The following is a 44,368-nucleotide window of genomic DNA, read 5'->3' as shown; positions in this document are numbered from 1 at the left end:
CGGCGCGTGAAAAGCCGCACTTACAGGTCGGATACATGGCCGCACCAACCAGCAACTGCAAAATGCTCAAATAAACCCTTGCCAACGGAGAGCCGTCCATACACGGCCCTGATGCAGACATTTTTGCGATCAGCTTGGCAAGGACAGCTTCTGTGCAAGCTGCCGTTTCGCGGGGCGCGCGACCCTCTATTTTCCGGCTATCCCAGCCTAGCCCGTGCCTTCGCCGTCCAGGCGTTGAACAGCCGGTCGGCGATGATGCCGATGAAGGCGATGGCCAATCCGGCGACGATGCCGCGGCCGGAATCGGCCTTGGACAGCGCAATGAACACTTCCTGGCCGAGATCGCGCGTGCCGACCATGGCGCAGATGATGATCATCGCCAGCGCCATCAGGATCGTCTGGTTGACGCCAAGCATGATCTCGGGCAACGCCAGCGGCAGCTGCACGCGCAGGAACGTCTGGCGCTTGGTGCAGCCCGATACCTTTGCCGCCTCGATCAGTGCCGGCGGCACCTGCCGGAGGCCGTAATTGGTGTAGCGAATGGCAGGCACCACGGCGAAGGCGACCGTGGCGATCATCGCCGTCACGTCGCCGACGCGAAACAGCATCACCACTGGAATGATGAAGCAGAACGACGGCAGCACCTGCAGCGTGTCGATGACCGGCGTGACGACCTTCTCGACGCGGTCGCTGCGCGAAGCCATCAGCCCGATCGGGATGCCGATCAGGCAAGCGATGAAGGCCGAGATGCCGCACAGGTAGACCGTCGCCATGGTCTTTTCCCACAGGCCGGTCACCGCGCAGAAGATGGTCAGCGCGGCGACCAGGACGGCGAGGCGCAGGCCGCCGAGTTGGTAACCGGCAAGGCCAAGCAGGAACACCGCGCCCAGCCACGGGAAGCCCTCGCAGAAGGCGCGCACCGGGTTCAGCACATTGAGGATCAGCGCCACGCGAAACGCTTCGATCGTGTCGAAGAAGTTGATCGTGATCCAGCTCACCGCTGTCTTCCACATCGGGGCGGTGGTGAAAGTGATCGCTTTCGGCACCGCCGCGAACGCCGGCACAAACAGGCCAAGCAGCGTCGTGACGGCAAGGACGGCGATGGCCAGCGTCAGATTGGGGTAGCGGCGCCAGAAGCTCGGGCTCACCTCCTGATAAACATGGCCTTGCGCGTGATTGCGCGCGATCGCCTGGCTCAGCCGGTCGAGCGCGATTGCCAGCGCGACGATGGCAAGGCCGGCTTCCATTGCCTCGCCGACCTTCAGCGCGCGCAGCGCCAAAAGCACGTCGTAGCCGAGGCCGCCGGCGCCGATCATCGAAGCGATAATCACCATATTGAGCGCCAGCATGATGACTTGGTTGACGCCGACCATCAGCGCTGGACGCGCCGACGGCAAAAGCACGCGCCACAGTTTCTGGCGCGCCGTGCAGCCGGCCATCTCGCTGAAATCGTCGATCTCGGACGGCACCCGCGACAGTCCCAGCATCGTCGCGCGCACCATTGGCGGCGTCGCGAAAATGGCCGTCGCGATCATCGCCGAAACCGGACTGTTGCCGAACAAAAGAAGCATCGGGATCAGATAGGCGAAGGTTGGGATGGTCTGCATCAGATCGAGGGCAGGAGAGATCAACAGCCTCTCAGCCCATGGCTTGCGCCACGCCCAGATGCCGACGAACAATCCGGTGACGATGCAGAACGGCACGGCGATGGAGATCAGCCCGAGCGTAAGCATTGCGCTGGTCCATTGGCCGAACAGCGCGATGTAGAGGAAACAGCCGCCGACCAGCGCGCCGAGCTTCCAGCCGCCGGCGGCGCGGCCGGCCAGGAATGCAGCAATGCAGACGCCGACCCATGACAGGCGCGGCAGGACGACCATATCCGCGCCACGGCCGATCTTGAAATTCTTGGCAAGCAGATTGAGCGCGAAATCGAGCGGCACGCCGAGCGCCGCGGTGATCGACCGCGTCAGCCAGGAGAAGTTCGACTTTATCAGGTTCATCAGCGCGCTGACCCAGTCGGCGACGGAAACGATTGCGCCGGCCGGATAGTTGACTGCCCAGGGCAGCCTCTCCTGTAGCAGGAACACGGTAAGCACGGCGGCAAAGGCGCAGGCCCAGACCACCAGCCAGATCTGAACCGGCCGCGATCTCGCCTCGCTGGTGCTTGCCATCACCGTCATGCGCTAGCCCCGCGACGCTCGATCCCGGCCAGAAGATCGATCACGGCTTGCGGCGTGACCTCGCCGATCGGCTTGCCGGTGCCGTTGACCACCGCGAACGGCTTGCCGGCCGACACAATGCTTGCCGAAAAACTTGATATCTTGGCGTCCGGCGCGACCACGCCGCCATGCTCGGTGCCATCGCAGGCGCGCATCAGGCTTCGCGCCGAGATCACCTTGGCGCGGTCGACGTCGCGGGTGAATTCGGCGACATAGTCGGTCGCCGGATTGACCACCAGCTCTTCCGGCGTGCCGATCTGGATGACCTCGCCGTCCTTCATTATGGCGATGCGGTCGGCCAGCCGGATGGCCTCATCGAAATCATGGGTGATGAAGACGATGGTCTTGTGCAGCATGGTCTGCAGCCGCATCAGCTCGTCCTGCATCTCACGGCGGATCAGCGGATCGAGCGCTGAGAACGGCTCGTCGAGAAACCAGATTTCCGGCTTGGTGGCGAGGCTGCGGGCGATGCCGACACGCTGCTGCTGGCCGCCGGAAAGCTCGCGCGGATAGAAATGCTCGCGACCGCGCAAGCCGACAAGCTCGATGACCTCGCGTGCACGTGCTTCGCGCGTCGGCCGGTCCTGTCCTTGGATGCCCAGGGGAAAGGCGATGTTCTCCAGCACGTTCAGATGCGGCAGCAGGGCAAAATTCTGAAACACCATTCCCATGCGGTGACGCCGCAGCTCGATCAGTGCGGCATCGGAAATCTTGAGAAGGTTCTTGCCCTCGAACTCGACCTTGCCATGGGTCGGCTCGACCAGCCGCGACATGCAGCGCACCAGCGTCGATTTGCCGGAGCCGGACAGCCCCATGATGATGAAGATCTCGCCCTGGCGGATTTCGAGGTCGACGGCGCGCACCGCGCCGACCAGCCCGGCCGCGGCGACTTCCGCCATGCTGGCCTTGCCGTCACGCTGGCGGATAAAATTGGCCGCGTTCGCCCCGAACAGCTTCCAGACATTGTAGCAGGCAAGTTTTATCGGGCGGGCATCCTTTGGCGTGCCTGCTGCTTGTAGCACCTGTTCAGTCGTATCGGCCATGCAGTCGTCTTTCTGGAATATGGAATAGAGACCCGGCCATGAATGACCGGGTCTCGCAGTTTCCAGTTGGAGCGATCACTCGGCCCAGGCTTTCCAGTCGGCTTCGTGGGCGGCGATCCAGGCAGCGGCGACGTCTTCCGGCGTCTTGCCTTCGAGATCGATCTCGCCGCTCATCTTGTTGAGCTCGTCCGTGTCGACCGTGTAGTTTTTCGCGACCTTGTAGGCGACCGGCCATTTGTCCTTCATGCCGGCCCAGGAATATTTCCAGATCTCGCCATGCGGCTTGCCGCAGTCATATTTCGCTTCAGGGTTTACGCCCCACTTCGGGTCGTTGTAGCACTCCGGCGTATAGGCGGGGAATTCGACCCATTCGCCCTTGTATTTGGCCGGCGCCCAATGTGGCGAATAGACCCACAGCATGATCGGCGCCTTGCGCTGGTAGGCCGAATCCAGTTCGGCGAACATCGCCGCATCGGTGCCGGCATGGATGACGGTGAAGGGCAGCTTCAGCGCCGCGGCACGCTCGTCGTCAAAACCCTCCCATGTCACCGGACCGCCGAGATAGCGGCCGTTCGGCGCCGTTTCCGCCGTCGAGAAGGCTTCGGCGCATTTCGGGTCCTTCAGCGCCTCCCAGTTTGGCAGGCCCGGGCATTTCTCCTTCATGTATTCGGGATACCACCATTCTTCCTTGGCCTTGGGCCCGAGCTTACCGAGCCGTTCGGTCTGACCGGTCGCATCCGAGGCCTTCATGGCTTCGCCGGCAGTCGTGTCCCAGAATTCCAGAGCGACAGCGAGATCGCCATTGGTAAGTCCGGTGGTCAGGCTGGAGAGATAGTCGGCGGTCGGGTACTCCACCGTATATCCGAGCTTTTCCAGAATGCCGCCGAGGATCTTTGCGTTCAGATTGACGCTGGTCCAGTCGAACAGCGCGATTTTGATCGGATCATTGGATTCTGGCGCCGCAGCCTGGGCCGAAGGCGCGAGTGCACTTGCCGCGGCAAGTGTTAAGGCTCCCATTGATAGTCTCGAAATCATACTCCGCAGTGACATGCCTGTTCTCCTGTCAAGCTCTGGTGGAAGTTATCGTTCGTTCCCTTCTTGCGTCTTTTTGATTGTGTTGGAAAAGCTGGTCGTTGCGCAAGTCCATTGGCACCAAATTGCTGTCGGCGCTAAGTAGGCGCAGACGCAATGATGCCCAATTCGATGAAGATGTCGTGCGGGGCGGGGTCGCGTCATGGCTGCCGTGCTGCCGAAGCAGTGATCCGCGGATCGATCGCCGGTTTTGCGGCGCCCTCAAGCTTGCGAGCCATCAAGGTTCCATGATGTCGGCTGTCGGCAGTCACCGAAGCCATTTTCATGGGATGAAATTATATATACCAACGTTCATGTCGCGCAACGACTAATGCGGCGCGAATCGCGCAATTCGGCTGCAGTTTCGCCGCCTGCCGATTATATCAGCAGATTGACGCGTGAACCTGCCCCGTTGCTCACGACATGATCAGCCCGCCATCGACATTGATGGTCTGACCGGTGATGTAGGCGGCGTCGCTGCTGGCCAGAAAGCTGACCAGCCCTGAAACATCCTCGCCGCTGCCGGCGCGGCCCATCGGGATATTCCTGACCCATTCGGCCATCAGTTCGCCCGGCTTGTAGTCGCCCATCAGTCTGCCCCATGCCGCGTCGTTGTAGGCCCACATGTCGGTGTCGATGATGCCGGGGCAGATCGCGTTGACGGTGATCTTCTCCTTCGCCACTTCCTTGGCGAGGCTCTGGGTGATGCCGACGACGCCGAATTTCGAGGCGGCGTAGTGCGGCGTGTAGATGAAGCCCTGGCGAGCCTGGCCGGATGCGGTGTTGATCAGCCTGCCACCGTCGCCATGCTTGCGGATGCGCGCGATCGCCTCCTGGCAGCACAGGAACACGCCCTTGGTGTTGACCGCCATCACCTTGTCCCATTCGGCCTCGGTCATCGCCTCGATCCTGGCGATGGTGATGACGCCGGCATTCTGCACGGAGATGTCGACACGGCCGAACTGCTGCTCGGCCAGATCGTAGAGGGCGGCGACCTCGTCCTTCTTGGTCACGTCCATGCGCAGCGATGCGACCTTGGCGCCTTCCGCCTTCATTCCGGCGGCGACTCCGTCGACGCGCGGGTCGATGGCGCTGACGACGACCGCAGCACCTTCCGCCGCAAAGCGCCTGGCCATCGCCGCACCGATGCCGCCGCTGGCGCCCGTGATGACCGCCGTCTTACCCTGGAATCGCTTCTGCATTTTTTCTCCTACCAGCAGACGAAGCCGCCATCGACGATCAGATCGATGCCGGTGACGAAACTCGAAGCCCGGCTGGCCAGGAACACGGTCGGGCCCACCATCTCTTCCGGCGCCGCCATGCGCCCCATCGGCGTGTCGCGCTCGAAGATCCTGACCTGGTCGGCGACCTCCGGCCGCTTGTTCATCGGCGTCAGCGTGTAGCCGGGGCTGACGACGTTGACGCGCAGGCCGCGATCGGCCCATTCCATGGCGAGGCTCTTAGACATATGGATGACGGCGGCCTTCGACGAATTGTAATGCGCCTGGGTCAGGCCGCGATTGACGATCGAGCCCGACATCGACGCGACGTTGACGATCGAGCCCTTACGGCGCGTCAGCATTGCGCGCGCTTCGGCCTGGCACGACAGGAACACGCCGCTGACATTGACGTCATAGAGCTTCTGCCATTTCTCCAGCGAAAGCGTCTCGGCCGGCTCGGCCGCGGCGACGCCGGCATTGTTGACGGCGATGGTCAGCGCGCCCAGTTCCGTTTCAGTGCGTTCGATCGCCGTCGCGAGATCGGCCTCTGAAGTCACCGTGCCGGTCAGCACCAGTGCCTTGCGGCCAAGCTCCGAGATCCTGTGCGCCGTCTCGTCCAGCCCGCCTTTCGAGGCATGGCCGAAACAGGCGATATTGGCGCCGGCCTCGGCCAGGCCGATGGCGATTGCTTGCCCGATGCCGCTGCCGGCGCCGGTGACGATGGCAACGTCCCCATGAAGATCGAATAGTTTCATTGAAATGTTTCCTGTTGAGCCGCCGGTGCTGCCTAGGAATGAAGGGGCGCCAGCCTCGGCTGGCGCCCCGCGCGGTCCGGTGCTTGGGAGAATACCACCTGCTGCGCTTTGTTCCGATTCCCCGATCGCCGGTTACGTCCTAGCTTGTGGCGAGCTCCATGACGGCGACGTTGCTTGCTTCGCTGCGATCGAGAATGCCGCGCTGGCGGCCACGGCTCAGCACCAGCACGCGATGCGACAGCCCGAGCACTTCCTCGAGGTCGGAGCTCACCACCACCACCGCCATTCCGGAGCGGGCGAGGTCGGCGATGACATCGTAGATCGCGGCGCGGGCGCCGACATCGATGCCGCGTGTCGGCTCGTCCAGGATGAACACCTTGGGCGGCCGTGAAATCCATTTGGCGATAATCACCTTCTGCTGGTTGCCGCCGGAGAGCTTGCTGATCGCCTGGTTAGGCCGGCCCTTGACGCCGAGCCGGCTTATGCCGGCCTCGGCGAATTTCTGCACCGCCTTCGGAAACACCCAGCCATTCGGCGCGACATGGTCGAAATTGCCGATTGCCAGATTCTCGCCAATGGTCTGGTCGAGCACCACGCCTTGCGCCTTGCGGTCTTCCGGCACCAGCACGACGCCGGCCTTGATCGCCGCCGCCGGGCCATTGAGGTGCACCGGTTTGCCGGCGACGCGCACCGACCCCGACGAAATCGGATCGGCGCCCGCGATCGCCCGCACCAGTTCGGTGCGGCCGGCGCCGATCAGGCCGGCGATGCCAAGGATTTCGCCGGTCCGCACCGAGAAGCTGACATTCTGAAAACTGCGTTCCGGCGAGGACAGGTTCTCGACTTCGAGCAACGTCTCGCTGCCCGGTTCCGAGAGCGGCGGGAACATCCGCTCGACGCTGCGGCCGACCATCTGCTCGACCACGGTGCGCACCGGAATGTCGGCGCGCTCGTGCCGGGCGACGATGCGCCCGTCGCGCATCACCACCACGCGGTCGGCGATCTCAGCGATCTCGTCCAGCCGGTGGCTGATATAGATGAAGGACATGCCTTCCGCCTTGAGCTTGCGGATCTGCTGGAACAACAGTTCCGTTTCTTCGCTGCCAAGCGCTGCTGTCGGTTCGTCGAAGATCAGAAGCTCGGCATTGAGCGTCAGTGCCTTGGCGATCTCGACCTGTTGCTGGGCGGCGATGCGCAGCGTGCGCACCTTGCGATCCGGCGAAACATCGAGGCCGAGGCGCTTCAGTTGGGCCGATGCCCGCGCATTCATAGCCGCGCGGTCGATGCGGCCGCCGCGCATCGGCAGGCGTCCGACATAGACGTTCTCGGCGACTGAAAGATCTGGCAGCAGCTTCAGTTCCTGGTGGATCATGCCGACACCGGCGTCGATGGCCGCGGCGGGAGAGGCGGGGGAATAGGGTTTCCCCCGCCATGTGATGCTGCCGGCATCGGGTTTGGTCGACCCGGCGATGATGTTCGAAACGGTGGACTTGCCCGCGCCATTTTCTCCAAGCAGCGCCACGACCTCTCCCGGCCGCACCTCGAAGCTCGCATCGGCCAGGACCTGGACCGGTCCATAGCTCTTGCAGAGGCCGCTGACGAAGAGCCCCAGATGCAGGGTCTGCGTATGGCTGAGATCCAAGGCCATCGTTCCGTTACCGATTGTCAGGGATGCTTGGCGATGAACTGGTCGACATTGTCCTTGGTGGTCAGCGTCGCGTCCTGCAGCTGTTCTGCGGGAACGGTTTCGCCGGCCACCAGCTTGATCGCCGCGTCGACGGCAAGCCGGCCCATGCCTTGTGTCTGCTGCGTCGCGGTTACGTCGAAGACGCCGCCCTTCAGTGCCTTGAGCGCCGCCACGTCGCCGTCGAAGCCGGCAACCCAGACCTTGTGGCCGGGATTGGCGACCTTGACCGCCTGCGCGGCACCGAGCGCCAGCGCATCGGCCTGGCCGATGACGATCGACACGTCGGGATGTGACTGCAGCAGGTCCTGCGTCAGCTTGAAGCCTTCGTCCTGATGCCAGCCTTCGCTCCACAGCTCGCCGACCACCTTGATGTCGGGATAGCCGCTCAGCGCTTCGCCGCAGCCCTTCGACCGGTCGACCTCGGGCGTCGTGCCTTTCTGGCCATGGATGATGATCAGCTCGCCTTTGCCGCCGGCCTGCTTGGCGATGTAGTCGCACACCGCCCTGGCCGATGCCACGCTGTTGGTGGCGATGAAGGTGTCGCCGGGTGCGCCCTCGGCATTGCGGTCGACATTGATGACCGGGATGCCGGCAGCCTTGGCCGTCTTGGTCGGCACGGTGGCGGCGGTGGCGCCGGCCGGGATGTAGATCAGCGCATCGATGTTCTGCGTGATCAGGTCCTGCACCTGGCTGACCTGGGTCGCCGAATCGCCCTTGGCGTCGACGGTGATGATCTCGATGCCCTTTTCCTTGCCGTAGGCTTCGACGGACTGCTTGATTTGGTTGAAGAAATCGGCCTGCAGATTGGCGACGGCAAGGCCAAGCTTCTTGGCCTCCTTAGCCGATGCCGTCTCGGACAGTCCGAGCAGCGGAATGACGGCCGCGGCAGCAAGCAGCAATGAACGTTTGGTCAGCATGTGTTTCCTCCGTTGATGTTCAATCTGTTCTGCCGGCGCATCACGGCGCCCTTGGCCGAACAACTCCCAGTTCGGATCACCGATCCGTTTTCGCCCGGACAACCCTGGCGAATTCTTCATTGCGTTCTGCGCCGCCACGTATCCGTGGCCACCGCCAGCGCGATCACCACGCCGATCACCACCTGCTGGATGAAGGGCGACACGCCGAGCAGGTTCAGACCGTTGCGCAGCACGCCGATGATGAGCACGCCGATGGCGGTGCCGCCGATCGAGCCGACGCCTCCCGACAGGCTGGCGCCGCCGATCACCACCGCCGCGATCGTGTCCAGTTCGTAGCCGAAGCCGGAGCTCGGCTGGACGGAATCGAGCCGTGCCGCAAGCACGATGCCGGCAAGCCCGGCCAGCACGCCGCAGATTGCATAGACCCAGTTGGTCAGCGATTTGACCGGTATGCCGGACAGCCTGGCGACTTCGGCGCTGCCGCCGATCGCGTAGAGGCTGCGACCGGTCACGCGATAGTTGAGGAAGATTGCGAAGATGATCGCCAGAATGATCATCAAGCCGACGGTGACCGACAGGAAGCCAAAATGGCGGATGATCGACAGGCTAGTGAACCAGTCGGGGAAGCCGATGATCTGCGAGCCGTCGGTGATCATGTTGGCGAGACCGCGGGCCACCGACATCATGGCCAGCGTGGCGATGAAGGGCGGCAGCTTGGTGACGGTCACGAGCAGGCCTGAAACCAGCCCGCAAAGTCCAGCAACGACAAGCGCTGTGACGATGCCGGCGGGCATGCCGAGATTGAGATGGTCGGGATGGGCGACGAACCCCATCACCATGGCGGCGAGCGCCAGCACGGAGCCGACGGACAGGTCGATCCCGCCGATCAGGATGACCAGCGTCATGCCGATCGCCATGATGCCGAGCACGGTGACCTGGTCGAGCACGTTGAGGATGTTGCGGACGGTCAGGAACGTGTCGGTGGTCAGCGACAGCGCAAGGCACAGCAGCACCAGCCCGATCAGCGGTCCCATGGTCCCGGCGAACAGGGCCGAAAGCTTCACGCCCGCCGCGGCCTGCGCACCTGGGCCGGCCTTTAACTCGCTTGCACCGTTGCTCAGAGCCATTTTGTCTCCTCCATCAGCGATCCGGCGATGCGTCGTCGGCTCACTCTTGCTCACCAGGCACCTCCCTGTGAACAATTTATCTTTAATGTGCAATTTTGTTCAGCTAAACTGTTCGTCGGAAAATTGTCAAGGCCCGCCGCATCATTCCACGCCGGTTTGCGCCGCCAGCCGGTTTGCCTTACGAAAGGGCAAGAAATGCCGCGTTTCAGGTCCGCCCTCATCCCGCGACTTCGTTTCGGCTGCTTGAGCAGGCCGAGACGGCCAAGACAAAGTAAATGTTCACCATTTTGGCTTTCATCTCGCGTTGTAGACGATATCCTGTCGATGTCATTAATCTTGAATCCTGGGAGCGCAGAACGATTTCGTGGCGCTTGGTGGGATACGCCACTTGAATGGCATTTAAGGATTCGGACGACCGCGGGAGGGCAAAAAGATGGCGATGACGGAGAATGACAAGGCCTCGCGCTTCCCGGATGCCGAACTGAAGGCGCGTGCCGCTTGGCACTATTATGTCGAGGGGCTGACGCAAGAGAGGATTTCGGAGATCCTCGGGATCGGTCGCATCAAGGTGCATCGCATCCTGTCCGCCGCGCGTGAGGAGGGCGTCGTCCAGTTCCGCATCCGCGACAGCGTGGTCGAATGCTTGGTGCTGGAAGAGGCTCTGAAGCAGCGTTTCGGACTGAGCCAGGCGGTTGTGGTGCCGTCGGCCGCCGACCGAACCAACACGCCGCTGATGATCGGCCATGCCGCGGGCGCCTATCTGGCCGACAATGTGAATGCCGGCGATGTCATCGCACTTGGCTGGGGGAGGACGCTGAAATTCGCCATCAACGAATTGCCGCGGCGGCCGATCGCCAGGACGACGGTGGTTTCCATGCTGGGCGGCCTCACCCATGCCCAGCCGCTCAACCCGACCGAGAGCGCCTGGGAATTCGCCGAAAAGATCGGCGCCGAGTGCTTTCTGCTGCCGGTGCCGGTCTATGCTGACAGGCCGGAGCAGCGCGAAGCTTTCATGAGCCAGCGCAGCGTTCAGGACGTCGTCTTCCGCGCGCGCCGGGCAAACATCGCCGTGCTCAGCGTCGGATCATTTTCCAACGACAGCCCGATCGCCAATTACGGCTTCATCAAGCCCAGCGAACTCGAGGAATTGCAGGCGGCCGGCGCAGTTGGTGATATTTTATGCCATTTCATCGACGCCGAGGGCCGGCTCGTCGACCATGAGGTCAACCGCCGGGTCTGCGCCTATCCGCTGCAGGACCTGTCGGACATCCCGGCCATCATCCTGGTCTCGGGAGGGCAGGAAAAAATTGCCATCATGCGGGCGGCGCTCGCCAACACCAAGATATCGGTTCTGATCACCGACGAGGATGCGGCCAAGGGCCTGCTCAACCGCTAACCTCGCTTAGCGCCTCGAGGCGGGCATGGATGTCGCGCGTCGCCTGATAGAGGTCGCGGTAGATCGCTTTGCGCGCCCGGTAACCGGAGACCAGCACGTCGGCCGGCTCGACATGCCTGGTTGGCGGCGCGGCCATCGCCTCAGCCGCGGTCTCCGGCGAGGGAAACCATCCGATGGCGGAGGCCGCCAGCATGGCGGCGCCGAGCGCTGCGGCTTCGTTGACCGGCGAGACGGAGAGCGGCCGCTCGAGCACGCTTGCCATGATCCGCATCAGCAGGGCGCAGTTGGTGCCGCCGCCGGCAGCTATCACAGCCGCCGGTTTGCCGCCGGCTTGAGTTTCCATTGCTTCGCTGGCGATGGCCTGCTCGAAGGCGATGCCTTCCAGAACCGCTCGAAAAAGGTGCTTCGGCTCATGGTCAAGCGACAGACCGACAATGGCGCCTCTCGCCGCGCCGTCCCAGTAGGGGCTCATGACACCGGCCCAATAGGGCATGACAAGCAGGCCCTCGCTGCCGGCGGAAACGTCGACCGCCGCCTTCTCCAGCGCTGCGGCCGACGGCGAGCCGGTCGTGCGAACGATCCAGTCGACCAGTTGCATGCCCGAGCGCAGCACGGTCTCCAACATGAAGCCCGAACCGGTCGGCGAGACCAGCGTTCGAAACGCGTTCGACGTCGTGATCTTACCGGAATAACAGCCGCTGACGATGCCCGAGCCAAGCGAGAGATAGCTTTTGCCTTCGGCGTGAACGCCCATGCCGAGGCCCATCGCCTGGCCGTCGCCGGCGCCGGCGACAACAGGCGTGCCGGCCTTCAGGCCGGTCAGCCGTGCCGCACTTTCGACAAGTCCGCCGCAGATTGCGCCCGGCGCGACCAGTTCCGGCAACTGGTCCGGCCGGAGTCCTGCGGCGGTAACGAGCTCAGGGTGCCAAGTGCCATTCCTGACGTCGAGCAGCCCGAGCGGATCCGCACTTGCCGTGCTGGTGACCAGATGTGCGGTCAGCCGGTGGACGAAGAAGCCATGCACGTCGACGAGTGCGGCTGCGTCGTCGAGCGTTTGCGGCTGGTGTTCGGCCAGCCAGGCGATCGCATAGAGCGCGGGCGTCGGGTCTGGCGGCTTGCCGCTCCAGTCGCGGATCGTCTCGCGGCCGAGCTCAGCCGAAAGCCTGATAACTTGCGGGCGCGCGCGCTCGTCCAGCCACAGGATCGCCGGAATAAGCGGCTTGCCGGCGTGATCGATCAGGGTGAAGGTCTCGCGCTGGTGGGCGATGGAGATCGCCGCCACTCGCGAAGCGCCCACCGCCTCAGTGACCTGCTTCAATGCACCGAGCAGCGCGGTCCACCAATGTTCGGCATCCTGCTCGAAATGGCCGGGCTTGGGATTTGAAAGCGGATAGGCTTCGCGCGCCTGGAACAGTTCCTCGCCGTCGCGCGTGAAAGCGATCGCCTTCACGGCCGTCGTCGAGGCGTCGATCCCGATTACGACATCGTCCATCAGGTGGAAATCCAGCGGATTCAGGCGGCGTTTGTAACGAACCGTCCGTCCGACTGGTCGAGACGACGGCGGATCTGGGTTATCACCATCGAATCGTCGGGTACACAGTTTTCGTAGGTGAGGAAATCGCCTGTCTTGACCGGCTTGACCACCTTGGCCCGCTCGGCGAGGCCGAGCGGCAGGGCGCCGCGGGCGCGCGCGTCCTCCCAGGTCATGGCGAAGCCGCGATAGTCGTTCTCGCCGATCATGCCGAGCGACTGGCCAAGGGCAAGGTCGCTCTTGGCAACCGCCACCGCCTCGGCGACCGGATGGTCGAGCGGCTCCATGTCGGCGCGCTTGTAGACCACGGCGCGCGCCGCCGACAGCGGCACTTCCAGGCTGGTCAAATGATAGGGGCGGAAGATCGTGAAATAGGGGCCCTTGCCGACCTTGAGGTCGATCATGCGCTCCAGCACGCGCGGATGCCGGGTCTCGATGATGCAGAACACGCCGGGCGCCACGCCCTTGCCGATCGAATAGTCGACCACCCCCTTGCGATGCAGCACGCCGCCATCCTCGCGCGGGCAAAGCACGCTGGCGAGTTCCTCCAGCGTCGCGGTCGGGCCGTGCATGCCCGGCACATCGGGCACCAGGCCGGTGGCATTGGCGATCGCCACCATCTCGATCGCCGTCTTCGAGCCGTCGACGAATTCGACCAGCATGCGCGCATTCATGTTGCGCTCGGCCGCCTCCTTCTCGTAGTCGGCCGGCATTGCGTCGATCTTCAGCGGATTGTTCTTGCCCTTGCCGGCGGCGATGATGTTGAAGCCGAGGCTCTTGGCAAAGCCGATGATCTCCAGCGTGCAGGCCGGCTCGTCGCCGGCCGCACCCGTATAGACGACGCCCGCCTTGCGCGCCTCCTCCTTGAGAAAGCGGCCGATGGTGATGTCGGCTTCGACGTTGAGCATCACGATATGCTTGCCGTTCTTCATCACTTCGAGCGCGAACAGCGTGCCGATGTTGGGATTGCCTGTCGCGTCGATGATGACGTCGATACGGCCGGCGGAAGCCAGCGCATGCAAATCTTCGGTCACCGCGATCTTGCCGGCCTCGATGGCGCGGTCGATGTCAGCTGCATTGCCGGCGTGGACGATGTCCGAGCGGTCGTGGCCGGCGAGCAGCGCTGCATCGATCGCCGCCTGCGGCCTGACCTCGGAAATGGCGCCGATCCGCATGCCCGGCATCAACGCCACCTGGACGACGATGTCGGTGCCCATCTGCCCGGCGCCGGCAAGCCCGATGGTGATCGGCCCCTGCTTTTCAGCGCGTTGCAAAAGTTCCGCTGCAAATTGCGGATGGGCCATGTCACTTCCTCCAGCTCTTGCCGCGCCGCGGCGTCGAAGTCATTTTGAACATTCCTATTTCTAAATGAAAAATATTTCAACATGCAATTCGGCAGCCATCATTCCACAATTGTGTGATTCGATTGTGCACCCTTGGCATGCTGCTTGGCTGCTCGGTCAGCTAGGGAGCAGAAGGCGGTGATCTCTAGGGATGCAGACGGCGATGACCGAGACATCGCTTCTCGCAAGCGAGCAAGTGCGGCGATAAGCTGCTTCATGGCGGCTCAGCTGCCGGTGCGTCTATCGCTAACGACGAAGCGCGCGACAGGTAACGCCAACCGGCATGCCCGATCGGCGCATTCCAGTATCTTAACTGCCGACCTCGAAGAAGGGCGCGCCAAGCAGGTCGGGAACGACATCGATGCCGAGGCCCGGTCCGTCCGGAATGCCGATGCGGCTTCCCGAAACCGGCGGCATGTTCGATGCGGTGCGCACCGTCACCCATTCGTGGAAGGCAATGGCGTGCAGCCGGCGCTCCTCCGGCGTCGACAGCGACAGATGCGCCATGGCTGATGTGTCGATCTCGGCGCCGCCGGTGTCTTCGACGGTGATCATGAAGCCGAGATCGACGGCAAGGTCGCGGATCTGGCGCGTCTTGGTCACGCCGCCGAGCCGCGAGATCTTCAGCGTCAGCCCGTCGGCCGCGCCCTTGCGGTGGATGTCGAGCATGTCGTCCAGCGAGGCGACGGATTCGTCCAGCACCATCGGCTTGTCGAGCGAGCGGCGCACCGACATGCATTCATCGATCGTGGTGCAGGGCTGCTCGAACGTGTAGTCGATGGCACGCGTCGCGTCAGTGAACTGGCGCGCCTGATAGGGCGTCCAGCCGGCATTGGCGTCGCAGAAGATGACGGTGCCCTTCGGCACCGAAGCGGCGACCGCGGTGACGCGCTCGATGTCGTCATGGACGTTGCCGCCGACCTTGACCTGCAGCCGGTGAAACCCGTCCTTGACGATGCGCTTGGCAAGTGCGGCCATCGCATCGACCGTGCCATGGGTAACGACCTTGTATAGTTCTGCCGTCTCGCTCTCGCGCCCGCCGAGCAGCGTTACCAGCGGTATGTCGGCGGCGCGTGCCGCGAGATCCGAGCATGCCATGTCGAGCGCCGACTTGATGTAGGGATGGCCCTTGAACACCGTGTCCATCAGCCTGCCGATACTGGCCAAGGCTCGGGGATCGTGGCCGAGCAGATGCGGCGCGATTTCGATGATGCCGGCGCGAGTGCCGGCCGCGAATGCCGGCGAGTAGAAATTGCCGAGCGGCGCCATTTCGCCCCACCCGGTCAGCCCGCTGTCGGCGGTGATGGCGACGATCACCGCGTCGAACGCGTCGGCGACACGACCCTTGGACATACGATAGGGCCCGTCCACGAAGGGCTGCACGACATGGTAGGCCTTGATGGTTTTGATCTGCAATTTCTCTGTCCGTTGTCTGTGATGTCCTGACGAAGCCGAAATTGGCGCCGGTGGACTCAGCTGGCTTCTGGCCGGTTGCGCGTCGGACCAGCGCGATCGGCCTTGGCGCCCTTGGAGTCGCGCTGTTCGAGGCTGCGCGCATAGGCGAGCAGTTCTTCGAAGTCGAGGCCGATATGCTCGCGGGCGTGGCTTTGTGCGGCGCGCATGTCGGCGCCTTTCAGCAACCGCACATAGGTCTCGTGGATGTCTTCGTCAGGCACCGGCTCTTTGCGCGCCCGCTGATGCAGGGCGAAATACATCTGCAGCCGGCTGGTCAGTCGCTGCCAGATCTCGAGCAGAACCGAATTGTCGGCCCATTCGTGGATCAGGCCGTGCAATTGCAGCGCCGTTTCGATCTGCCTTGTGGTGTCGCGGTCGCGCGTCGCCTGCTTCACCGCCTCGTGGCGCCGGTCAAGCTCGTCGAAGAACCGCTGGTCGCGAAGCGGCCAGGTCAGTTCGATGGCGAACTCATCCAGAACCTTGTTGAGCGAATAGGCGTCGTCGATGTCCTTGGCGGTCACATCAATGACGAAGGTTCCGGCGTAAGGAATGCTGGTCAGGATGCCTTCCTGGACCAGCTCACGCATCGCTTCGCGCAGCGGTGCGCGGCTCACCCGCATCTGCTCGGCAATCCTGAGTTCGTTGAGTTTCTGCCCGGGTTCCAGCTGGCCGGTCAGGATTGCACGCCGAAGCAACGCCACGATCTCGGCGCGTCTTGTCGTGTCCGCGATCGGAGCAAAATCCAGCTTCCCCATTCCTCAACTCCACAAGGTGCCGGAAGCAGAGAAGCAGATTGTCGACAATCTAACAAGAGGTATCTATGGACTCCCGGTTTCGGGCAGATTTCGATCCGGCTCTCCGATCCCAATTGCGCGTTCATGCCCGCGGCCAAGGCCGATCGCGCCGATGTCGCCGGCCTTGTCGAACTGCTTCAGCAAAACGGCGCCCTCGGCATAGCCGGGGGCGCCGCTGGACCGGGCCTGATGGGGGGTATCAGGTGGCCGGTTTCTCTGGCAGCGGCGAGACAGGCATTCCAGGGCCGATCTTCTGCAGATTGCCTGTTATCACCTGGTCGCCTTCCGATACGCCGCTCGAGATGGCCACCAGATCGCCATTGGTCGGCCCGAGCGAAACGATGCGCTGGTCGACAGTGTTGTCCTTGCCGACGACGTAGAGGTATTTGCCGAGCTGGCTCGATCCCAACGCCGTCTGCGGCACCATCAGTGCATCGGGCTGCTGCTTGATGTGCAGCCTGACGCGAACATATTGGCCCGGCAGCAGTGTGAACTTGGCATTGCCGATCGTCGCCCGTGCGGTGATGGTGCCGGTCGAACGATCGACCGTGTTGTCGATGAAGGTGAGCTGACCTCTCTGGCGCGGCTCCGTATCGCCGGGAAGCAGGACGTCGACATCGACGGGCCCCGCCGCGCGGGCTTCCTCGATCTGCACCAGATCCGTTTCACTCGGGTTGAAGGTGACATAGATCGGGTCGAGTTGCACCAGCGTGTTGAGCACAGTGCCGGCGACGCTGACCAGGGTTCCGACCGAGGCCTGGTTGCGGCCGACGCGCCCGGCGAACGGCGCCTTGATTTCGGAATAGCTCAGATTGAGCTCGGCGGTCCGCACAGCCGCCTGGTTCACGGCGAGCGAGGCCTGGGCCTCGCGCAAGCTGCTGGTGCGCTGGTCGAACGCATCCTTGGCGATGTATCCGCTCTTGGCGAGCTCGGTGCCGCGACCAAGGCTGGAACGCGCATAGTCGAGCGTTGCTTCGTCGCGCTGGACCTGAGCCTTCGCCTGGTCGAGGGCGGCCTGGAAATCCTCTGGAGCGATCTTGTAGAGAAGGTCGCCCTTCTTGACATCGCTGCCGTCGGGCGCGACCTGCTCCTGCAGATAACCCGGTACGCGCGCCTGCAGCGTGATGCTGCGGATCGGCTCTGTGCGGGCGGCATAGTCGAGATAGATCGGGATCGTCTTCTTGACGACGCTCACCACCGGCACCGGCATGACAAACGCCGCGGGTTCGGGCGTTGCCGCTCCTGCCGTACCGGCGTTGAGCCCGAAATTCCCCATGTCGAGCAAGTGAACGCTGGCCACCGAGATCGCCCCAACGGCAACGGCCGCTCCCAATGCAATTTTCCATTTACGCATGATCAATTCTCCAATCCTATTCGGCCGCTTCGGCCAATCGCTCGAAAGCGGGCTCGGCAGTTGGTTCAGTCGGTTCGGCAACGGGTTCGCTCTTGCTGCCGCGCTCGCGCAGCTGCTCGATCACCGCATAGAAGACCGGCACGAACACCAGCGACAGGATCGTCGCTGCGACCATGCCGCCAAAGACGGTGGTGCCGATCGACTGGCGGCTCGCTGCACCAGCACCTGTGGAGAACATCAGCGGCAGCACGCCAAGGATGAACGCGAAGGCGGTCATCAGGATGGGCCGCAGCCGCAGGCGCGCCGCTTCCATTGCGGCGTCGACGATGCTGAGACCTTCCTCGCGCCGGCGCCGGGCAAACTCCACGATCAGAATGGCGTTCTTCGCCGCCAGCCCGATCAGCATGACGAAGCCGATCTGCGAATAGACGTCGATCTGCATGCCGCGCATCAACAAGGCGACAAAGGCACCGAACAGGGCAAGCGGCACCGCGAGCAGAACCATGAAGGGCATGGCCCAGCTCTCATATTGGGCGGCGAGGATCAGGAAGACGAAGACCATGGCGAGACCGAAGACAATCGAGGCGATCGATCCGGCCTTGAGCTCCTGATAGGTGATGCCAGTCCATTCGTAGCCGAAATCCTTCGGCAGTGCCGTGGCAGCGGCCCGTTCCATCGCGGCGACCGCCTGGCCCGAGGAGAAGCCGGGTGCGGCACCGCCGTTGATCAGGGCCGACGCATTGTTGTTGTAATGCGGGACGGTTTCCGGGCCGACGATAGGCACCAGCTTGCCGAGCGTGCTCAACGGCACCATGCCGCCGGATGCATTGCGCACATAGAGCCGCGAAATATCGGCAGCACCCGCACGCGCATCCTTGTCGGCCTGGATCGTCACCCGGAAGGTGCGGCCGAACAGGTTGAAGTCGTTCACATAAAGCGAGCCCAGATAGATCTGCAGCGTGTTGAACACGTCAGGCAGGCTGAGGCCGAGCAGCTTCGCCTTGTTGCGGTCGAGGTCGTAGTTGAACTGCGGCGTCGAGGTCGAGAACGACGAGAACAATTGCTGCGGGTTGAGCTCGGGCTGTTTGCGCGCTTCGGCCAGCACGGCTTGCGTCGCGTCGTTGAGCGCAGCGCTGCCGCGACCGGTCAGATCCTCCACCTGGAATTCAAAACCGCCGGTCGTGCCGATGCCCGGGATCGAAGGCGGATCGAAGCTCAGCGCGAAGGCCTCCGGAATTTCCATAAGCTTCGAGCGCACGTCGGCGACGAGCTTCGAGGCGCTCTGGTCAGGGCCGCGTTCGTCCCATGGCTTAAGAATGGCGAATTCCACCGCCGAGTTCGACTGGGCGGCACTGGTGAGGAAGTTCAAGCCGCTGATCGAGCCGACGATATCGACGCCGGGCGTGTTCTGCAGGACATCGCGTACCTTCCGGGCCACCGCGTCGGTGCGCTCCAGCGACGCCCCATCCGGCAACTGGATGACCACGAAGAAATAGCCCTGGTCCTCGACCGGAAGGAAGGTCGAGGGCAGGCGCTGCCAGACGAAGTAGGTCGCGACAAGCCCGGCCGCGAACAGCCCGAGCATGATCCAGCGCAGGCGGATGAGGATGCGCACACCATGGGCATAGGCATGTGACAGCCGTTCGAAGCCCGCATTGAACCAGCGGAACGGCGCGAACCGCGTTGCCGGGCGGTGGCGCAGGAAGGCGGCGCTGAGCGCCGGGGTGAGCGTCAGCGAGACGAAGGCTGAGATGCCGAAGGAGATCGCCACCGTCAGCGCAAACTGGTTGTAGAGCCGGCCGGAAACGCCGGGTATGAAGGCGACCGGCACGAACACGGCCATCAGCACGGCGGTCGTGGCGATGATCGGGCCGGTGACCTCGGCCATCGCCGCGCGCGTGGCAGCGACCGGTTTGAGGCCGGCCTCCAGCTGGCGCTCGACATTCTCGACGACGACGATCGCGTCATCGACGACGAGACCGATCGCCAGCACCATGCCGAGCAGGCTGAGCATGTTCAGCGAGAAGCCGAACATGTACATGACGATGAGCGTGGCCACCAGCGACACCGGAATCGCAATCGTCGGGATGATCGTGGTGCGCCAGCTCTGCAGGAAGATGAACACCACCGCGACAACCAGGACCAGCGCCTCGCTGAGCGTAACCAGCACGTCGTGCATCGACGCCGAAACGAAACGTGTCGTATCGTAGTGCATAGCGTAGCTGACGCCCTTCGGGAAACGGGCCGACAGTTCCTGCATCTTGTCCTTGACGCGCTGCTGCAGATCGAGCGCGTTCGAACCCGGCATCTGGTAGACCGCAAGCACCACGGTCGGATCCTCGCCGAAGAACGCCGACGACGAATATTGCAGGGCGCCGAGTTCGATGCGCGCGACGTCGCGCAACCGAACCAACGAACCGTTCGCGGCATCGGCGCGCACGACGATATCGCCGAATTCCTTGGGATCGCTCAGTCGGCCGACTGCGTTGACCTGCATTTCGAAAGCAGTACCCGCCGGCGCAGGCGACTGCCCGATCTTGCCGGCCGCAACCTGGACATTCTGCTCGGCGATGGCGTTTTGGACATCGACGGCTGTGATGCCGAGATTGGCGAGCTTGTCGGGATCGAGCCATACGCGCATCGAATAGCGCCGCTCGCCGAAGATCTGCACGTCGCCGACGCCCGGCAGGCGCTTAAGCGGGTCGACCACTTGCAGGTAGGCGAGGTTGCTGAGCGCGACCGGGTCGACGGAGCCGTCGGGCGAGGTGAGGTTGACGATCAGGACGAAATTCGGATTCTGCTTTTTGATCGTCACGCCGCCCTGGTTGACGATGGCCGGCAGCGAGGAGGCCGCCTGCGACACGCGGTTCTGGACGTCGACGGCTGCGGTGCTCAGGGAGTAGCCGACCTCGAAGGTGATGGTGATCGTCGACGAGCCGTCATTGGAACTCGATGACGACATATAGGTCATGCCTTGAACGCCGTTGATCTGCTGTTCGAGCGGCGTCGTGACGGTGTCGGCCACGACTTGCGCACTGGCGCCCGGGTAGTTGGCGCTGACCACGACCTGCGGCGGCGTGATGTCGGGAAATTGCGAGACAGGCAGCAGGAAATAGCAGATCGCCCCGGCGAGCACCATGATGATGGCGATCGACGATGCGAAGATCGGTCGGTGGATGAAGAAGTTTACCATGACACGTACGCCTCGCCCGATGCTCTCGCCTGGCCGAAGGCCTTGGCCACTCTGGACAGCCGTCGGCTGCGGCTTTGCCCCGGGTCTTCCAGGAAACGAGGCGGCGCCTTGCGGCTGCGGCCTTGCGTATCCGCAAGGGTACGCAGCATTGTCTCGAAAGAGCGCGGGTCGACACGGTCGGCCTTCATCAGCATCCGGATCATCGGATCCTTCACAACTTCGTCGATCGTCAAATCTTTGCGCTGCGACATCGTAGCGGCTCCTGGCTTGCGATCTGCGGTGGACGCCGCAGATCGGGTGTTCTTCCTGTTCGCGGCCAAAGTCGCCTGGGGCGCAGTTGATGCCTGGGCCGATTCGGCGGAGGCTGTTCACAGGCGCCTGCGAGATTGACACGAGGCAATGGGGGTGTTACCAGTAAGTAACATCTAGAAGTTACAGACCGGTAACACCCTAGTCAAGAGGTGTACCGAGGGATTTTTCGGAAACCCCGGAACCAAGGAGGTTTTGATGGAAGACGGCACTGCGGAACGCATCCGCCCCCGGGATCGCATCCTGGAGACGGCACGGGATATGTTCCACAAGCATGGCATCAAGGGCGTCGGTGTCGACGCGATCACTGAGGCCGCCGGTACCAACAAGATGACGCTCTACCGTCATTTTGAGTCCAAGGACGATCTGGTCATCGAGTGCCTGCGGGCGACCGCATGCAGCGCCAACGCGATGTGGCAAAAGTTCGAGGCCGAGCATCCGGGCGACAAGCTTGCGCAACTGCACGCCTGGGTTCGGATGGCGGCCGATTGCCTGATGGTGGACGGCCGCGGTTGCGACATGGCGAACGCCGCCATCGAGTTGAGCGAGACCGACCATCCGGCCCGTCGGGTGATCAAGGAACTCAAGCAGGCCCAGCGCGACCGTTTGGTCGGCCTGTGCCGGGATGCCGGCATCGGCCAGGCAGAGCTTCTCGCCGATACATTGTCGCTGCTGCTTGAAGGCGCCCGTGTCAGCCTTCAAAGCGTCGGAGCCGAAGGCCCCAGCGCGCAATTTGTCCGCATGGCGGAAGGCCTGATCGCATCTTTCCGGGGCGCTGCGGCCAGATAGTCTCGCAAGCGGCGAAACGATCGGTAGCGTGTTCATTGCGAGCCGCGCCGCCGAATGCTCTTTTGTCCGTTCGGACGAGCCGTCATCGCGCTTCTCCTTTGCCGGTCTGTCGCCGAACCATTCCCGGCGCTACCTGTTGCTTGTTGGTGAGGCAGGATAGAACCGATAGCGAATTGGTGAGAGTGACAAGTGTGACGGGATTCCGACGGATCCGCTGATCGCGGCTGCAACACCCTTGCTGGCGAATATGCCGGCGGCATCAGCCCTGGTGACGGCTCCCGAACAAGCCGGTGACCATCGCCCGTATTGGTCATTCGACGCCGATCAACGTTTCCGGTGATCTTCGTGACCTCAGCCTTTACCCAACATCCGGAGCCGGAACAAAAAAGCCCGCTGCCGGGAGGAGGTGGCAGCGGGCTTGATTTCGAATACGGCACGGGAGGAGGTGTACCGCACTCAGCGTCGGCATCGCATCTGGGAGGAGTAGATGGCCGACACCTGCGAAACTAGCGGGTTGCCCAATGATTCGGCAACAACGAAAGATGCATAGCAGATGTGCAGATTTGCGGTATCAACCGAATTTTAGCCATTCGGGCAACTGACGATGGCCGTTTGCGCGGCATCACTGGACCGGAACGTTTTCCTTGAAGATCAGGCGCGGCTCGATGAATTTTCGCGTCAGATAGGGCGCCGAGGAAGCGATCGATCCGAGCAGGCGAATGACCGATTGCTCGGCGATCAGTCTTGCATTCTGGTCGATGACGACATCGAGCAGATCGTCGACGAGATAGCCGCGTGTCGCCCTCGTCAGGTCGTGGCAAATGAACACCGGCTTCCTTTGCGGCTTGGCTTCCAGCAGCGCTTTCGCCACGCCCGAACGCCCGGCGCCGACGCAATAGATGCCGAGCAGTTCCGGCTCGTTGTGCAGCGCCTTCATCGTCGCGGTGTAGCTGATGTCAGGCTCGTCGTTGATCTCGACGGCGCTGGTCACGGTCAAATTGGGGAATTCCTCGCTGAGCACGGAGCGAAAGCCCATTTCACGTTCCTCATGCCCGCGATAGGAGCGTGAGCCGACGACCATTGCCAGATGGCCCGTGCGCCCGCCCACGAAACGTCCCATCAAAAGCGCTGCGGTGCGCCCGGCCACACGGTTGTCGATGCCGACATAGGCCGATCGCGGTGCGCCCGGAACGTCCGACACCAGCGTGACGAGGCGGATGCCGGCCTCGACGATCTCGCGTAGGATGTTGCGCGTTCTCGGATGATCAATCGCGATGACGCCGGCGCCGTTTGCCTTGAGCGAGAGGTTTTCGACCGCCGCCTGCAACGCGTTCGGCGAGATGCCTGCGAGCTTGTGGATCCGGCAGGAGGCGACAAGCGGCAGGCGTGCCGCATAATCCTCGATATGATTTGCCAGATCCATCATGAAGGCATTGGTGCCGATCGGCAGGAAGAACTCGAGATGCGCCGGCCGCGAGGGCAGCGTGACCTGATCCACGATCGGCAAATAGCCAAGCTGCTTGGCCGCCTCCATCACGCGCTGCCGGTTGGCCGCGCTGGCGCCTGGCCGGTTGTTCAGCACCCGGTCGACCGTCGCGGTCGACAGCCCGCAGCTTCTGGCGATGTCCGCAACGGTGGCTTTCATTGTCGCAGTCATAGGAGCCGATGCGATCCTGTGCCAGAGATACGGCCAACCCGGCTTCCAGCTGGCCACTCAGCCCTGCGGTTGCTTCCCCTGCACGATGGCGTCGTGGATCTCCTTGTCAGACATGCCGGTGATGATCCGTTCGACTTCCGCGACGTTGGTGTTCTTCGGATCGATATCGTCGGCAACCACCTTGCCGCGGCGCATCACGACGATGCGGTCGACCACCTGGAAGACATGGTGGATGTTATGGGCGATGAAGATGCAGGAATGCCCCGAATCGCGGGCGCTGCGCACGAAGCTCAGCACACCTTGCGTCTCGGCGACGCCGAGATTGTTGGTCGGCTCGTCGAGGATGATCAAATCGCTGTCGAAATGCATGGCGCGCGCGATCGCCACGGCCTGCCGCTCACCGCCGGAGAGCGAGCCGATCGGCGTGGTCGGCGGGATGTTCTTCGAGATGCCGACCTGCTTGAGGAGGTCGCGGGCGACCACGTTCATTGCTTCCTGGTCCATGCGGTTGAGGAAACGCGGCGGCTTGATCGGCTCGCGCCCGAGAAACAGATTGCGCGCGATCGACAATTGCGTGACCAGTGCCGAGTCCTGGTAGATCGTCTCGATACCGTGGGCGATGGCGTCGCTGGTGCTGCGGAAGTCCACCTTCTTGCCGCGGATGAAGATGTCGCCGCTGGTCAGCGGAACCGCACCCGACAGCACCTTGATCAGCGTCGACTTGCCGGCGCCATTGTCGCCGAGCAGACCGACGATCTCCCTTTCATTGACATGGAAATTGGCGTCTACCAGCGCCTGCACACGCCCGTAGGACTTGCGGATGTTTTCCATGCGGACAAGCGGTTCGGCCATGGTTCAAGTCCCCGCCTGATGTCGGCGTTCCAGCCATGAGTGGAGCGCCATCATGCCGAGGATGATCGCGCCGATGAAGATGTTGTAGGCAAGCCCTGGCACGCCGATCAGCACGATGCCGTTGCGCATCACGCGCAGGATCAGGATGCCGAGCACGGTACCGATAATGGTGCCGCGTCCGCCGGTCAGCGCGGTGCCGCCGATCACCACCATGGCGATGACTTCGAGCTCGTAGCCGGTGCCGCTGTTCGGGTTGGCCGCCGAGGTGCGCAGCGAGCTGATGACGCCGGCAAGCGAGGCCATGATCGACGACAGGATGAACAGGCCGATCTTGACGCCGCTGACATTGACGCCGCGCGCCCTTGCCGCATTGGGGTTGCCGCCGGCCGCCTGGATCCAGTTGCCGGTCCGGCTCTGCGTCAGCACGTAGCCGAGTGCGATCGCTGCTGCGATGAACCAGAACAGCGACATGTAGATGCGGAACGGCCCGATGAAGAAATCGCCGACCAGCGCCTCGGCAAGCCAGCTGCCTTCGGCGCTCCAAGTGCGTTGCGGAAATCCGCTGGTGACGAACAGAGCGGTGCCGCGCACGACCAGCAGCATGCCGAGCGTCACCAGGAAGGAGGGAATCTTGAGTTGCGTCACGAACCAGCCATTGACCAGCCCGATGAAGGCGGCAACCAGCAGGGCCACGACGAAGCCAGCTTCCAGCGAGGTGAGGCCGCTGTTGAAGAGCGTCCACATCAAGACTGGCGAGAAGCCGAACAGCGATCCGACCGAGAGGTCGAATTCGCCCGAAGTCATCAACAGCGTCATCGCCAGCGCAATCAGGCCAAGCTCGACCGTGAAGGCCAATATGTTGCTGATGTTCTGCGGCGACAGGAAGTCTTGGTTGAACCCCCAGAACACGGCGAGCTCGACGACGAGCAGCACGAAGGGCCCGAATTCCGGCCTGGCGATCGAGCGTTGGATGATGGAACTGTTTTCCACGTTGGACCCGCGACATGGTTGGGACTGGCCAAGCCCGGCACCGCGTAAGGCGGTTCGAGGCTCGGCGGAATGATGGGGATGATCGCGGCAGGCGTGCCGCGACCATCCCGATCGCGGTTTTATTTTCCGGACAGGATGTCGTCGTAGACCTGCGCAGTGTCCTTTTCGTAGAGTGCGCCGGTGATCACGTCGAAGCCGGGCGGAATGCCGCTGGCGGCCATATTGGCGATCGAAAGCGCCACATAGCTGGTCGCCTGCGGATCCTGCCATTGTGCGGCATTGACGTAGCCGGTCAGCACCTCCTGGGTGGTGTCGAGCGAGTTGCCCCAGCCGACGACCGGGATTTCGCCCGGCTTGATGCCGGCCTGGTCGAACACCCGCTTGATCGAGCCGGTCACCAGATCGCCGAGGCCGATGATCGCCTTGACCTTGGTCCTGTTAGCGGTGAGGTAGTCGACCATACGGTTGATCGCTTCGGCCTGGTCGAGCGTGGCTTCGGTGATTTCATAGGTGATGCCGAGCGGCTCGAACACGCTCTTGATGCCTTCTTCTTCCTGAACGCCATAGGTGGCGCCCGGGATTTCAACCGGCATCCAGACAAAATCGCCCTTTTTCACCAGGCCCTTGTCGACCAGATACTGCGCCCAGTTCCTGCCGAAGGTGACGTTGTCGCCGCCAACATAGGCGTTGAAATCCGCCTTCGGATCGGGCGTGTTGAAGTTGATGATCGGGATGTTTGCCGCCCGTGCTTCCTTAGCGAGCTCGATAAGGCTGCCCGGGTCGGGGCTGGTGGTGGTGATGCCGTCGGCTTTTGCAGCGATGGCCGCGCGAACCGCCTCCTGCTGGGACGACACGTCGCCATTGTGGAACGAGGTGTTGACGGTGTTGCCGGTGTCCGTCGCCCATTGCTTGGCGCCGGCGAGGAAGTAGGTCCAGACCGGATCGGCCGGGCCGCCATGCGAAATCCAGTAGAAGGTCTTGGCCTGTGCCGCCGCCGGAATGGCCAGCGCCACGATCAAGCCGAATACAAAGAGTCGTAGCCTTGTCAGCATTTGATTTCCTCCCATTTGAAAACTTCCTCCTCCTCCGACGACGATCACGGCAAACCCTGATCGTATTTTTGCCAGCGCCGACCTGGATGCATCAGAGCATCCGCTTTTTCGACATATGGCAAGCCTCCATTTGCCAGTGGTAGTCGGCGCGCGACAAGGCGCCATCAGCGGTCCCATCAGATTGCATCAGTTTAGCTGATATTTTCCGAGCGAGGCCCCTCAATTCGAGCGCCGAGAAATCTAACGTCGCAGGCTGGGCGGGAACCTAGATGAGGTTGGCGCTGGCGAGATCGCGCATCAGATGGCTGGCGCCGTAAGTCCAGTGCGGACAGTCGGGCGACAGCCGCACCCGGTTGATCAGGGCGCCGAATTTCTCCGACGAGATGGTGACGATGTCGCCGACCTGGTGCGTGAAGCCCTTGCCCTTTTCGCCGCGATCCTTCGACGGCACGAACATGGTGCCGAGATAAAGCGCCAGCCCGTCCGGGTATTGGTGATGCGGACCCATGGCGGCGGCGACCAGCTCTTCCGGCGAGCGGCTGATCTCGGCCATCGAACTGGCGCCCTCCAGCGAGAAACCGTCTTCGCCCTCGACCTTTAGACGCACGATGGCCTGCTTCACGTCATCGATGGAAAATGTCGCGTCGAACAACCGGATGAACGGGCCGAGCGCGGCCGAGGCGTTGTTGTCCTTGGCCTTGCCGAGCAACAACGCCGAGCGCCCTTCGATGTCGCGCAGATTGACGTCGTTGCCGAGCGTCGCGCCGACGATCTTGCCGCTGCTGGCGGCGATCATGGCGATCTCCGGCTCCGGATTGTTCCAGGTGGAAACCGGATGCAGGCCGACATCGGCGCCGAAGCCGACCGACGCCATCGGCTGGCATTTGGTGAAGATTTCGGCATCAGGGCCGATGCCTACTTCCAGATATTGCGACCAGGCGCCTCGCTGGATGAGCTTTGCCTTGATCTCCATCGCCTCCGGCGAACCGGGCTTGAGCTTCGACAGATCGTGACCGATCAGCCCGGCAATGTCGGCGCGAATGGCGTCGGCTTTTTCCGCCGAGCCGCGCGCCTGCTCCTCGATGACCCGTTCGAGCAGGCTGACGACGAAGGTGACGCCCGACGCCTTGACCGCCTGCAGGTCGACCGGAGAAAGCAGGTACGGTTTTTGCGAATCGCGCGCGGCCTGGAAACTGTTGGCGGCGATCGCATCAAGTGATCCGATCGGTTCGCCTCTGGCCGCCTGGACGTACCCTGCCGGGTCTGGCATCTCGCAGACGTCGCGCACGGTTGGTGCCATGCTCAACGTGATGTCGAACACCGTGCCGTCGCGCACCGTGACCACCAGCGGATGGGACCTATCGCTTGTCCGGGCGCGGCCGATGAAGAGGCCCTCGTTGGGCAGGAGAGTGGTGTTCGTCATGGCTACGGTCCTCTGCTGTCTGGTTCTGCTGCGACGGTCGTCGCCGCCGGACCAATGGTTCACAAGGCCAGCGGCGGCGGCACTTTCAACAAATTCCGGCCAAAGGTCTATCCCGTCCTCAAGGCGAGTTTTGTCAATCTGTCCGGGCGATCTCCGCGCTGCTTGACGGTGATTGCCCTTGGCGTGTCCCGATTGCGAAGCGGAAACGAGCTTTCAAAATTATGAAATGGTGACTAGGATTTTCACAACGAACTGCACTCCAGGTGATCCTTGCCCGCACCGTTTTCCGATCCGATCTGGCAGAAGCCGCAATCGGCCGCCGCACTCCAGGCGCTTGTCGGCGGTAAACCCGTCGATGTCGTCATCATCGGCGGTGGCATCATGGGCTTGTCGACTGCCTTGCATGCAGCCCGGGTCGGCTTTGCGGTGCAGGTTCTGGAAGCCGGCGAGATCGGCCAAGGCGCATCGGGCCTGAATGGCGGCCAGGTGATCCCCGGCCTGAAATATGATCCGGAATGGCTGCTGGAGCATTTTGGCCCCGAACGCGGCGAGATCCTCGTCAATTTTGCCGCCTCGACGGCGGACGCCGTCTTCGAATTGATCCGCGACGAGAAACTGGCGGTGCCGTTCGTTCGCAACGGCTGGATCCAGGCAGCGCACACCGAGACGGCGCTGAAGGCGGCGGCGAACAGGGACCGGCAGTGGCGGAACCGCGGCGCCGATGTCCGGCTTCTGAGCCAAACCGAGATCGCCGCGTTGACCGGCGCGCAGGGCTATCTCGGCGGCTGGCTCGACCGCCGCGCCGGCGTGATCGATCCGCTTGCCTACACGTCGGAACTGGCACGAATCGCCTCGGCCGCGGGCGTGAAGATCGCCGAGCACCAGAAGGTGGTGCGCCTCGATAAGAACGCCGGCCTTTGGCGTATCTCGACGGAGGGCGGCGCCGAATTACAGGCGAAGGCGGTCATTCTGGCGACGAACGCGTATACCGGCGATCTGCTCCCCGGTCTCGCCGAGACGATCGTTCCGCTGCACTCCTTCCAGATCGCGACAGCGCCGCTGCCGGCCGATCTGGCGGCCGGGATTCTGCCGGAGGGGCAGGCGGTATCGGATTCGCGCCGCATCCTCGTTTATTACCGCAAGAGTGCCGACGGGCGGCTGGTGCTCGGCGGGCGCGGCCGGATGGCGCTGCCGACCAGCGAAGGTGACTGGGCGCATCTCGAGCGCGCGCTGCTCCGGCTCTATCCTGCGCTATCCGGCGTCGGCATCGAAAAGCGCTGGTTTGGCCGGGTGGCGATGACGCCGGATCACCTCCCGCATATTCACGAGCCCGAGCAGGGCCTGATGGCCGTGGTCGGCTGCCAGGGCCGTGGCGTCGGCCTGATGACCGCGCTTGGCGAGCGCATTGCCGGCTATCTGGCGAGTGGCGACGCCAGGCAATTGCCGTTCCCGGTCTCGCCGATCCGGCCGATACCGTTCCACGTCTTTCGGCAGGTCGGCGTCGCCGCGACGATCGCTTGGTATCGTACGCTGGATGCATTCGAGCGCTGATTTCATACCGGCGTAGGAATCTCCTTGACAGTTTCATGATTATGAAAAACCTTTTAGGGGATTTCAAATTCCGATGGGCATGCGATGTCCACCATCGTTGCAAGGCAGCCACTGCCGGAGTCCCGGTCCTCGACGGGTTTCCGGTTGGCCATGCTGCTGCCGGGCGGGCTGGTCACCTTCTTCCTGATCCTGTTTGCGCTTGGTCTCGTACTTTTCCTCGCCTTTCGCGGCAATGACGGTTCGCTGCTGGGCGCCGGTTTCACCTTTGCGAATTTCATCACGGTGGCGTCCGATCCTCTGTACTGGACGGTAACGCTGCGCTCGTTGGCCATTGCCGGCCTGGTAACGCTGGCAACGGTCGTCACCGCCTATCCCGTCGCCTACTACCTTGCCTTCCATGCCGGGCGGCGGCGCGGGCTGCTGCTGTTTCTGGTGACGCTGCCATTCTGGACCAGCTATCTCCTGCGCGTCTTCGCCTGGAAGATCGTGCTGGCCTATAATGGCGTGCTGAACTCGGCGCTCGTCGAAAGCGGCATCTGGTCCGAACCGACACTGGCGTTTCTCAACACGCCCGCCGCCGTCGTCGTCACGCTGGCTCACGCCTATGCGCCGTTCGCTATCCTGCCCATCTATGTGGCGCTGGACACGATCCCGAAATCGCTGCTCGAAGCCGCTTCCGACCTCGGCGCCAGACCGTTCACCAGCTTCCGGCGCGTCGTGCTGCCGAACTCGATGCCGGGGGTGCTGGCGGCGGCTCTCGTCGTCTTCGTGCCGACGGTCGGCGACTATGTCACTCCGGCGCTGGTCGGCGGCCCTGCCAGCACCATGATCGGCTCGCTGATCCAAGCCCAGTTCGGCAAAGCCAATGACTGGCCGTTCGGCGCCGCACTCGCCGTCGCCGTCATGCTGGTCATCCTTGCCGTGGTGCTGATGGTGCGTTCCGCCGACCGCAGATTTGGCAGCCGGACATGAACACGGCGCGTATCGACGCAAAGCAGGGCGGCGGTTGGCTGGGCGCCTATGTCCTTGCCTATCTGGTGTTCCTGTACTTGCCGATACTGCTGATCCCACTGTTTTCCTTCAACAATTCGATCCAGGCAGCGTTTCCGCTGCAAGGCTTCACGTTGGAATGGTACGCGACGCTGTTCGGCAATTCGGCGCTGTCCGGCGCGCTTGGGAACAGCCTCGTCATCGGTGCAACTGCCGCCACCGGCGCGACGCTCTGCGGCATCACAGTGTCCTATATGGACCTCTACGGCCGCTCGCCGCTTGCCGCCACGATCAGCGCCATCGCGCGGCTACCGATCCTGATCCCCGGCGTGATCGTCGGCATCTCGCTGCTGATACTGGTCAACCTCATTGGCTTCGGGCCGTCACGCACTGCCATCGTGCTCGGCCACATATTGGTGGCGCTGCCGACGACGGTGGTGATCATGAAAAGCCGCTTCGCTGCTATCCCGAAGACGATCCGCGAGGCCGCGCTCGATCTCGGCGCTTCCGATTGGACGACATTCAGACGGGTCATGCTGCCGCTCAGCCTGCCCGCCATTGTGTCAGCGTTCATGCTGGCCTTCCTGACCTCCTTCGACGAGTTCATCGTCGCCTTCTTCCTCGCCGGCACCGAGCCGACGCTGCCGCTTTACATCTGGAGCCAGCTGCGATTCCCCAAGTCGCTGCCGACCGTCATGGCGCTGGGCACGGCCATCCTGGCCGTGTCATTCGTCATCGCGGCAATTGCCGAAATCCTGCGCCATCGCGGGCTCGCCGCCGCCCAACGGCCGGTGCCCGCCGACCTGTCCAAACCAGAAGAAACCGAAAGAGGAGAACTGCAATGGCATTCGACCTGAAATCGATAAATCGCAAGACAGTCCAAGGCGGATTGGCAGCCTTCGCGTTGGCGCTTTCGTCGACCGTCGCGCTTGCGGCCGACAAGTTGCAATATTTCACCTGGTCGGGCTACGAACTGCCCGAGTTCAACAAGAGCTTCCTCGCCGCACACCCCGATGGCGTCGAGGCCTCGATGTTCGGCGACGACGATGACGCCTTCACCAAGGTCAAGGCCGGCTTCCGCCCTGATGTCGCGCATCCGTGCTACGACAAGGTGGCGCGCTGGAACAAGGAAGGCCTGCTGCAGCCGATCGACACCAAGCGCATCAAGAACTGGGACTCGATCTTTCCGGTCTTCAAGAACCTGCCCGACCTGCAGGCCGGCGACGGCAAGGTCTGGATGGTGCCGTGGGACTGGGGCAACACATCGATCCTCTACCGCACCGATCTGGTGAAGAACCCAGAACCGAGCTGGAATCTTTTGTGGGACAAGCAGTACGCCGGGCGCATGGCGACGATCGACGCCGTCCACGACACGCCGGTGGTGGCGGCGCTTCTCGCCGGCGTCAATCCGTTCGACATGACGCCAGAGCAGATGGACAAGGTCGCGGAAAAATTGCGCGAGCAGCGCCCGCTGCTCTCGAACTACACCACCGACATGACCTCGGTCGAACAGGCGCTGGCGAGTGGCCAGCTTGTCGCCGCCATGACCTGGAACGCGTCGGCCACCTCGCTCAAGAAGCAGGGCGTGCCTGTCGAGTTCATGAAGCCTAGGGAAGGCATGCTGACCTGGGCGTGCGGCTTCGTCATGCTCAAGGACGCCAAGAATGTCGACCTCGCCTATGACTTCATCAACAGCCGGCTGGAGACGGATTCGGGAAAATACCTGATCCAGGCCTATGGTTACGGCAGCTCCAACAGCTCGGCCTTCGCCGCGGTGCCGAAGGAGGAGCTGGAAAAGCTGCAGCTGCCGTCCGATCCGGAAGTGATGCTGAAGACCACCGTCTTCACCGGGCCGATGAAGCAGAATGACGAACTCGCCAAGATGTTCGAGAAGGTCAAGGCAGGCGGCTGAGTTCGCTCTTCCTTCTCCCCTTGTGGGAGAAGGTGGATCGGCGCGTAGCGTCGAGACGGTTGAGGGGTGCTCGACGGAATGCGGGGTTTGCCAAGCTGGAACACCCCTCATCCGACCGAGCTTCGCTCGGCCACCTTCTCCCACAACGGGGAGAAGGGAAAGCGTTGGCAAACGAGGAAGTATGCATGGACATGCTGAACGAAGCGGCTGAAAAGCCGAAAGACGACGCCGACGTGCGGGTCGGCCGGCGCGTGCGGGCGCTTAGGCTGGAACGCAATCTTTCGCTGGCCGAGCTTGCCGCCAAGGCCGGCGTTTCGATCGGGGCGCTCAGCCAGATCGAGCGTGGCCTGTCCTCGCTTCGCGTCAAAGTGATCTGGCCGCTTGCCGCCGCTCTCGATATCGAGCCGTCGGCGCTGATCGCCGACGGCAACGGTGCCGGCAACGATCTCTATTGCGTGCGGGCCAACAGCCGTCGGCAGATCCCGGTGAAATCTGAAGGCATCGCCAAGGCGCTGCTGTCGCCGCCGGCCGCCACGCTCACCGGCATGCTGGTGACGGTGGAAGCCGGTGGTGGCACCGTCGAAGCCTACGCCCATCCCGGCCACGAATTCGGTTTCGTCCTGTCGGGCGAAGTCGAACTCGTGGTCGATTCAACCACCTATGGGCTGAAGACCGGCGACAGCTTCGCCTTCAAGAGCACCTTATTGCATGCCTTCCGCAATCCGGGCGCCGAGCGCTGCCAGATTCTCTGGGTCAACACGACCAAGCCGTCCGAGGTTCGCGATGGCGCCTGAACCTCTCGTCCGGCTGGATGCGGTCTCGAAGATTTTCCCCGGCGGCATCGTCGGTCTCGACGCCGTCGATCTCGACATTGCCCGCGGCGAGTTCCTGACCTTGCTCGGACCCTCCGGCTGCGGCAAAACCACCAGCCTGCGGGTGATCGCCGGTTTCGAAAGCCCATCGAGCGGACGGGTGTTGCTCGAAGGCCGTGACATCACTTCGCTGCGGCCGTTCGACCGGCCGGTCAACACCGTGTTTCAGGACTATGCGCTGTTTCCGCACATGGACGTCGCCGAAAATGTCGGCTTTGGCCTGTCGCTGCGCAAGCTTTCTGGGACTGAACAGGCAAAGCGCGTCGGCGAAGCGCTCGACATGGTCGGCCTTGCCGAGAAGCTCGGTGCCCGCGTGTTCGAATTGTCGGGCGGCCAGCGCCAGCGCGTCGCGCTCGCCCGTGCGATTGTCTGCGAACCGCGTGTGCTGTTGCTCGACGAGCCGCTGTCGGCGCTCGACGCGCATCTGCGCGAACAGATGCAGGTCGAATTGAAGCGGCTGCAGTCGCGGCTCGGCACCACTTTCGTCATGGTCACCCACGACCAGACCGAGGCCCTTTCGATCTCCGACCGCATCGTCGTCATGAACAAGGGCCGCATCGAGCAGATCGCACCGCCGGCCACGCTCTACGACAGGCCCGCCACAAAATTCGTCGCCAGTTTTATCGGCACGATGAATCTTCTGCAGTCGCGCTTTGTCGGCCGTGACGGCGATCGATTGCGTTTCAGCGCCGGCGCCCTACCGCTCGAAGCCACGTCGGAAACCGGCGAAGCGCCCGGAGAAGGCGCGGTGCGAACCATCGGTGTGCGTCCGGAGGATCTTTTAGCGACGACCGAAGCAGCGACCGGCACCGCGCCGGTGCGGGTGAGCAGCATCGTCTTTCACGGCCGCACCCTGCGCCTGCACGCCGAATTGTCTCAGGGGATACCAGTGGTGATCGATGCGCCACGCCGGGCGGAAGGTTTTCAATTCAGCGTCGGCGATGTGGCGCATATCAGCCTGCGTCGCGGCGCTAACTGCCCTATGCTGCCCGGCTGATCTGATCCCCATCCTTCCAAAAAACCGGAGCATATCCCATGAGCAATCACCTGAATTTCTTCATCGACGGAAAATGGGTCGCGCCCGTAGTGCCGGCAACGCTGGATGTGATCGATCCATCCACCGAGGAGGCCTATACGAAAATCTCCGTCGGGGGGAAGGCGGATGTGGATCGCGCTGTGGCAGCGGCGAAGGCGGCCTTTCCGGCCTTCTCGCAGACCAGCAAGGCCGAGCGCCTGAAGCTGCTGAAGCGCATCCTGGAAGTCTACAACGAGCGCTACGAGGACATCGCGCAGGCTGTCAGCCAGGAGATGGGCGCGCCGATCACCTGGGCGCGCGAGGCGCAGGCCTGGGCGGGCAGGGCGCATATGGAGTCCACCATCAAGGCGCTGGAGGATTACGAATTCAGCGAGAAGCGCGGCACCACCATGGTGGTCAAGGAGCCGATCGGCGTCTGCGCGCTGATCACGCCGTGGAACTGGCCGCTCAACCAGATCGTCTGCAAGGTGGCGCCGGCGATCGCCGCCGGCTGCACGGTCGTGCTAAAGCCTTCCGAGATCGCGCCGATCAGCGGAGTCATCTTTTCGGAAGTGATGGAAGCGGCCGGCACGCCGAAGGGCGTCTACAACATGGTCAACGGCACCGGTCCGGATGTCGGACAGGTCATGGCCGGCCATCCCGACGTCGACATGGTCTCGTTCACCGGTTCGACCCGGGCCGGCATCATCGTCGCCAAAACAGCGGCCGAGACGGTCAAGCGCGTCGCGCAGGAGCTCGGCGGCAAGTCGGCCAACATCGTGCTGCCCGATGCCGATTTCGAGAAGGCCGTGCGCAAGGGCGTCAACGCCTGTTTCGGCAATAGCGGCCAATCCTGCGATGCGCCGACGCGCATGCTGGTGCCGGCCGGCCGCCACGACGAGGCGCTTGCGATCGCCAAGAAGACAGCCGAGGCGCACAAGGTCGGCGATCCGCGCTCGGAAGAAACCAAGCTCGGGCCGGTGGTCAGCAACATCCAGTTCGACAAGATCCAGCGGCTGATCGAGGCCGGCATCGCCGAGGGTGCGACACTGGTCACCGGAGGTCCGGGCCGGCCGGAGCATCTCAATCGCGGCTACTATGTCAGGCCGACCGTCTTCGGCCACGTCACACCAGGCATGAAAATCGAGCGGGAAGAAATCTTCGGGCCGGTGCTTTCGGTCATGTCCTACGATGACGATGACGACGCGGTGAAGATCGCCAACGACACCGTCTATGGCCTCGCCGCCTATGTGCAGTCAGGGGATATCGACCGCGCACGCAAGATCGCCGGCCGCTTGCGCGCCGGGCAGGTCTCGATCAACTATCCGGAGTGGGACACATTCGCGCCCTTCGGCGGCTACAAGCAGTCGGGTAATGGCCGCGAATATGCCGACTGGGCGATCCATGACTTCCTCGAGATCAAGGGCATCATCGGCTACGGCGCCTAGCACATGACTGCGAACAGCGCCGCGTGTCCAAGAAGGACGCGCGGCGCGGCGCGTGGCAAAGCCAAGCTATTCGGCGGCTTCGCGGACGGGGATCAAACGCCGCTCGACCTGTTGGAGATGAAGCCGCATCGCCGCGGCCGCGCCGCCGAGGTCGCGCTCGGCTATCGCTTCGACGATCCGTTCATGGTCCGCGAAGCTGTGATGGTCTGCCGGAGGGCGGGCGCCTTCTGAACGAAGACGTCCCCACACCACGGTTCGGCGCACGGCGTTCAGGACATCGAACAGGCCGAGCAGCACATTGTTGCGGCTCGCCTGCGCAATCTGCCGGTGGAGCAGATTGTCGATGTTCTCGTATTGCCGCCATGTGACGGCTTCCCGCATCTGCACCAGCGATTGTCGCATCGAGGCGATATCGGAAAGCGTGGCGTGCAGCGCCGCTTCGCGCGCAATCTCGGGCTCGATGATGAGGCGCGCGCGCATCACGTCGGCCGGATTCGTGCGCCCGGCGATTTCCGAAATCCCGATCGTCTCCTCGACCGGTCCACTGCCGACGAAGGTGCCTCTGCCGACGTGACGCCAGATGCGGCCGTCCTTCTCGAGCACCGCCAGCGCCTTGCGCAGATCGCCGCGCGATACGCCGAGGCTCTCCGACAGTTCCCGCTCGGCAGGCAGCCGTGTCTCGCCGGCATGGTCCATCTGGGCAAGATAGGCCTGAAGCTGAACCAGGGCGGCGTGGCCGCCATTACCGGGATCGTCCATCAATTTAACCAATTCGCATATGATTTCCCTTTGCCGGTGTTAAAACGATTAGCGGAAACCGTCAACTGCCGAGTTTTCTGGGCCCGCGCATCTGTCATCGCGCAGTTTCTCCTTGACCAATCCGCTCCACAGCCTTAACCAATTTAGGTAATGGTTACAAAAACGGGAGGAATGACAATGGCCAGCATGACCGGACGTACCGTCCTTGCCACCGCTTTCGCTGCGGTTCTGGCATTTGCATCGCACCTGTCGGCCGCAAATGCGGGCGACATGCGCATCGCATTCGGCGACCTTCCCGGTATAGAATCCATCCAGACGCTCGCCGCGATAGAGCGCACCAAGGAACGCGGCGTGAATGTCGAGCTCATTGTTCTCAATGACGAGGATCTGGCTGCCCAGGCGATTGTCGGCGGCCAGGCCGATGTCGGTATCGGCGCGCCCTATACTTTGATCCAGAAGGTTGGCGTGCCGATCCGCATCTTTGCGCAGATATCGACGCTGCGCTTCTTTCCTGTCGTCAACAGCGAATTTTACAAGGAATGGAAGGATTTGGACGGGCAGGAAGTCGCCGTTCAGGCGCGCGGCTCCGGCACAGAGGCGGTCATGCTCCTGATGGCGAAAAACCATGGCATCAAGCTCGGCAACATCAGCTATGTCCCGGGTTCCGAGGTTCGCCGCAATGCGCTGCTGCAGGGGACCATCAAGGCGTCGATCGTCGATGCCGCCAACAGGCGCGCGCTTGAGGCCGAAGCCCCCGGCAAGTTCATCGTCCTGCCGGTCGAGGATCTCGGCGCCTCGGACGAAGCGCTTTTCGCGACCGCAGACTATCTGAAGAACAACGCCGCCGACGTCGACATCCTGGTCGAGGAACTGATGAAGACCGCGCGTGAAATAACTGAGAATCCAACCGTAGCGGTCGAGCTCCGCAACAAGTACAAACTGCTGCCGGATCTCGGCGCGGAGGCTGATAGCGAAATCACCGAATACTACAAGGAAACCGCGGAAGCCGGCAGCCTTGCGCTAAATGGCGGCGGAGTGGATGCGGCCAAAGACGACTTTGCCTTCTTCAGCCTTGCCGGCCAGATCGAAGGCGATCCCGCGAGCCTCAAGGTCGAGGACTTCTGGGATGTCTCCGCAATCGACCGCGCCGTCGCCAAGCTCGGCAAGAAATAGGCGGCCTGCCGGATGGCCGTAAGCATCAGAACCGACGGCGAGGCTGCCAGCCTCGCTTCTCCATCGGCTCGAAGCGCAACGGGCGCATCTTGGGACCAGCCGATCCTGCTCAGGCTGGTGTCGATCGCTCTGTTCGCGGGAATTTGGGAAGTGGCCGGGCGTATTCCCGTCAGCTTCGCCTTTCCGACTTTTTCCGACACCATCGTCGCATTTTTCGGATTGCTCGCCGACGGCAGCTTGGCAACTGCCTATCTTTCGACACTGCAGCCGCTGTTGCTCGGCGTTGTCCTGTCGGCGTTCCTGGGTGTCGGCCTCGGCACGATCTGTGGCCTGTGGCGCACCGGCGAATGGCTGGTGATCCCTGTGTTCATCGTGCTTCAGGCAGCACCTGTCGCCGCCTTCATTCCAATGGTCACCTTCGTCTACGGAATAGGCATGACCGCCAAAACGCTCGCCGTCATGATCCTGGCGCTGCCGGTCATCGTGCTCAATACCTACAAGGCCGTGCGCAACGTCAACGAGTCGCTGCTGGTCATGTGCCGATCATTCCTGGGCACACGTTGGCAGACCGTCGCCAAGATCATTCTTCCGGACGCCAGTCCAGTGATTTTTGCCGGTTTGCGCCTCGGCGTCGCTGCCGGGTTCGTTGGCGTGGTGCTCGCCGAGCTGCTGATCACCCCGACCGGCATCGGCGACCTCATAACCTTCCACCGCTCGCGCGCAGACTACGCCGAGATGTACGCAACAATTGCCTCGATCATTGCGCTTTCCACCCTGACGCTCGTCTTTCTGCAGTGGGTGGAAGTCCGTGTTTTCAGGCCGGAGAGTAGAGGTGCTTAAGATGGGCGCGACCGCATTGCGAAATGGACCGTCGCCGGTTCCCGCGCCGATCGATTCAATCGTGGAGGTGAGAGGAATTTCCAAGACCTACGGCAATGTCGAGGCGCTGCGCGGCATCGACCTCGACTTTCCCAGGGGCAAGCTGACCAGCCTTCTCGGACCCAGCGGTTGCGGAAAGACGACCTTGTTGAAGATCATAGCGGGGCTGATACGGGCCGATGGCGGCACTGTCGCGATCAACGGCAAGCGCGTCAGCGCCCCAGGCCCCGAACGCGCTTTCGTGTTCCAGGACTTTGCGCTGATGCCTTGGGCGACCGTGACGCGCAATGTAGCCTTCGGACTTGAATTGCGCGGCACCAACAAGGCCGAGCGTGAGGAGATCGCCCGCCGCTATATAGCTGAGGTGGGTCTCGCCGGCTTCGAGGACAAATACCCGCACGAGTTGTCGGGCGGCATGCGCCAACGCGTCGGCCTGGCGCGGGCCTTGTCGGTCGATGCCGACGTCCTGCTCCTCGATGAACCGTTTTCGGCGGTCGACGAGCAGAATCGGCGGAAGTTCCAGGAAGATCTGATCCGACTGCGCACCAACCAGAACAAGACCTTCATCTTCGTGACGCACTCGATCGAGGAGGCAGTCTACATCTCCGACCGCATCGTCTTGCTGTCACCGAGACCCGGCCGGGTGTCGCAGATCATTGAACCGGAAATCGATCGCTCCGGCGACCCCGAGCGCATCCATCGCGACAGGCACTATCTCGATACGGTCGAGGAGATATGGCAGGGGCTGAAGCAGTATGTGGAGTGACCGGTCATGACCCTGTTTGGCTACCGAGTACCAATGATGGCGTCCCTGCTCGTCTGGTGCGTCGTATGGGAAATCGTCGGCCGGCTGGACCTTGTCTTTCTGCTGCCACCGTTTAGCGACGTGCTGGCTGCAGCGGTCGGTTTGGTGCAGACCCCGTCCTGGCAGAGCGCGACGGTCACGACCCTTCGCGCCTTCGCCATGGGCATGGCCCTGTCGATCGTAATCGGCGTGCCTCTGGGCATCCTGATGGGACGTGTCAAGATCGCCGACGACCTGCTCGGCATGTGGGTCAATATCTTTTCAAGCGCACCGCTCTCGGCGATCGTCCCGGTGCTGATGATCCTGTTCGGCTTCGGCGAGCAGACGATCGTTGCGGCGGTGTTCCTGTTTGCGATCTGGATCATTGTACTCGACACGCGCGCCGGGGTCCGCCACATCTCGCCGTCGCTGATCGAGATGGCGCGTTCCTATGGCGCCTCGCGTCCGGCCCTTTATACCAAGATCATCCTGTGGGCGGCGCTTCCGGAGATCCTTGCCGGCATCCGCCTCGGCCTCATCCGCGGCGTCAAGGGCGTCGTCATCGGCCAGTTGCTCGTCGCCATCGTCGGCTACGGCGCGCTGTTCGAGACCTTCTCGCGAAATTTCCGCATGGCCGAATTCTGGGCCCTGACCATCATCCTTTTTGCCTTCGCCCTGCTGATTGCCGAACTGATCGAAAGGGCCGAAGCCAAAGTCGAATACTACGCAGGAGCAAGACAGTGAACATGCACGGCACGACCTCAAGCTACGTCATCGAACCGAACGCAATCCCCAGCATCCCGGTGGCGGGAACTGACAAGATGTTTCCGGTGCACCGGGTCTATTGCGTCGGACGGAACTATGCCGCGCATGCAGTCGAGATGGGACACGACCCCAACAAGGAGCCGCCATTCTTCTTCCAGAAGAATCCCGACAACCTCGATACGACAGGAGAATTTCCGTATCCTCCGGCTTCCAACGATGTTCATCACGAGATCGAAATGGTCGTGGCGCTGAAGAGCGGCGGCACGGACATCGCGGCCGAAAAGGCTCTGGACTGCGTGTTCGGTTATGGCGTAGGTCTCGACATGACCCGGCGCGACCTGCAAGGTAAAGCGAAGGACATGGGCCGTCCATGGGAGGTCGGCAAGGCCTTCGAGGCATCGGCGCCATGCACGCCATTGGTTCCGGCAAGTTCGATCGGTCATCCAACCCAGGGAGCGATTTGGCTGGACGTCAATGGCGAGCGAAAACAAACCGGCGATCTCAACCAGATGATTTGGAAAGTTCCGGAAATGATCAGCTATCTCTCGGGGCTCTTCACGCTGATGCCGGGGGACATCATTCTTTCCGGCACGCCGGCGGGCGTCGGGGCAGTTGTTCGCGGTGATGTTCTTCGCGGTCATATCGATGGCGTCGGCGACCTAGAGGTTCGCGTTGTCTGAAGCGGCGTCGATCATTGAACGGCTTGCTGTCGGAGCGGACGATGCGCCGGCGATTTCGGCACCCGACAGGATCACGCTCACCCATGGCGGACTGCGCCGCCTGATCTCTGAAACGGCAGCGCAACTGCACGCGCTGGGCCTGGGCCGCGGCGATCGGGTGGCCATCGTGCTGGCGAACGGGCCGGAGATGGCGACTGCCTTTGTCGCGGTGGCCGCGGCGGCGTCCACGGCGCCGCTCAACCCCGCCTACCGGGCCGACGAGCTTGACTTCTACCTGACCGACATTGGCGCCAAGGCGATCCTGGTTGCCGAAGACGAAAGCGGCCCGGCGATTGCCGTTGCCGAGCGCCTGGGCATAGCGGTGCTCAGGCTCGCAGCACTGCGTGACGCGCCTGCCGGAAGCTTCAGGATCGAAGGCGAACCGATCGGCCCGCCGGCTGCGCCCGAACTGGCTGAGGACGGCGACATCGCGCTGTTGCTGCACACTTCAGGCACCACGTCACGACCAAAGCTGGTGCCGCTCAGCCATGCCAATCTTGCCGCCTCGGCCGCCCATATCGGCGCGACGCTCGGCCTGACATCAGGCGATCGCTGCCTCACTGTTCCACATCCATGGTCTGATCGCGGCGGTGCTGTCCTCGCTCGCCGCCGGCGGCAGCGTCTTCTGCACGCCGGGCTTCAACGCGCTGCGCTTCTTCCATTGGCTAAGCGAGGCGCGGCCGAGCTGGTACACGGCCGTGCCGACCATGCATCAGGCGATCCTGCCTCGGGCGGCACGCAATGCCGATGCACTGGCAGCGGCGCCTCTTCGCTTCATCCGCTCGTCCTCGGCATCGCTGCCGCCGCAAGTGATGGCCGAGCTTGAGGCGACCTTCGGCTGTCCGGTGATCGAATCCTACGGCATGACCGAGGCCGCCCACCAGATGGCCTCGAACCGGTTGCCGCCAGGCCTGCGCAAGCCGGGCAGCGTCGGCGCCGCCGCCGGACCGGAAGTGGCGGTGATGGCGCTGGACGGGGAATTGCTGAAGCCCGGTGAGACCGGCGAGATCGTCATTCGCGGGCCTAATGTCACCGCGGGCTACGAGAAGAATCCGGACGCCAATGCCACTGCCTTCGCGCATGGCTGGTTTCATACCGGCGACCAGGGTGTGCTCGACGGCGACGGCTATCTGCGCGTCACCGGCCGGCTCAAGGAGATCATCAACCGCGGCGGCGAGAAGATCTCGCCGCTCGAGGTCGATGACGTGCTGATGGACCATCCGGCGGTGGCGCAGGTCGTCACTTTCGCCACGCCACACGACAAGCTCGGGGAGGAGGTCGCGGCTGCGATCGTGCTGCGCGAGGGCATGGCCGCTACCGAAGGCGATATCCGCAGCTTTGCCGCGATGCGGCTTGCCGACTTCAAGGTGCCGCGCATTGTCCTGATCCTGGACGAAATCCCGAAGGGCGCGACGGGCAAGCTGCAGCGCATCGGTCTCGCGACCAAACTGGGTCTTGTCAAACCCCGGCTTGCCAAATCCGGGCCTGGATGATGATGCGGATCACCATTTTTGGCGCCGGCGCGATCGGCGGCTATCTCGCGGCCAAACTTGCCATGGCCGGCCGGGTCGATCTGTCGATCATGGCGCGCGGCGCTCATCTCGATGCGATCAAGGCGGCCGGACTTCGCCTGATGGAAGACGGCCATGAATCCGTCGCCTCTGTCAGGGCCGCCGCGCAAGCGCAGGAGCTAGGCGTCCAGGACTATGTCGTACTGGCGCTCAAGGCCCATTCTCTCGCACCGGCGCTCGACCAGATCGCGCCGCTGCTGGGCGAGGGGACGGCTGTCGTTACCATGCAGAATGGCGTGCCGTGGTGGTACTTCCACATGATCGGCGGTTCGCTCGAAGGCACGCGGTTGCAAGCTGTGGATCCCGGTGGAGTGATCTGGGATCGGCTTGGGCCGGATCGCGTCATCGGCTCGGTCGTGTATCCCGCGGCTGAGGTGGATGCGCCCGGCCTGGTCCGCCATATCGAGGGAAAACGCTTTTCGCTCGGCGAGCCCTCGGGCGAGAAGAGCGAACGTGTCACGCGGCTTGCTGCGGAGATGGTTGCGGCAGGGCTGCAGGTGCCGGTTCGCGACGACATCCGAAGTGAGATCTGGGTGAAGCTCTGGGGCAATCTCTCCTTCAACCCCATTTCCGCGCTGACCGGCAGCACGCTTGCGGCAATCGCTGCCGACGAGGCAACCCGCACGCTTGCCCGCACCATGATGCTGGAGGCGCAGGCGATCGGCGAAAGTCTCGGCGTGCGTTTCCCGATAAATGTCGACCGCCGTATCAAGGGGGCCGGCGATGTCGGCGAGCACAAGACCTCGATGCTGCAGGATCTGGAGCGCGGCCGACCAATGGAGATCGATGCGCTGGTGACGGCGGTTCAGGAACTCGGCCGGTTGACTGGCCAGCCAACGCCCGCCATCGACAACGTGCTGGCGCTGGTGCGCCGCCTCGCCATCGAGCGCGGCTGCTATTGACACAGGAGCGGGCCAGGCAGTCCCACCATCCTCGCCAGGTCATTTTTTCGTTTCGCATGTTCTCTCTTTGTCATGATGCTCGAATCGTCGGTTCAGGTAGTTTGAAAATTGGCGAAAGCGCCTATAGGCTTAGCGAAAAACATCGGAGGCCTCATGTCGGAGCAATTGCGCATCCGTCTTAATTCTGGTCAGAAGCGAGCGCGGAAAGCGTCAGAGATAACTGAGTTCGTTGCCGCTGTAGGCCGTAAATCCAGTGACCGACATGGTCTCGACCCCAATGATCGACACTTCGATCCCGAATTCAGCAAACGGCTGCGGCGGATGCCGCCAGAGAATTTCGACCGCTTGCTCCGTGAGGATGAGGACTAACCCCACCGGATCTAGCAAGACCCTGCCGCCAAAAGCTCTTGTCGCGAAGGGCGGGAAGAAGCGCGCCGAGAACAGGACGCCCGAATGGCGCGTTGAGATCGCAAAGAAGCCAGCCGCCGCTCGTCGAGGCACTACTCCGCCTCAAATCGTTCTGACATATGCCGCAAGCTGGTCGGCCACGGTGCCCCAGCCATCGAAAAAGCCCATCTCCTCATGGTTCTTGCGTGTGGCTTCATCGCGGTGGATGGCGGTCGCGATGTAGCGTGTCGCCTTGCCTTCCGGGTGCAATGATATGACCGCTGTGATGAACGGGTCCCCTGACGGCCGATAGCCGGGCAGCAACGCATCGGTCCACACCAGCCGCTCGTTAGGCACGATGTCGAGGTAGCAGCAATGCCGGTCGTTGACCTCCTTGCCGTCAGGCGACTGCATGCGGGTCCGGAACAGGCCGCCGGGCCTGAGGTCGATCTCGCAATCGGTGA

General features: G+C 63.0%; 38 protein-coding genes and 1 pseudogene (1 of these 39 only partly in view). 16 read left to right on the top strand and 23 right to left on the bottom strand.

Features of this window, described 5'->3' with window-relative positions:
* Nucleotides 1-197: 197 nt before the first annotated feature.
* The 8 genes from ACWTU7_RS16455 to ACWTU7_RS16420 form a co-directional block, all read right to left on the bottom strand.
* Nucleotides 198-2,180 carry an ABC transporter permease gene (locus tag ACWTU7_RS16455; protein WP_455839038.1) on the bottom strand — a complete coding sequence of 661 codons (1,983 nt, stop codon included), beginning with the start codon at nucleotides 2,178-2,180 and terminating at the stop codon, nucleotides 198-200.
* The gene (locus ACWTU7_RS16450) at nucleotides 2,177-3,262 is read right to left on the bottom strand and encodes a quaternary amine ABC transporter ATP-binding protein (RefSeq protein WP_455839039.1); all 1,086 of its coding nucleotides are present in this window, start codon (nucleotides 3,260-3,262) and stop codon (nucleotides 2,177-2,179) included. Before ACWTU7_RS16450 ends, ACWTU7_RS16455 begins: the two co-directional genes overlap by 4 nt.
* A 75-nt stretch (nucleotides 3,263-3,337) precedes the next feature.
* A complete protein-coding gene (locus ACWTU7_RS16445) occupies nucleotides 3,338-4,312 on the bottom strand; it encodes an ABC transporter substrate-binding protein (protein WP_127314302.1) in 975 nt (324 codons plus the stop codon).
* A gap of 437 nt (nucleotides 4,313-4,749) precedes the next feature.
* On the bottom strand, nucleotides 4,750-5,535 hold the full coding sequence (locus tag ACWTU7_RS16440; protein WP_455839040.1) for an SDR family oxidoreductase: 786 nt from the start codon (nucleotides 5,533-5,535) through the stop codon (nucleotides 4,750-4,752).
* A gap of 8 nt (nucleotides 5,536-5,543) precedes the next feature.
* A complete protein-coding gene (locus ACWTU7_RS16435; protein ID WP_455839041.1) occupies nucleotides 5,544-6,308 on the bottom strand; it encodes an SDR family oxidoreductase in 765 nt (254 codons plus the stop codon).
* 139 nt (nucleotides 6,309-6,447) lie between these two features.
* On the bottom strand, nucleotides 6,448-7,950 hold the full coding sequence (locus tag ACWTU7_RS16430) for a sugar ABC transporter ATP-binding protein (RefSeq protein WP_455839042.1): 1,503 nt from the start codon (nucleotides 7,948-7,950) through the stop codon (nucleotides 6,448-6,450).
* 23 nt (nucleotides 7,951-7,973) lie between these two features.
* Nucleotides 7,974-8,912, bottom strand: coding sequence for a substrate-binding domain-containing protein (locus ACWTU7_RS16425; RefSeq protein WP_455839043.1), 939 nt, complete (start codon nucleotides 8,910-8,912; stop codon nucleotides 7,974-7,976).
* A 116-nt stretch (nucleotides 8,913-9,028) separates the two neighbouring features.
* Nucleotides 9,029-10,039: an ABC transporter permease gene (locus ACWTU7_RS16420; protein ID WP_455839044.1), complete on the bottom strand. Its 1,011-nt coding sequence runs from the start codon at nucleotides 10,037-10,039 to the stop codon at nucleotides 9,029-9,031.
* A 433-nt stretch (nucleotides 10,040-10,472) separates the two neighbouring features.
* On the opposite strand from ACWTU7_RS16420, the gene ACWTU7_RS16415 reads away from it, so the two are divergent.
* Nucleotides 10,473-11,435 (top strand): sugar-binding transcriptional regulator, encoded by a 963-nt coding sequence (locus ACWTU7_RS16415; protein ID WP_029355395.1) that lies wholly within the window; start codon nucleotides 10,473-10,475, stop codon nucleotides 11,433-11,435.
* Here the strand turns inward: ACWTU7_RS16415 and ACWTU7_RS16410 are convergent.
* From ACWTU7_RS16410 to ACWTU7_RS16380, 7 genes are all read right to left on the bottom strand, one after another.
* Nucleotides 11,425-12,927 carry a xylulokinase gene (locus ACWTU7_RS16410; RefSeq protein WP_455839045.1) on the bottom strand — a complete coding sequence of 501 codons (1,503 nt, stop codon included), beginning with the start codon at nucleotides 12,925-12,927 and terminating at the stop codon, nucleotides 11,425-11,427. The two genes, ACWTU7_RS16415 and ACWTU7_RS16410, sit on opposite strands and share 11 nt — an antisense overlap.
* 20 nt (nucleotides 12,928-12,947) lie before the next feature.
* On the bottom strand, nucleotides 12,948-14,270 hold the full coding sequence (locus tag ACWTU7_RS16405) for an NAD(P)H-dependent oxidoreductase (RefSeq protein WP_455839046.1): 1,323 nt from the start codon (nucleotides 14,268-14,270) through the stop codon (nucleotides 12,948-12,950).
* A gap of 348 nt (nucleotides 14,271-14,618) precedes the next feature.
* On the bottom strand, nucleotides 14,619-15,725 hold the full coding sequence (locus ACWTU7_RS16400) for a mandelate racemase/muconate lactonizing enzyme family protein (RefSeq protein WP_455839047.1): 1,107 nt from the start codon (nucleotides 15,723-15,725) through the stop codon (nucleotides 14,619-14,621).
* 56 nt (nucleotides 15,726-15,781) lie between these two features.
* Nucleotides 15,782-16,519 (bottom strand): GntR family transcriptional regulator, encoded by a 738-nt coding sequence (locus ACWTU7_RS16395; RefSeq protein ID WP_455839048.1) that lies wholly within the window; start codon nucleotides 16,517-16,519, stop codon nucleotides 15,782-15,784.
* A gap of 238 nt (nucleotides 16,520-16,757) precedes the next feature.
* A complete protein-coding gene (locus tag ACWTU7_RS16390) occupies nucleotides 16,758-17,912 on the bottom strand; it encodes an efflux RND transporter periplasmic adaptor subunit (protein WP_455839049.1) in 1,155 nt (384 codons plus the stop codon).
* Nucleotides 17,913-17,928: 16 nt separating this feature from the next.
* A complete protein-coding gene (locus ACWTU7_RS16385; protein WP_455839050.1) occupies nucleotides 17,929-21,105 on the bottom strand; it encodes an efflux RND transporter permease subunit in 3,177 nt (1,058 codons plus the stop codon).
* Nucleotides 21,099-21,356 (bottom strand): hypothetical protein, encoded by a 258-nt coding sequence (locus tag ACWTU7_RS16380; protein ID WP_065010086.1) that lies wholly within the window; start codon nucleotides 21,354-21,356, stop codon nucleotides 21,099-21,101. The genes ACWTU7_RS16385 and ACWTU7_RS16380 overlap by 7 nt, the downstream gene beginning before the upstream one ends.
* A gap of 256 nt (nucleotides 21,357-21,612) precedes the next feature.
* Here ACWTU7_RS16380 and ACWTU7_RS16375 point away from each other — a divergent pair, with 256 nt between their 5' ends.
* Entirely contained in the window at nucleotides 21,613-22,203 is a 591-nt protein-coding gene (locus tag ACWTU7_RS16375) for a TetR/AcrR family transcriptional regulator (protein WP_065010087.1), read from the top strand.
* A gap of 622 nt (nucleotides 22,204-22,825) precedes the next feature.
* Here the strand turns inward: ACWTU7_RS16375 and ACWTU7_RS16370 are convergent.
* The 5 genes from ACWTU7_RS16370 to ACWTU7_RS16350 all read right to left on the bottom strand — a co-directional run bounded on the left by ACWTU7_RS16370 (nucleotide 22,826) and on the right by ACWTU7_RS16350 (nucleotide 28,177).
* A complete protein-coding gene (locus ACWTU7_RS16370) occupies nucleotides 22,826-23,848 on the bottom strand; it encodes a LacI family DNA-binding transcriptional regulator (protein WP_455839051.1) in 1,023 nt (340 codons plus the stop codon).
* Nucleotides 23,849-23,917: 69 nt separating this feature from the next.
* A complete protein-coding gene (locus ACWTU7_RS16365) occupies nucleotides 23,918-24,712 on the bottom strand; it encodes an ATP-binding cassette domain-containing protein (RefSeq protein WP_029355412.1) in 795 nt (264 codons plus the stop codon).
* A 3-nt stretch (nucleotides 24,713-24,715) separates the two neighbouring features.
* The gene (locus ACWTU7_RS16360) at nucleotides 24,716-25,702 is read right to left on the bottom strand and encodes an ABC transporter permease (RefSeq protein ID WP_029355414.1); all 987 of its coding nucleotides are present in this window, start codon (nucleotides 25,700-25,702) and stop codon (nucleotides 24,716-24,718) included.
* A gap of 119 nt (nucleotides 25,703-25,821) precedes the next feature.
* A complete protein-coding gene (locus ACWTU7_RS16355) occupies nucleotides 25,822-26,754 on the bottom strand; it encodes a substrate-binding domain-containing protein (protein ID WP_455839052.1) in 933 nt (310 codons plus the stop codon).
* Nucleotides 26,755-27,019: 265 nt separating this feature from the next.
* A complete protein-coding gene (locus ACWTU7_RS16350) occupies nucleotides 27,020-28,177 on the bottom strand; it encodes a fumarylacetoacetate hydrolase family protein (RefSeq protein WP_455839053.1) in 1,158 nt (385 codons plus the stop codon).
* Nucleotides 28,178-28,447: 270 nt separating this feature from the next.
* Between ACWTU7_RS16350 and ACWTU7_RS16345 the strand changes: the two genes are divergently transcribed.
* From ACWTU7_RS16345 to ACWTU7_RS16315, 7 genes are all read left to right on the top strand, one after another.
* Nucleotides 28,448-29,728, top strand: a complete 1,281-nt coding sequence (locus ACWTU7_RS16345) for an NAD(P)/FAD-dependent oxidoreductase (RefSeq protein WP_455839054.1) — start codon at nucleotides 28,448-28,450, stop codon at nucleotides 29,726-29,728.
* Nucleotides 29,729-29,812: 84 nt separating this feature from the next.
* Complete coding sequence (locus ACWTU7_RS16340) at nucleotides 29,813-30,700, top strand: ABC transporter permease (protein WP_287094202.1); 888 nt, start codon at nucleotides 29,813-29,815, stop codon at nucleotides 30,698-30,700.
* On the top strand, nucleotides 30,697-31,575 hold the full coding sequence (locus tag ACWTU7_RS16335) for an ABC transporter permease (protein ID WP_287094201.1): 879 nt from the start codon (nucleotides 30,697-30,699) through the stop codon (nucleotides 31,573-31,575). Before ACWTU7_RS16340 ends, ACWTU7_RS16335 begins: the two co-directional genes overlap by 4 nt.
* The gene (locus tag ACWTU7_RS16330) at nucleotides 31,560-32,630 is read left to right on the top strand and encodes an ABC transporter substrate-binding protein (protein ID WP_455839055.1); all 1,071 of its coding nucleotides are present in this window, start codon (nucleotides 31,560-31,562) and stop codon (nucleotides 32,628-32,630) included. Before ACWTU7_RS16335 ends, ACWTU7_RS16330 begins: the two co-directional genes overlap by 16 nt.
* 185 nt (nucleotides 32,631-32,815) lie before the next feature.
* Nucleotides 32,816-33,424 carry a cupin domain-containing protein gene (locus ACWTU7_RS16325; protein ID WP_095518226.1) on the top strand — a complete coding sequence of 203 codons (609 nt, stop codon included), beginning with the start codon at nucleotides 32,816-32,818 and terminating at the stop codon, nucleotides 33,422-33,424.
* A complete protein-coding gene (locus tag ACWTU7_RS16320) occupies nucleotides 33,414-34,499 on the top strand; it encodes an ABC transporter ATP-binding protein (protein WP_455839056.1) in 1,086 nt (361 codons plus the stop codon). The genes ACWTU7_RS16325 and ACWTU7_RS16320 overlap by 11 nt, the downstream gene beginning before the upstream one ends.
* 38 nt (nucleotides 34,500-34,537) lie before the next feature.
* Entirely contained in the window at nucleotides 34,538-35,965 is a 1,428-nt protein-coding gene (locus ACWTU7_RS16315) for an aldehyde dehydrogenase family protein (RefSeq protein WP_455839057.1), read from the top strand.
* A gap of 66 nt (nucleotides 35,966-36,031) precedes the next feature.
* Here ACWTU7_RS16315 and ACWTU7_RS16310 read toward each other — a convergent pair whose 3' ends face one another.
* Entirely contained in the window at nucleotides 36,032-36,724 is a 693-nt protein-coding gene (locus ACWTU7_RS16310; protein ID WP_455839058.1) for a FadR/GntR family transcriptional regulator, read from the bottom strand.
* A 177-nt stretch (nucleotides 36,725-36,901) separates the two neighbouring features.
* Here ACWTU7_RS16310 and ACWTU7_RS16305 point away from each other — a divergent pair, with 177 nt between their 5' ends.
* From ACWTU7_RS16305 to ACWTU7_RS16275, 7 genes and pseudogenes are all read left to right on the top strand, one after another.
* The gene (locus ACWTU7_RS16305; RefSeq protein WP_455839059.1) at nucleotides 36,902-37,897 is read left to right on the top strand and encodes an ABC transporter substrate-binding protein; all 996 of its coding nucleotides are present in this window, start codon (nucleotides 36,902-36,904) and stop codon (nucleotides 37,895-37,897) included.
* Nucleotides 37,898-37,909: 12 nt separating this feature from the next.
* Complete coding sequence (locus ACWTU7_RS16300) at nucleotides 37,910-38,737, top strand: ABC transporter permease (RefSeq protein ID WP_455839060.1); 828 nt, start codon at nucleotides 37,910-37,912, stop codon at nucleotides 38,735-38,737.
* A 1-nt stretch (nucleotide 38,738) separates the two neighbouring features.
* A complete protein-coding gene (locus ACWTU7_RS16295; RefSeq protein ID WP_236369910.1) occupies nucleotides 38,739-39,542 on the top strand; it encodes an ABC transporter ATP-binding protein in 804 nt (267 codons plus the stop codon).
* 6 nt (nucleotides 39,543-39,548) lie between these two features.
* Nucleotides 39,549-40,304: an ABC transporter permease gene (locus ACWTU7_RS16290; protein WP_065010101.1), complete on the top strand. Its 756-nt coding sequence runs from the start codon at nucleotides 39,549-39,551 to the stop codon at nucleotides 40,302-40,304.
* A 2-nt stretch (nucleotides 40,305-40,306) separates the two neighbouring features.
* A complete protein-coding gene (locus ACWTU7_RS16285) occupies nucleotides 40,307-41,005 on the top strand; it encodes a fumarylacetoacetate hydrolase family protein (protein WP_095518234.1) in 699 nt (232 codons plus the stop codon).
* A pseudogene (locus ACWTU7_RS16280) lies at nucleotides 40,998-42,537 on the top strand (acyl--CoA ligase). Before ACWTU7_RS16285 ends, ACWTU7_RS16280 begins: the two are co-directional and overlap by 8 nt.
* A gap of 2 nt (nucleotides 42,538-42,539) precedes the next feature.
* On the top strand, nucleotides 42,540-43,517 hold the full coding sequence (locus ACWTU7_RS16275) for a 2-dehydropantoate 2-reductase (RefSeq protein WP_455839163.1): 978 nt from the start codon (nucleotides 42,540-42,542) through the stop codon (nucleotides 43,515-43,517).
* Between the two features lie 210 nt (nucleotides 43,518-43,727).
* Here the strand turns inward: ACWTU7_RS16275 and ACWTU7_RS16270 are convergent, their stop codons facing one another.
* Both ACWTU7_RS16270 and ACWTU7_RS16265 read right to left on the bottom strand, forming a co-directional pair.
* Nucleotides 43,728-44,018, bottom strand: coding sequence for a hypothetical protein (locus ACWTU7_RS16270; RefSeq protein ID WP_455846526.1), 291 nt, complete (start codon nucleotides 44,016-44,018; stop codon nucleotides 43,728-43,730).
* A gap of 9 nt (nucleotides 44,019-44,027) precedes the next feature.
* Nucleotides 44,028-44,368, bottom strand: the 3' portion of a protein-coding gene (locus tag ACWTU7_RS16265; RefSeq protein ID WP_287350477.1) for an SRPBCC family protein. It continues 145 nt past the right edge of the window; only the last 341 of its 486 coding nucleotides appear in the window; its start codon lies beyond the right edge, outside the window — the gene reads right to left on this strand; the stop codon is at nucleotides 44,028-44,030.

It is taken from the genome of Mesorhizobium sp. BHscii (assembly GCF_053848065.1).
The sequence above is the reverse complement of the archived record's forward strand: the minus strand, read 5'-3'. Positions and strand labels throughout refer to the sequence as shown.

What these genes read in the sequence shown, in the direction of transcription:
- ACWTU7_RS16320 (WP_455839056.1), top strand. Translation starts at nt 33,414, where the DNA reads ATGGCGCCTGAACCTCTCGTCCGGCTGGATGCGGTCTCGAAGATTTTC.
- ACWTU7_RS16380 (WP_065010086.1), bottom strand. Translation starts at nt 21,356, where the DNA reads ATGTCGCAGCGCAAAGATTTGACGATCGACGAAGTTGTGAAGGATCCG.
- ACWTU7_RS16335 (WP_287094201.1), top strand. Translation starts at nt 30,697, where the DNA reads ATGAACACGGCGCGTATCGACGCAAAGCAGGGCGGCGGTTGGCTGGGC.
- ACWTU7_RS16450 (WP_455839039.1), bottom strand. Translation starts at nt 3,262, where the DNA reads ATGGCCGATACGACTGAACAGGTGCTACAAGCAGCAGGCACGCCAAAG.
- ACWTU7_RS16375 (WP_065010087.1), top strand. Translation starts at nt 21,613, where the DNA reads ATGGAAGACGGCACTGCGGAACGCATCCGCCCCCGGGATCGCATCCTG.
- ACWTU7_RS16370 (WP_455839051.1), bottom strand. Translation starts at nt 23,848, where the DNA reads ATGAAAGCCACCGTTGCGGACATCGCCAGAAGCTGCGGGCTGTCGACC.
- ACWTU7_RS16350 (WP_455839053.1), bottom strand. Translation starts at nt 28,177, where the DNA reads ATGACGAACACCACTCTCCTGCCCAACGAGGGCCTCTTCATCGGCCGC.
- ACWTU7_RS16405 (WP_455839046.1), bottom strand. Translation starts at nt 14,270, where the DNA reads ATGGCCCATCCGCAATTTGCAGCGGAACTTTTGCAACGCGCTGAAAAG.
- ACWTU7_RS16435 (WP_455839041.1), bottom strand. Translation starts at nt 6,308, where the DNA reads ATGAAACTATTCGATCTTCATGGGGACGTTGCCATCGTCACCGGCGCC.
- ACWTU7_RS16310 (WP_455839058.1), bottom strand. Translation starts at nt 36,724, where the DNA reads ATGGACGATCCCGGTAATGGCGGCCACGCCGCCCTGGTTCAGCTTCAG.
- ACWTU7_RS16395 (WP_455839048.1), bottom strand. Translation starts at nt 16,519, where the DNA reads ATGGGGAAGCTGGATTTTGCTCCGATCGCGGACACGACAAGACGCGCC.
- ACWTU7_RS16365 (WP_029355412.1), bottom strand. Translation starts at nt 24,712, where the DNA reads ATGGCCGAACCGCTTGTCCGCATGGAAAACATCCGCAAGTCCTACGGG.
- ACWTU7_RS16355 (WP_455839052.1), bottom strand. Translation starts at nt 26,754, where the DNA reads ATGCTGACAAGGCTACGACTCTTTGTATTCGGCTTGATCGTGGCGCTG.
- ACWTU7_RS16440 (WP_455839040.1), bottom strand. Translation starts at nt 5,535, where the DNA reads ATGCAGAAGCGATTCCAGGGTAAGACGGCGGTCATCACGGGCGCCAGC.
- ACWTU7_RS16340 (WP_287094202.1), top strand. Translation starts at nt 29,813, where the DNA reads ATGTCCACCATCGTTGCAAGGCAGCCACTGCCGGAGTCCCGGTCCTCG.
- ACWTU7_RS16410 (WP_455839045.1), bottom strand. Translation starts at nt 12,927, where the DNA reads ATGGACGATGTCGTAATCGGGATCGACGCCTCGACGACGGCCGTGAAG.
- ACWTU7_RS16415 (WP_029355395.1), top strand. Translation starts at nt 10,473, where the DNA reads ATGGCGATGACGGAGAATGACAAGGCCTCGCGCTTCCCGGATGCCGAA.
- ACWTU7_RS16455 (WP_455839038.1), bottom strand. Translation starts at nt 2,180, where the DNA reads ATGACGGTGATGGCAAGCACCAGCGAGGCGAGATCGCGGCCGGTTCAG.
- ACWTU7_RS16305 (WP_455839059.1), top strand. Translation starts at nt 36,902, where the DNA reads ATGGCCAGCATGACCGGACGTACCGTCCTTGCCACCGCTTTCGCTGCG.
- ACWTU7_RS16330 (WP_455839055.1), top strand. Translation starts at nt 31,560, where the DNA reads ATGGCATTCGACCTGAAATCGATAAATCGCAAGACAGTCCAAGGCGGA.
- ACWTU7_RS16275 (WP_455839163.1), top strand. Translation starts at nt 42,540, where the DNA reads ATGCGGATCACCATTTTTGGCGCCGGCGCGATCGGCGGCTATCTCGCG.
- ACWTU7_RS16315 (WP_455839057.1), top strand. Translation starts at nt 34,538, where the DNA reads ATGAGCAATCACCTGAATTTCTTCATCGACGGAAAATGGGTCGCGCCC.
- ACWTU7_RS16285 (WP_095518234.1), top strand. Translation starts at nt 40,307, where the DNA reads ATGCACGGCACGACCTCAAGCTACGTCATCGAACCGAACGCAATCCCC.
- ACWTU7_RS16325 (WP_095518226.1), top strand. Translation starts at nt 32,816, where the DNA reads ATGGACATGCTGAACGAAGCGGCTGAAAAGCCGAAAGACGACGCCGAC.
- ACWTU7_RS16390 (WP_455839049.1), bottom strand. Translation starts at nt 17,912, where the DNA reads ATGCGTAAATGGAAAATTGCATTGGGAGCGGCCGTTGCCGTTGGGGCG.
- ACWTU7_RS16420 (WP_455839044.1), bottom strand. Translation starts at nt 10,039, where the DNA reads ATGGCTCTGAGCAACGGTGCAAGCGAGTTAAAGGCCGGCCCAGGTGCG.
- ACWTU7_RS16385 (WP_455839050.1), bottom strand. Translation starts at nt 21,105, where the DNA reads ATGGTAAACTTCTTCATCCACCGACCGATCTTCGCATCGTCGATCGCC.
- ACWTU7_RS16290 (WP_065010101.1), top strand. Translation starts at nt 39,549, where the DNA reads ATGACCCTGTTTGGCTACCGAGTACCAATGATGGCGTCCCTGCTCGTC.
- ACWTU7_RS16445 (WP_127314302.1), bottom strand. Translation starts at nt 4,312, where the DNA reads ATGTCACTGCGGAGTATGATTTCGAGACTATCAATGGGAGCCTTAACA.
- ACWTU7_RS16300 (WP_455839060.1), top strand. Translation starts at nt 37,910, where the DNA reads ATGGCCGTAAGCATCAGAACCGACGGCGAGGCTGCCAGCCTCGCTTCT.
- ACWTU7_RS16295 (WP_236369910.1), top strand. Translation starts at nt 38,739, where the DNA reads ATGGGCGCGACCGCATTGCGAAATGGACCGTCGCCGGTTCCCGCGCCG.
- ACWTU7_RS16425 (WP_455839043.1), bottom strand. Translation starts at nt 8,912, where the DNA reads ATGCTGACCAAACGTTCATTGCTGCTTGCTGCCGCGGCCGTCATTCCG.